Annotated in this window: 40 protein-coding genes (1 of these 40 running past the window's edge); 15 read left to right on the top strand and 25 right to left on the bottom strand. The window is 62.7% G+C overall.

What is annotated here, in order from left to right; all coding sequences use genetic code 11:
- Positions 1 to 11, bottom strand: the 5' portion of a protein-coding gene (locus tag Q1V51_RS13155; RefSeq protein ID WP_300557095.1) for a response regulator transcription factor. It extends 631 nt beyond the left edge of the window; the window shows 11 of its 642 coding nt (coding positions 1-11); the start codon lies at positions 9 to 11; the stop codon falls past the left edge of the window.
- Between the two features lie 210 nt (positions 12 to 221).
- Between Q1V51_RS13155 and Q1V51_RS13150 the strand changes: the two genes are divergently transcribed.
- Both Q1V51_RS13150 and acs read left to right on the top strand, forming a co-directional pair.
- On the top strand, positions 222 to 1,574 hold the full coding sequence (locus Q1V51_RS13150) for a DcaP family trimeric outer membrane transporter (protein WP_300557093.1): 1,353 nt from the start codon (positions 222 to 224) through the stop codon (positions 1,572 to 1,574).
- A gap of 36 nt (positions 1,575 to 1,610) precedes the next feature.
- Entirely contained in the window at positions 1,611 to 3,584 is a 1,974-nt protein-coding gene (acs, locus tag Q1V51_RS13145) for an acetate--CoA ligase (protein WP_300557091.1), read from the top strand.
- 70 nt (positions 3,585 to 3,654) lie between these two features.
- Here the strand turns inward: acs and Q1V51_RS13140 are convergent, their stop codons facing one another.
- From Q1V51_RS13140 to Q1V51_RS13115, 6 genes are all read right to left on the bottom strand, one after another.
- On the bottom strand, positions 3,655 to 5,034 hold the full coding sequence (locus tag Q1V51_RS13140) for a cytochrome P450 (RefSeq protein WP_300557089.1): 1,380 nt from the start codon (positions 5,032 to 5,034) through the stop codon (positions 3,655 to 3,657).
- A gap of 108 nt (positions 5,035 to 5,142) precedes the next feature.
- Positions 5,143 to 6,303 (bottom strand): iron-containing alcohol dehydrogenase, encoded by a 1,161-nt coding sequence (locus tag Q1V51_RS13135; protein ID WP_300557087.1) that lies wholly within the window; start codon positions 6,301 to 6,303, stop codon positions 5,143 to 5,145.
- A gap of 5 nt (positions 6,304 to 6,308) precedes the next feature.
- Positions 6,309 to 7,481: a saccharopine dehydrogenase NADP-binding domain-containing protein gene (locus Q1V51_RS13130; RefSeq protein WP_300557085.1), complete on the bottom strand. Its 1,173-nt coding sequence runs from the start codon at positions 7,479 to 7,481 to the stop codon at positions 6,309 to 6,311.
- A gap of 161 nt (positions 7,482 to 7,642) precedes the next feature.
- Positions 7,643 to 12,172 carry a glutamate synthase large subunit gene (gene gltB / locus Q1V51_RS13125; protein WP_300557083.1) on the bottom strand — a complete coding sequence of 1,510 codons (4,530 nt, stop codon included), beginning with the start codon at positions 12,170 to 12,172 and terminating at the stop codon, positions 7,643 to 7,645.
- Positions 12,169 to 13,605 (bottom strand): NAD(P)-dependent oxidoreductase, encoded by a 1,437-nt coding sequence (locus tag Q1V51_RS13120; protein WP_366522751.1) that lies wholly within the window; start codon positions 13,603 to 13,605, stop codon positions 12,169 to 12,171. The genes gltB and Q1V51_RS13120 overlap by 4 nt, the downstream gene beginning before the upstream one ends.
- 134 nt (positions 13,606 to 13,739) lie before the next feature.
- Entirely contained in the window at positions 13,740 to 14,885 is a 1,146-nt protein-coding gene (locus tag Q1V51_RS13115; protein WP_300557079.1) for an alanine racemase, read from the bottom strand.
- 225 nt (positions 14,886 to 15,110) lie between these two features.
- Between Q1V51_RS13115 and Q1V51_RS13110 the strand changes: the two genes are divergently transcribed.
- Positions 15,111 to 15,551 (top strand): hypothetical protein, encoded by a 441-nt coding sequence (locus tag Q1V51_RS13110; protein WP_300557077.1) that lies wholly within the window; start codon positions 15,111 to 15,113, stop codon positions 15,549 to 15,551.
- A 69-nt stretch (positions 15,552 to 15,620) separates the two neighbouring features.
- Here Q1V51_RS13110 and Q1V51_RS13105 read toward each other — a convergent pair whose 3' ends face one another.
- The 3 genes from Q1V51_RS13105 to Q1V51_RS13095 all read right to left on the bottom strand — a co-directional run bounded on the left by Q1V51_RS13105 (position 15,621) and on the right by Q1V51_RS13095 (position 20,278).
- Positions 15,621 to 18,002, bottom strand: coding sequence for a DUF305 domain-containing protein (locus Q1V51_RS13105; protein ID WP_300557075.1), 2,382 nt, complete (start codon positions 18,000 to 18,002; stop codon positions 15,621 to 15,623).
- A 131-nt stretch (positions 18,003 to 18,133) separates the two neighbouring features.
- On the bottom strand, positions 18,134 to 19,066 hold the full coding sequence (locus Q1V51_RS13100; RefSeq protein WP_300557073.1) for an alpha/beta hydrolase: 933 nt from the start codon (positions 19,064 to 19,066) through the stop codon (positions 18,134 to 18,136).
- A gap of 60 nt (positions 19,067 to 19,126) precedes the next feature.
- Positions 19,127 to 20,278: a hypothetical protein gene (locus Q1V51_RS13095; RefSeq protein WP_300557071.1), complete on the bottom strand. Its 1,152-nt coding sequence runs from the start codon at positions 20,276 to 20,278 to the stop codon at positions 19,127 to 19,129.
- Positions 20,279 to 20,454: 176 nt separating this feature from the next.
- Here Q1V51_RS13095 and Q1V51_RS13090 point away from each other — a divergent pair, with 176 nt between their 5' ends.
- Both Q1V51_RS13090 and Q1V51_RS13085 read left to right on the top strand, forming a co-directional pair.
- Complete coding sequence (locus tag Q1V51_RS13090) at positions 20,455 to 21,633, top strand: AraC family transcriptional regulator (RefSeq protein WP_300557069.1); 1,179 nt, start codon at positions 20,455 to 20,457, stop codon at positions 21,631 to 21,633.
- Between the two features lie 137 nt (positions 21,634 to 21,770).
- Positions 21,771 to 22,277: a hypothetical protein gene (locus Q1V51_RS13085; protein WP_300557067.1), complete on the top strand. Its 507-nt coding sequence runs from the start codon at positions 21,771 to 21,773 to the stop codon at positions 22,275 to 22,277.
- Positions 22,278 to 22,363: 86 nt separating this feature from the next.
- Here Q1V51_RS13085 and Q1V51_RS13080 read toward each other — a convergent pair whose 3' ends face one another.
- A complete protein-coding gene (locus Q1V51_RS13080; protein ID WP_300557065.1) occupies positions 22,364 to 23,410 on the bottom strand; it encodes an NAD(P)-dependent alcohol dehydrogenase in 1,047 nt (348 codons plus the stop codon).
- Positions 23,411 to 23,477: 67 nt separating this feature from the next.
- Entirely contained in the window at positions 23,478 to 24,308 is an 831-nt protein-coding gene (locus tag Q1V51_RS13075) for a glycoside hydrolase family 16 protein (protein ID WP_300557063.1), read from the bottom strand.
- 230 nt (positions 24,309 to 24,538) lie between these two features.
- On the opposite strand from Q1V51_RS13075, the gene Q1V51_RS13070 reads away from it, so the two are divergent.
- Positions 24,539 to 26,149: a cation:proton antiporter gene (locus tag Q1V51_RS13070; RefSeq protein WP_300557062.1), complete on the top strand. Its 1,611-nt coding sequence runs from the start codon at positions 24,539 to 24,541 to the stop codon at positions 26,147 to 26,149.
- 67 nt (positions 26,150 to 26,216) lie between these two features.
- Here Q1V51_RS13070 and Q1V51_RS13065 read toward each other — a convergent pair whose 3' ends face one another.
- From Q1V51_RS13065 to Q1V51_RS13035, 7 genes are read right to left on the bottom strand one after another with little or no spacing between them, the layout of a single operon-like run.
- Entirely contained in the window at positions 26,217 to 27,341 is a 1,125-nt protein-coding gene (locus tag Q1V51_RS13065; protein WP_300557060.1) for an acyl-CoA dehydrogenase family protein, read from the bottom strand.
- A 9-nt stretch (positions 27,342 to 27,350) separates the two neighbouring features.
- On the bottom strand, positions 27,351 to 28,559 hold the full coding sequence (locus tag Q1V51_RS13060) for an acyl-CoA dehydrogenase family protein (protein ID WP_300557058.1): 1,209 nt from the start codon (positions 28,557 to 28,559) through the stop codon (positions 27,351 to 27,353).
- A 24-nt stretch (positions 28,560 to 28,583) separates the two neighbouring features.
- Positions 28,584 to 29,378, bottom strand: coding sequence for a TIGR03084 family metal-binding protein (locus tag Q1V51_RS13055; protein ID WP_300557056.1), 795 nt, complete (start codon positions 29,376 to 29,378; stop codon positions 28,584 to 28,586).
- Entirely contained in the window at positions 29,365 to 31,371 is a 2,007-nt protein-coding gene (locus tag Q1V51_RS13050; protein ID WP_300557054.1) for an acetyl-CoA carboxylase biotin carboxylase subunit, read from the bottom strand. The genes Q1V51_RS13055 and Q1V51_RS13050 overlap by 14 nt, the downstream gene beginning before the upstream one ends.
- A 2-nt stretch (positions 31,372 to 31,373) precedes the next feature.
- Positions 31,374 to 32,192: an enoyl-CoA hydratase-related protein gene (locus tag Q1V51_RS13045; RefSeq protein WP_300557052.1), complete on the bottom strand. Its 819-nt coding sequence runs from the start codon at positions 32,190 to 32,192 to the stop codon at positions 31,374 to 31,376.
- Positions 32,193 to 32,201: 9 nt separating this feature from the next.
- On the bottom strand, positions 32,202 to 33,824 hold the full coding sequence (locus Q1V51_RS13040; protein ID WP_300557050.1) for a carboxyl transferase domain-containing protein: 1,623 nt from the start codon (positions 33,822 to 33,824) through the stop codon (positions 32,202 to 32,204).
- Positions 33,821 to 35,617 carry an acyclic terpene utilization AtuA family protein gene (locus tag Q1V51_RS13035; protein ID WP_300557048.1) on the bottom strand — a complete coding sequence of 599 codons (1,797 nt, stop codon included), beginning with the start codon at positions 35,615 to 35,617 and terminating at the stop codon, positions 33,821 to 33,823. Before Q1V51_RS13035 ends, Q1V51_RS13040 begins: the two co-directional genes overlap by 4 nt.
- Positions 35,618 to 35,711: 94 nt before the next feature.
- Between Q1V51_RS13035 and Q1V51_RS13030 the strand changes: the two genes are divergently transcribed.
- The 7 genes from Q1V51_RS13030 to Q1V51_RS13000 all read left to right on the top strand — a co-directional run bounded on the left by Q1V51_RS13030 (position 35,712) and on the right by Q1V51_RS13000 (position 45,432).
- On the top strand, positions 35,712 to 36,854 hold the full coding sequence (locus Q1V51_RS13030) for an acyl-CoA dehydrogenase family protein (protein WP_300557046.1): 1,143 nt from the start codon (positions 35,712 to 35,714) through the stop codon (positions 36,852 to 36,854).
- 2 nt (positions 36,855 to 36,856) lie between these two features.
- Entirely contained in the window at positions 36,857 to 37,528 is a 672-nt protein-coding gene (locus Q1V51_RS13025; RefSeq protein ID WP_300557044.1) for a TetR/AcrR family transcriptional regulator, read from the top strand.
- 75 nt (positions 37,529 to 37,603) lie between these two features.
- Positions 37,604 to 39,217 carry an AMP-binding protein gene (locus Q1V51_RS13020; protein ID WP_300557042.1) on the top strand — a complete coding sequence of 538 codons (1,614 nt, stop codon included), beginning with the start codon at positions 37,604 to 37,606 and terminating at the stop codon, positions 39,215 to 39,217.
- Positions 39,218 to 39,315: 98 nt separating this feature from the next.
- Positions 39,316 to 40,386 (top strand): hypothetical protein, encoded by a 1,071-nt coding sequence (locus Q1V51_RS13015; protein ID WP_300557040.1) that lies wholly within the window; start codon positions 39,316 to 39,318, stop codon positions 40,384 to 40,386.
- Entirely contained in the window at positions 40,383 to 41,438 is a 1,056-nt protein-coding gene (locus Q1V51_RS13010; RefSeq protein WP_300557038.1) for a galactokinase family protein, read from the top strand. Before Q1V51_RS13015 ends, Q1V51_RS13010 begins: the two co-directional genes overlap by 4 nt.
- The gene (locus tag Q1V51_RS13005; protein WP_300557036.1) at positions 41,435 to 43,492 is read left to right on the top strand and encodes an alpha-galactosidase; all 2,058 of its coding nucleotides are present in this window, start codon (positions 41,435 to 41,437) and stop codon (positions 43,490 to 43,492) included. Before Q1V51_RS13010 ends, Q1V51_RS13005 begins: the two co-directional genes overlap by 4 nt.
- Positions 43,492 to 45,432, top strand: a complete 1,941-nt coding sequence (locus Q1V51_RS13000; RefSeq protein ID WP_300557034.1) for a beta-galactosidase — start codon at positions 43,492 to 43,494, stop codon at positions 45,430 to 45,432. Before Q1V51_RS13005 ends, Q1V51_RS13000 begins: the two co-directional genes overlap by 1 nt.
- Here the strand turns inward: Q1V51_RS13000 and Q1V51_RS12995 are convergent.
- The 5 genes from Q1V51_RS12995 to Q1V51_RS12975 all read right to left on the bottom strand — a co-directional run bounded on the left by Q1V51_RS12995 (position 45,429) and on the right by Q1V51_RS12975 (position 53,882).
- Positions 45,429 to 46,868, bottom strand: coding sequence for an SLC5 family protein (locus Q1V51_RS12995; protein ID WP_300557032.1), 1,440 nt, complete (start codon positions 46,866 to 46,868; stop codon positions 45,429 to 45,431). The genes Q1V51_RS13000 and Q1V51_RS12995 overlap by 4 nt on opposite strands.
- Positions 46,869 to 47,140: 272 nt before the next feature.
- Positions 47,141 to 48,043, bottom strand: coding sequence for a M14 family zinc carboxypeptidase (locus tag Q1V51_RS12990; RefSeq protein ID WP_300557030.1), 903 nt, complete (start codon positions 48,041 to 48,043; stop codon positions 47,141 to 47,143).
- Between the two features lie 251 nt (positions 48,044 to 48,294).
- Positions 48,295 to 49,749 carry a DASS family sodium-coupled anion symporter gene (locus Q1V51_RS12985; protein ID WP_300557028.1) on the bottom strand — a complete coding sequence of 485 codons (1,455 nt, stop codon included), beginning with the start codon at positions 49,747 to 49,749 and terminating at the stop codon, positions 48,295 to 48,297.
- Positions 49,750 to 49,767: 18 nt separating this feature from the next.
- Entirely contained in the window at positions 49,768 to 50,493 is a 726-nt protein-coding gene (locus Q1V51_RS12980; protein ID WP_300557026.1) for a hypothetical protein, read from the bottom strand.
- A gap of 245 nt (positions 50,494 to 50,738) precedes the next feature.
- A complete protein-coding gene (locus tag Q1V51_RS12975; RefSeq protein WP_300557025.1) occupies positions 50,739 to 53,882 on the bottom strand; it encodes a TonB-dependent receptor in 3,144 nt (1,047 codons plus the stop codon).
- A 148-nt stretch (positions 53,883 to 54,030) separates the two neighbouring features.
- Here Q1V51_RS12975 and Q1V51_RS12970 point away from each other — a divergent pair, with 148 nt between their 5' ends.
- Positions 54,031 to 55,335, top strand: a complete 1,305-nt coding sequence (locus Q1V51_RS12970; RefSeq protein ID WP_300557024.1) for a TetR/AcrR family transcriptional regulator — start codon at positions 54,031 to 54,033, stop codon at positions 55,333 to 55,335.
- The gene (locus tag Q1V51_RS12965; RefSeq protein WP_300557023.1) at positions 55,332 to 56,864 is read left to right on the top strand and encodes a lyase family protein; all 1,533 of its coding nucleotides are present in this window, start codon (positions 55,332 to 55,334) and stop codon (positions 56,862 to 56,864) included. The genes Q1V51_RS12970 and Q1V51_RS12965 overlap by 4 nt, the downstream gene beginning before the upstream one ends.
- A 53-nt stretch (positions 56,865 to 56,917) precedes the next feature.
- Here Q1V51_RS12965 and Q1V51_RS12960 read toward each other — a convergent pair whose 3' ends face one another.
- Entirely contained in the window at positions 56,918 to 57,619 is a 702-nt protein-coding gene (locus Q1V51_RS12960; protein WP_300557021.1) for an IS6 family transposase, read from the bottom strand.
- Positions 57,620 to 57,671: the final 52 nt, after the last annotated feature.

Below are 57,671 nucleotides of genomic sequence, written 5' to 3'. Positions count from 1 at the left end.
TCTTTGGCCATTCAGGGCGAATTCCAACAGCGGCTTGGATCGATTGCATCCCATCATAGTCCGAGCGCGAAAGCCTGTCTTCTTAGCCCAAAGTCGTAGTCCGATTTGCCCGCTCTACGACCTTTGGAGAATACCGGCGCGCTCCCCCTTTTCCGATACTTCCAGGCCAGACGGACACGAGCGGCAGACCGCCGGCAAGAAACGTCCGGGGAGGACTATCAATGTTGAATTCGCGTTTGCTCAAAACCAAACTTGGCCTGACCACCGCCGTGCTCGCCCTGTCGGCCGGCTTTGCGCCCATGGCCGCGGCCAGCAGCAATCCGGATCTGGAAGCACGTATCGCCGCCCTCGAAGCGATGATTGCGGAGCTGCGCCAGGAGGTCGCCGCCGGCCAGGCCACTGATGCGGTACAGGTAGAGCGCGTCGAACAGATCGAAGCCCGGGTCGCCGCGGCTGCGGCGGTACCGGCATCGGCTGGCGAGTCCGGCTTCATGGCGGGCAATACCCGCATCACCATGGGCGGTTTCGTTGATGCCGATTATCATGTCACCGAGCTCTCCGATGGGGATTTCGCACCGACTTCGATCGCCCGAGATTTCTACATACCCGGCGCCACACCGATCGGCGGATCTGGCGACAGCCGGGTCGATAATGACTTCACCGCCAAAGGCACTCGCTTCTTCTTTGCCACGAGCACCCCGACCGACAATGGCGATATCCGCGGCCGCCTCGAATTCGACTTCCTGGGTTCGCCGGGCGGTAATGAGCGGGTCTCGAATTCCTATAATCCGCGCCTGCGCGCCGCCTGGCTGCAATACGGCAATTGGCGCATGGGCCAGGACTGGTCGACCTTCCAGAACACCGGCGCCATACCCGAAAGCGCCAGCTTCCTGGTCGCCTCTGACGGCATGGTTTTCGTTCGCCAGGCGCAGTTGCGCTACACCTCCGGCAATTGGCAGGTAGCGCTGGAGAACCCGGACACGACGATCACGCCCTTTGGCGGCGGTGCCCGCATTGATGGCGGTGATGGCGCCATTCCCGACCTCGTCGTTCGCTATAACCAGTCCGGCGACTTTGGCAGCTTCTCTATCGCCGGACTGGCGCGCAATCTGACCTATGAGGGCGGTGCCACGGATGACTCCACTTTCGGCTGGGGCCTGTCGGCATCGGGCCGGATCAATCTGGGTGAGGGCTCGGACTTGCGCTTCTCGCTCAGCGGCGGTGAAGGCATGGGCCGCTATATCGGCCTGAATGCCGCCAATGGTGCCGTAATGGACGGAAATGGCGGCATCGAGGCCATCCCGTCCTTTGGCGGGCTGGTCGCCCTGCGCCAGGACCTGGGCGAGGGACGCCGCTTCAATGTCGGTTACTCGCATCTCGAGATCGACAATGACGTCGCCCTGAGCGGGTCGGCAGCGACCGCCAGCGTCTATTCCGGCTTCGCCAATTACATGGTCACGCTCGCCCCGGGCATTACCGCCGGCGCCGAGCTGCTGATCGGCGAACGCGAGCTGGAAAGCGGTGCCTCGGGCACGATCAGCCGCGCCACCTTCTCAACCAAGTACACGTTCTAACCCCAGCGCCGCGAGATCGGCAAAGGAGAGATCGACATGGACGGACAAACCCTACTCGACAAGCCGGACACCGCACCGGAACGCGTGGCGGTCAAGCCCGATTACGCCGAGCGCGGCAAGATCAACGCGGAGCGCTACACGGCGAAATACCTGCAATCCATCCAGCAGCCGGAGACGTTCTGGCGTGAGGAACTGGAGCGTCTCGACTGGTTCAAACACCCGACCCAGCTGGACAATTCCAACTGGGACCCGGACCAGCTGAAAATCTCCTGGTTCGAGGACGGCATTCTCAACGTCGCCCATAACTGCATCGACCGGCACCTGCCGGAGCGCGCCAATGATGTGGCGATTATCTGGGAAGGCGATAATCCCGGCTTCCACCACGCCATCACCTACGCCCAGCTGCACAATCACGTCTGCCGTTTCGCCAATGAGCTTAAGGCCATTGGCGTCAGGAAGGGCGACCGGGTGATGATCTACATGCCGATGATCGCCGAAGCGGCCTACGCCATGCTGGCCTGCGCCCGGATCGGCGCCGTGCATTCAGTCGTCTTTGGCGGTTTCTCCCCTGACGCTCTCGCCGGACGGATCGAGGACTGTGGCGCCCGTTTCGTCGTTACCGCCGATGAAGGCGTACGCGGCGGCAAGGCAGTGCCACTGAAAGCCAATGTGGATGCGGCCCTGGACCGGGTCCAGGTCGATGGTGTGCTCTGCATCCGCCATACCGGTGGCGCCATCGGCTGGACTGAGGGCCGAGATCACTGGCACCACGAGCTGGCCCTGCAGGTCGACGCTAATTGCCCGGCAGAACCGATGAATGCGGAAGACCCGCTCTTCATCCTCTACACCTCCGGCTCGACCGGAAAACCCAAGGGCGTGATGCACACCACGGGCGGCTACCTGCTCTGGACCGCCATGACCTTCGACTACATTTTCGACGTGCAACCGGGCGAGGTGTTCTGGTGTACCGCCGATATCGGTTGGGTCACCGGCCACACCTATCTGATCTACGGACCGCTCGCCAATGGCGTCACCACGTTGATGTTCGAGGGCGTACCGACCTATCCGGGCCCCGACCGGTTCTGGCGTGTCGTTGCCAAACACCAGGTCAATGTCCTCTATACCGCCCCGACCGCGATTCGGGCCCTGATGCGCGAGGGCGACGAGCATGTCGTCAAGCATGACCGGTCCTCGCTACGCCTGCTGGGCAGTGTCGGCGAGCCGATCAATCCGGAGGCGTGGTCGTGGTATTACCGTGTTGTCGGTGAGGAGCGTTGCCCGATCGTCGATACTTGGTGGCAGACCGAGACCGGGGCCTGCCTGATCACGCCGCTGCCCGGCGCCCATGACCTCAAGCCCGGCGCGGCCTCCAAGCCCATGTTCGGCATCGAACCGGCCCTGGTTGATAATGATGGCGTCATGCTCACCGATGATGGCGCGATCGAGGGCAATCTCGTCCTGCTGGGGTCCTGGCCCGGCCAGATGCGTACCGTCTATGGCGACCACAAGCGCTTTGCCGAGACCTATTTCACCACTTATCGCGGCCTCTACTTCACCGGCGATGGCGCCCGCCGCGATGCCGACGGGTATTGGTGGATCACCGGCCGGGTGGATGATGTGCTCAACGTTTCAGGTCATCGCCTGGGTACGGCCGAGATCGAGAGCGCACTGGTCTCCCACCCACTCGTCGCCGAAGCCGCAGTCGTGGGCTATCCGCACGATATCAAGGGACAAGGCGTCTACTGCTACGTCACCCTGAAAGCCGGCCTGCAGCCGACTGAGGCCACCGCCAAGGACTTGCGCAAACATGTGCGCCAGGAAATCGGGCCGGTCGCGACTCCAGACCTGCTCCAGTTTGCGCCCGGCCTGCCCAAGACGCGCTCCGGCAAGATCATGCGCCGCATCCTGCGCAAGATCGCCGAGGACGAGTTCTCCAATCTCGGCGACATCTCAACGCTGGCCGACCCTTCCGTTGTTGAACAACTGATCGAAGGCCGGCTCAATAGATAGCGGTTCCCTCCCCGACCCGACCGCTGAAGCTGCCGCCGGAGCATTCCCGCTCCGGCGGTGGTTTTTTGTATCAGGCCGGCTCCGGCAGCTTTACCGCATGCCGGGACGGCTTCTCGCCGCCCGCGCCGTACAGATTGACCTCGAGACTGGAGATCGCATGCACCAGCGTGTTCGGCGCGATGGTCTGACGGCCGGTCCAGCTGATCTGCGGGAAGCGTTCAAGGATCTTGGTCAGAGCCGACTGTAACTGCATCTGGGCAATGCGCTGGCCCAAGCATTTGTGCGGCCCGTGACCAAAGGCCAGGTGCTTGTCGAAATTGTCCCGCGTCATGTCGAAGCGGTCAGGATCGGGGAAGACCGAGGGGTCACGATTAGCCGCCGGATACCAGAGCAAAAGTTTCTCGTCCTTGGCGATGCGCTGGCCATTGAGCTCGGTGTCGTCCAACGCCGTACGCCGCATATGCTGGACCGGTGAGATCAGGCGGATGGCCTCGTGCGTCATGCGCGGGATGAGGCTGGGATCCGCGATCGCCATTTCGCGCTGGTCCGGGAACTCGGTCAGCAGGCGGATCGTGCCCGACAGCGAATTGCGGGTCGTGTCATTTCCGGCGAAAATGATCAACAGCCAGGACCCGTCGAGATATTCCTGCGGCAGCGGCTTGCCCGCCATCTGTGTATTGGCAATCGCGGTCAGGAGATCACGCCGCGGATTGGCCCGCCGGTCCGCCATGACACGCTCGCCATAATCGAACATCTCGTTGACGTAGTGGTAGAATTTGATCGGGAACCAGGGCCGGCGCGAGAGCAGGGTCCACGGGTTCACATAATACTGGTTGGCCAGCTCCAGATAGTGCATCCACTGGATGACCTTGGGCCGGTCCTCCTCGTCAATGCCGAGCATTTCACACAGGGTGAAGAGGGGGACTTCTTGGGAAAAGAGTTTGACGAAATCGACCACCGGACCCTGTTGTTCCATCTCGTCGAGCAGGGCGTCGATCTTGGCATCCACCCGCTCACGCAGCTCGGCAACAAAGCGCGGGATGAAGAAGTCTTTCTGCTGGATGCGCATCTCCATGTGATGCGGCTGGTCCAGATTGATGATCGAGTTGAAGGCGGCGGGAATCAGCTTCTTCGGCCGCCATTCCTTGCGCGGCTTGATGAACATGTTGATGCTGCCGCGTTCGGATGAAAACACGTCATTGGCCAGCTCGGCCTGCTTGATGTCCTCATAGCGCGAAACGGACCAGAAACCGGCCGTCGACTTGTCGGCCGGGCCGGACCACATGACCGGCGCCTCGTCGCGCATGCGCTTGAAGAAGTCGTGCGGGTGTCCCTGCGTCCAGGACTGCGGGTCCCACAATGTGAACTCGTCCAGCATGGGATAGACCGCATCATTCTGCGGCAGGGCCTGAGGACGATCCTCAAGGATGACATCGCTGACGAGTTGCATACTCAAAACGCTCCCAAACCAAAAAGCGAACAGTGTTCACTCCTGGAAGCTAGGGCGCACCCTGCGGGGTTGGCAAGGGCCCGGACGAGATTTCCGTTGACGTCTGCGTCAGACCCAGACTTCGCGGTACAGAGCGACCATCTCGGCCTGGGTCGGAATCCGCGGATTATTGCCCGGTGAACCCGAGGCTTCCGCCTGTTCCGCCATGGTCTCGATCACCGCCTCGAAGCGCGCGTCCTCGACCCCAAACTCGCACAGGGTCGGCACGGAGAGCTCGGCGTTAAGCGCTTCGAGCTCATCGATCAGCCGCGTGCAGGCGCTGGCATCATCGAGGCCTGCATCTGCAATGGCCATGGTCCGCGCGCATTCGGCATAGCGTTCCCGAGCGGCCGGGACAGACCACCGGGTGATGGCCGGCAGCAGCATGGCGTTGGAAAGCCCGTGCGGGACATGGAAGAAGGCCCCGATGGGCCGGCTCATCCCGTGCACCAGTGCCACCGAGGCATTGGAGAAGGCCATTCCGGCCATCGTCGCTCCCGCCATCATCGCCTCGCGGGCGGCGCGATTATCCGGTTCGTGATAGGCGGCGCGCAGATTGGGCGCGATCAGGCGCATCGCCCCGAGCGCCTGCTGGTCGGAAAAGGCATTGGCCTTGCGGCTGACATAGGCCTCGATGGCGTGGGTCAGCGCATCAATCCCGGTATCGGCCGTCGCCCGGGGCGGCAGGCTGATCGTCAACTCATAATCGACAATCGCGGCGGCCGGCATCAGCCCGGGGCCCATGCAGAGCATTTTCTCGTCGGTTGCCGCATCGGTGATCACAGTGACGCGGGTCACTTCCGAACCCGTCCCCGCCGTTGTCGGGATGGCGATAACCGGCACGGCACCGCGTCCGATAATGTGGGGCACTTTGAGGTCGCGCATCGCGCCGCCAGACGCCGCCAGCGCCGCCATGGCCTTGGCGGTATCGATCGCACTACCGCCACCGAGCGCAATGAGCGCATCGAATGCCCCGTCACGGAAGCTGGCGAGACCGTCCTCGACACAATCGACCGTGGGTTCCGGCACTGTGTCGAGGAAGAGGCCGGCTTCGATCCCGGCTTTACGCAACAAGGCCGAGGCCTGCTCGACATAGCCGAGCTGGGCCAGGATTTGGTCAGAGATGATCAGCGGGCGGCGCGCACCGAGACGGGCCAGCACATCGGGCAGGTCCGCCAGGGCCCCACCCCCGATGCGCAGATCCGGCGTCAGGTCGATACGCGCCACCATGCGGATCAGCTCTCGATCTGGAAGGTCAGGCCGGCATGCTCCTGCAGGCGGCCAATCAGCGCCTCACCCATGGCCGGAGCCGGGGTGTAGACGCCGCCCGGGGTCTCATCCCGGCCGACATTCTTGACCAGGCACAGGGCCGACTCGGCGATCATTTTCGAGGTCGAGCCATAGCCCGGGTCCTTGTCGCCGGCGACGCCGGCGGTCAGGCGCGTCCCGTCTTCAGTGACGCCGGTGAACATGGCGTCGTAGAAACCAGTCTCCCGCTCTTCCTTGCTCGGTCCCTCACCCGGCTTGGGCGGGTTTTCCGCCATGGACTTGTCGTTGGCGATCAGTTTGGCGAACTGCTCGCCATTCTCGCCCGGACCGGTCGCAAACATCTCGTCATAGACAAAGTCCTCGCCATAGCGATGGCCCAGGAGGGCGTTGGAGCGATGAACATTCTTGGTGTTGATCGAGGCCATGATGAAGGGCGCCGACCAGGTATTGAGGTCTTCCTCGAAAATCACCTTCATCCCGGAGGGCTGTTTCGGGCCATCAAAATCCGGCACCAGGCTGAACGGGTCGCGCAGACGGTTGATGACGTCCGGCTCCTTGGCTGCACGGGCCATGGTCTCGGCAAAGCTCGCCGCGGTACCGCCGGAGAACGTGCCCTTCATCTTGCGCACACGGCCTTTGACGCGCGACAGCGGAGCGCCGGACGTGGCAATGGCATGCTGCTGCAGGAAGTAGACGCCGAGGTCGAACGGGATGGAGTCGAAACCGCAGGACAGGACGATACGCGCGCCGCTGGCCTTCGCCGGGGCGTCGTAATTGCGGATGATGTCATACATCCAGGCCGGCTCGCCGCACAGGTCGACATAATCGGTGCCGGCCTCGACGCAAGCCTGGATCAGCGGCTCACCATAGAGCTGGTAGGGCCCAACAGTGGTAACGACCGCGGCAGTTGCTTCCGCCATTGCCTTGAGCGAGGCGGGGTCCGCGCTGTCGGCGACGACCAGCGGCGTATCGGCCGGAGCCCCGATCTCATCGCGCACGGCGGCAAGCTTGTCGGCCGAGCGTCCGGCCATCGCCCAGCGGACGTCTGAGCCGTATTCGGCAGCGAGATATTCAGCGACGAGACGGCCGGTAAAGCCCGTCGCGCCGAAAACGACGACGTCATAAGTGCGCGTATTCATTTTGATTGTCCTGGTCTGGGAGTGGCGAGGATCTGATTTGGACGCTCAACTTGCCGCCCGGATGGAGGCGAGTCGAGGGCCAAGTGAAATGACGCGCTAGAGGATTAGTGCGTCACCACCGAAATCAAGAGGCCAAAGGCCAATAGTCGAGACCGCACCGGTCAGCTGTTTTCCGCCTCGCGATGCATGGCCTTGTCCACCGCCCGTTGCCGCGCAACGATTTCGCGGCCCTGGACATGGACGAAGTCAGCCCGCACCACATCCCAATTGGCCAGCAGCTGGTCCGCCTGGGCGGACCCGGTCTGGGCCAGGTGTTCGATGATCAGGGAGCGGCACAGCGCATCGGCTTCACGCTCGAGCGGGCTGACCACTACCGTCTCGCTGTTGAGACGCGCGGCGAGCCGGTCCTCCGGGTCGTAGACGAGGACATCGCCGCCGGTCATGCCGGCCGCGAAATTGTCGCCGACCGGGCCGATCAGGACAACGACACCGCCAGTCATGTACTCACAGCCATTCGCCCCGCAGCCTTCGACGACCGCCTGGGCCCCGGAATTCCGCACGGCAAAGCGCTGGCCGGCACGGCCGGCGGCGAACAGCCAGCCGGAGGTGGCCCCGTAGAGACAGGTATTACCGATAATGGCGTGGTGGTGGTTTTCCAGCGTTGAACCGCGATAGGGCCGCACGACCAGCTTGCCGCCGGACAGGCCCTTGCCGACATAGTCATTGGCATCGCCGTCCAGCTCGATGCGCAGCCCACGCGCTGCAAACGCGCCCAGCGACTGCCCCGCCGACCCGCGCAGGCGAACCGTCAGGTAGTCCTCGCCGGGCCCGCGCGCGCCGAAGCGAGAAACGAACTCGGAGGAAGTGCGCGCACCGATCGCACGATCGGTATTCCGCACATCGTAATCGAGTTGCATCTTCTCGCCGCGGTCAAAGGCCGGGGCCGCATCGACCAGGATGCGGTCATCCAGCGTCGGCGACACGTCATTGCGCTGCATCCGGGTCGAACGGGCCGGCCGGTCGGCGGCATCGGCGCGCGCCATGATGGCGCTGAGATCGAGGTCATCGAGCGTCGAGGATCCGCGGCTGACCTGGGTCAGCAAGTCGGCCCGGCCGATCACGTCTTCAAGCGAGGTAGCGCCGAGGCTGGCCAGGATATCGCGTACATCCTGGGCCAGATAGGTCATCAGATTGACCACATGATCAGGCGCACCGCCAAAGCGGGCGCGCAGATCATCATCCTGGGTACACACGCCCACCGGACAGGTATTGGAGTGGCACTGACGCACCATCAGACAGCCGAGCGCCAGAAGTGCCGTGGTGCCGATACCGAATTCCTCGGCCCCGATCATCGCGGCAATGACGATATCGCGACCGGTGCGGATACCCCCATCCGCGCGCAGGGTGACGCGCTCGCGCAACCCGTTGAGGGACAGCATCTGGTGCGCCTCGGCGAGGCCCAGCTCCAGCGGCCCGCCGGCAAACTTGATCGAGCTCAGCGCCGCGGCACCCGTGCCCCCGACCGACCCCGAAATATTGATCACATCGGCGCGCGCCTTGGCGACACCGGCAGCGACGGCACCGACCCCGGCCGCAGCGACCAGTTTCACACCGACTCGGGCAATCGGGTTGATCTGTTTGAGGTCGTAGATCAGCTGCGCCAGGTCCTCGATGGAGTAGATATCGTGGTGCGGCGGCGGCGAGATCAGGCTGACGCCCGGCGTCGACAGGCGCATGCGCGCAATGAAGTCGGTAACCTTGAAACCGGGCAATTGCCCGCCCTCACCGGGCTTGGCACCCTGGGCGATCTTGATCTCGATCTCACGGCACTGATTGAGGTATTCCGCCGTCACACCGAAGCGGCCGGAAGCAATCTGCTTCACCGCCGAGTTAAGGTTCTCCCCGCTCGGCAGGGGCGTGTAGCGCTTGGGGTCCTCGCCTCCCTCACCGGACACGGACTTGGCCCCGATCCGGTTCATGGCGATGTTGAGCGCGCCATGGGCCTCCGGCGATAGCGCCCCCAGCGACATGCCCGGCGTCACAAAGCGCCGGCGAATTCCATTGATGGACTCGACCGCATCAACGCTGACCGCCTTGCCCAGCGGGCGCATGGCCATGAGATCACGCAGATGCACTGGCCCCTGGGCCTCAATGGCTTCACGGTACTGCACCCAGGCCGACGGTTCATTGTCGCGCACGGCCTTGTGCAGGGCGTCAATCGACTGGGCCGAAAGCGCATGCCGGTCGCCGCTGCTGCGCTGACGGAAGAAGCCCCCGATCGGCAAACGGGCCCGCTCATGCTGCCAGGCGCCGCGATGCAGATTGACCAGGCGGCCTTCCAGACCGGACAGGCCCATGCCGGAGATCCGGCTCACCACGCCGGGCAGATAGGTTTCCACCAGGGCCCGCGACAGGCCGAGCACTTCGAAGTCACAGCCCCCGCGATAGGAGGAGATCACCGAAATGCCCATCTTCGACATGACTTTCAAAAGCCCGCCATCGAAGGCCTGTTTGAGCAATTGGGCGCGGGTACGGGCCTCGTCCTCATCACCCTTGGCCGGCGCCGTAACGGTGTCGAAGGCGAGATAGGGGTTTATTGTCGTGGCACCGAGACCGATCAGGACCGCTGCATAATGCGGGTCGGCACACTCGGCCGAGCGCACATTGATCGAGCAGCGATTGCGCAGGCCCTGCTCGGTCAGACGCGCATGAACGGCACCGGTGACAAGGATCATCGGCAGGGCGGCCAGCGTCGCGGTCTGGCGGTGATCGGTCAGGATCAGGTGAGCGGCTCCATGGCGGACCGCTTCAATGGCCTGGTCAATGACCGCATCCATCGCCTCCGCCAGCACCCGGCCATCCCCGCTCGCCTTGGCCGGCTCGAACAGGCAATCGATCTCGCGCACCTCGTCCTTGATGTGCTCGCGCCAGCGCCCGAACGCGCCATTGGTCAGAACCGGGCTGTCCAGCACCAGAACGCTGGAGCGCTGCTGGGCCGGACCGAGCAAATTGCCCAGATTGCGGAAACGGGTCTTCAGCCCCATCACCCGGCCTTCGCGCAGCGGGTCGATCGGGGGGTTGGTGACCTGGGAGAAATTCTGCCGAAAGAAGTGTGACAACGGCCGGTAACTGTCCGACAGCACGGCCAAAGGCGTGTCATCGCCCATCGACCCGACGGCTTCCTTGCCCTCGTCTGCCATGACATTGAGGACCAGCTGCACGCTCTCGAAACTATAGCCCGAGGCGATCTGGCGCCGGACGCGATCCGGCTCATCGAACAGCTCCGGCTCGGCGCCGGGACCAACGACGTCCTCGATATCCTCGATCTCACCGATCCAGCGCCGATAGGGTTGCTGCTCGCTCAACCGGTCGAGGATTTCCGTCTCCCGGTAGAACTGACCTTCCTGCAGATCCAGCGCGATCAAACGGCCCGGCGTGATCGCGCCGCGCTCGACCACATCCTCCGGTGCGATCCGCGCCATGCCGGCTTCGGAGCCGGCGACCAGCATGCCGTCGCGGGCGCGGGCCCAGCGGGTCGGGCGCAGACCATTGCGGTCCAGACCCGCCACGATCCAGCGACCATCAAAGGCGGCAATCGCAGCCGGGCCATCCCAGGGCTCCATCACCGAATTGCAGTAGGCATACATGTCACGCCAGGCCGCCGGCATGACATCCTCGCGCTTGGACCAAGCCTCGGGCACCAGCATGGTCTTGGCCATGGGGGCAGGCAATCCGGTCCGCACCAGGAATTCAAAGGTCTGATCGAGAGCCGCACTGTCCGAGGCGCCGGGCTGGATGACCGGCAGGATATCCTCGCCATTGCCCGCCAGCACCGAGTCCTCGACCAGGCGTTCATGGCTCTTCATCCAGTTGGAATTGCCGCGCAGCGTATTGATCTCGCCATTGTGGGCAAGCATGCGGAAAGGCTGTGCCAGGCGCCATTCCGGAAAGGTGTTGGTGGAATAGCGCTGGTGAAAAATCGCGAAGGGCGAGACGAAATCCGGATTGCGCAAATCCTGGTAGAAGGCGTCGATATCCTGGGCCCGGAACAGGCCCTTATAGATCACGTCGCGCGAGGACAGCGAGCAGACATAGAGCTCCCGCAGGCCTTCCTCCCGAGCCCGCTGCTCGATCCGGCGACGGACCACGTAGAGCGTCCGCTCGACCGCTTCGGGATCGCGCCCACCGGGTTCGCGGAACAGGATCTGCTCGATCTCCGGCAGGGTGGCCCGCGCCTTGTCACCGAGCACGCTGGTATCGATGGGCGGCTGGCGCCAGCCATAGAAGGAAAAGCCCTCGCGCAGGATTTCCGCCTCGACAATGGCGCGCGAGCGTTCCCGGGCACTGAAATCGGTGCGCGACATGAAGATCATGCCGACAATGACATCGCCCTGTTCCGGCTCATGCCCGGTGCGCGCCACAGCGGACTTGAAGAAGTCCTGGGCCACGCCGACCCGGAGCCCCGCCCCGTCACCGGTCAGCCCGTCGGCATCCACCGCGCCGCGGTGCCAGACCGATTTGAGGGCATCGATCGCGGTTTCGACAATTTCGCGGCGGGCCCGTCCCTGGATGTCGGCGACCAGGCCGACACCACAGGCATCGCGATCATCCTCGGGCCGGTAAAGACCAGCCTGTTCGAGCACGTCACGGCGGGCGAGATAGTCAGCGGGCGTTCCCGCGCCGCGGCTCATTCCGCCGCCCCCAGAACTTCGAGCCGGTTATCGAGATAGGCCTTGATGGCCTGCGCGGCATCGAGACCATCTTTCAGGGCCCAGACTACGAGCGAGGCACCGCGGACAATATCACCGGCGGCAAACACGCCATCCAGGCTGGTCATCTTGGTGGCGCGGTCGATTTCAAGCTCGCCGGAGCGGCGCACGGCGAGATCGACCGAGTGCAGTTTTCCCGGCAGGTCTTCCGGTGTGAAGCCAAGGGCGGAAATAACCATGTCGGCCTTGATCTCCTTGATAATTTCCGGGCATGGCTCGACCGCGCGGCGGCCGCCAAGACCCGGCGCACCGAGGCGCATGCCCTGGCCGCGCACGGCGCGGACCGCACCCTCGGCATCATGTTCAATCGCGAGCGGGGCCGTGAGCCAGTGGAACTGCACGCCCTCTTCCTCCGCCGAGACCACCTCGCGAGCCGATCCGGGCATATTGGCGCGGTCGCGGCGATAGAGACAGCTGACCGAGGCGGCACCCTGGCGCACCGCCGTGCGGACGCAGTCCATGGCGGTATCACCGCCGCCAATGACAACGACATCCCGGCCTTCAGCATTGAGCGCATTGTCGTCGGCCGGAGCGTCGCCGAGATCATCGCGATTGGCGCGGATCAGGAAATCCAGCGCGCCGATCACACCCTTGTCGGACCCGGGGCAGTCCAGCTCGCGCGGCACATAAACGCCAGTTGCGAGCAGCACGGCGTGATGCTCCGACCGGATCTCTTCCAGGGTGATATCATGGCCCACCTCGACCCCGAGCCGGAATTCGACTCCAGCGGTCTCGAGACGCTCGATGCGGCATTGCACGACCGGCTTTTCCAGCTTGAAGCCCGGAATGCCATAGATCAGCAGACCGCCCGCCCGGTCCGCGCGTTCATAGACGACAATATCGAACCCGGCCTCGCGCAAACGTTCTGCCGCTGCCAGTCCGGCGGGACCAGACCCGATAATCCCCACGCTCTGACCGCGCGGAGGAGCGACCTGGATCGGCTCGACCCAACCTTCTTCCCAGGCCGTGTCGGTAATGTATTGCTCGACCGAGCCGATGGTTACCGCCCCGTGCGAGGACTTCTCGATGACACAGGCCCCCTCACACAGACGGTCTTGCGGGCAGATACGGCCGCAGATTTCCGGCATGGTCGAGGTCGCCGAGGACAGGTCATAGGCCTCGCGCAAATGGCCGTCGGCGGCGAGGGCAAGCCAGTCGGGAATATTGTTACCGAGCGGACAGCCCGACTGACAAAACGGAACCCCGCACTGGGAACACCGCGAGGACTGCTCGGCCGCGGCGGCGGGCTCGAAGCGATTGCGGATTTCGCGGAAATCCTCGCGCCGTTCGGCGGCGGGGCGTTTGTCGGGATAGGTCTGTCGCAGATCGGTAAATCTTAGCAAGGAAGGCCTCATGCGCCGGCTGAAATATGCCGCAAGTGCAGCATAAATTTCGCATTTGCACAAATTGGGGGCTGCGCCTTGCATGATCTGGTCGCGACCAGACTGTCCCGCGAATGAATATTGCCGCTTTGCCGCCAAGCAAGCGACTACCAGCCCCGGCCGCGCGGCCATTGATCAATCAAATAGCCGTCTTCGATGACCATGTAGTGATCGAACTGGGCCGCGGTCGCACAGGCATGATTGGGGGCGATCCGGACCTTGTCTCCGACCGCCAATTCAGGTGCCTCGCCGGACGCATGGGCGCCGCGGCTGATGACGCCGTGCTCCTGGTTGGCGCCGCGGAGGATGAGCCCGCCCAGCGGCTGGCCCTGCAGGTCCCAGACCTCGCCATAACCAAAATCGACCGCCTGCCCCTCGGTTCCGCGATCGCGCGACATCGCCATCCATCCGGCATCGGTCAGGGTCCAGCCCTTGGCGCGCTGATGGCCGATGACGCTGCTGAGCACAGAAATCGCAATCTCGTCATGGCCGCAAACGCCGAGCCCGGCCATCACCAGGTCCTGGAAGGTATAGACCCCGGCCCGCACCTCGGTGACGCCCTCCAGGGAGGTCGCGAAAAAGGCGGTCGGCGTGGATCCGATCGAGACGATGTCGATCGGGTGACCCGCCTCGCGCAACCGCCCGGCGCCCAGTACGGCCAGGCTGCGCTCCTGATCGGCCATCTCTCGGATCGCCTCGACGGAAGCGCAATTATAGGATCCGCCCGCATGGGTCATGACCCCGCCGAGAGCGAGGCCGGGCACTTGGCAGGCCTGCGCCAGCTCCAGCAAGGCATCGCTACGGGGGTCGATGCCGGCACGGTGACCATCCACATCCAGCTCGATCAGAGTGGTGAAGGTGACGCCGAGCTCGGCGCCCCTCGCGGCCACACAGACCGCCATCTCCACACTGTCGAGGATGATCTTGATATCGGCCCCGCGGGCCATCAGGTCAGCGATCTGATCGAGCTTGTTGGGGGCGATACCGACGGCGTAGAGAATATCGCGCTGACCTGCCGCGAAGAAGTATTCCGCCTCGGCCAGGGTCGAGACCGTGATGCCAGAGACAGCGCCGGCCTGTTCCAGCTCGGCCTGAACGTCGAGCGATTTATGGGTCTTCACATGCGGCCGCAGCACCCCGCCCAGGCCTGCGATTTGCTCGGCCATGCGGCGCAGATTGCGCCGCAGCACAGCGCGATCGAGCAGCAGGCAAGGCGTGTTCAGGTCGTGCAGGCTCTGACGGGTAACGGACATGGTTTGAAGGAGACTCCGCTGCCGGCGCCAGGAATGAGTCCTGGCCCGCAAAAGGGTCCTAGCATGGCCAGTGCAGCGATGCGATTGGCCGATGTCTAGCCGGCCCGGCAGTTAAGTCTTCAACAATCGCTTGCGGCTAGCCTCAGCCTGAACCCGCGCTTTGCATGCGGGCATTTGGGGGCCAAACGCATGCCCGTTAACCGGTTTTTCTACTGGCTCTGCATTATGCTGGTGATCCTTGAGATCGTCTACGGGATCTACTGGGCGGTCCCCAATATCGGCATCCGGCTGGGTGTGTGGCCCGCGGATTGGAATACCGGACTGGCGACGCTGATCGAAACCCTGAGCTTCTGGCAGGAAGCGGCGTTCTTTAGCCATATCGTGCTCAACTGCATCGCACTGCTGGCCTTGTTCAACCGGTCCGCCGCCTGCATCCCCGCCTTTGGGGTCGCCTTCATTCTCGACCGTATCGACTGGATCATACTGGGCTTGAACCCGGACTCTCTCAGCCTCGCAGAATCCAGCTTGGATAGGTTCATCTACGCCTTTGGGGGCATCGGCCTGATGGCCATGCTGCAGATGATGTCTATCGCCCTGATGGCGAGCCTGTTGTTCAACGGCCAGCTGTCCACCCATCTGCAGTTCTGGCGCCGACCCGCGCAGTGATGTCCGGGCAAGAAGAAACCGCGGCCCGTCTGGACCGCGGTTCTTCGTTTCGATGAAAGCCGGTCGGGTCTAGCGAACCTCGCCCGCGACCGCCCACATCACATCGCGCAGCGCGTCGATTCGTGCCGCATGTGCAGAACCATTGTCAGCGTCCGGCAGGCTGCGCGACAGGCGACGCAGTTCGGAAGACAGGCCACGGTCGGTAGTACCCGCCTCGATATGCTCTGCCGCACGGCCCAAGGCTGACGATACGGTTTCGGCAGCATCAGCAGACATCACCTCGCCGCGCACCAGCTGGTCGACATAAGCCATACCGACCACCGGATGATCCGGCCAGCTCACCTGGGTCTGCTGCTGCGGATTGAACACCTCGCCCTGATTGGCCAGCGCCGCGGCAGCGATCTCGTTCTCGGTCAGGAACTCGCTCGGTGCCAGCTCGAAGACGTCGAGACCACGGGCGATCTCGGTGCCGTAGATACGGCCGTCATACCAGTAGGACGACCAGTAGCCACCGGAGATCATGACGTCCTCATCGATCGGACCCCGATCAAAGAAGGCAATCTCGTACGGATTGGCCGCATCGGTGAAGTCGATCACCGTCAGCCCGCCCTGATACCAGGACTGAACAAAGATATCGCGGCCCGGGACCGGAACCACGGACCCATTGTGGGCAACGCAGTTCTCTTCCTCGGTCTGAGCAGATGGGATCTTGAAATAGCTGGCAAATTCAAGCTGGCCATTGTCGATCTCATAGATCGCATTGGCGCCCCAGTCAGACGGGTCCTGGGCCCGGCAACGCGGACGGCCGCCACCACCCCACTCATCGGTGAAGAGGACTTTCGTACCGTCATTATTGAAGGTCGCCGAGTGCCAGTAGGCGAAGCCCTGGTCGACGACAGCATCAATCCGCTGCGGCGCACGCGGGTCGGAAATGTCGAGAATGATGCCATTGCCCGAGCACGCACCGGCCGCCAGGTTCAGGGACGGGAAGACGGTGATGTCGTGGCACTGGTCTGTGCGACGGGTGGACTGGGTACCCTCGCCATGATCACCACCGGCCCAAAGCCCGGCAATCCGGCCGGTCTCGTCGTCAGCAAAGACGCGCGGGCTGTCGACGATGCGCGACGCCGCCGGGTTGGCGACCGGGATCTCGATCACATCGATGGAGAAGAGCGCGGTTTCATCATCACCCGGCAGACCGGCGACACAGCCGGCCAGTTCTTCTTCCGGACGGATCGAGCTGGTACCGGAATTATAGACGATGATCGTGTTTTCATCGCTGGTGACCACGGAGTGGGTGTGCGAGCCACGGCAGGTCTGGACCTGACCAACCTGGCGCGGAACCACCGGGTTGGAAATGTCGAAAATCCGGATGCCACGAAAACGCTCTTCGCTGACTTCCTCTTCCACGCCCTGACGGCCGCAATCGACGCGGGCGCGTGTATCCTGGACCGAGACGATCAGCAGATCGCCGACGATGGACACATCGCCCTGGCCGCCCGGACAAACGACCGAGCTGATCAGCTGCGGCGTATCACCGGCGATGTCGTAGACATTGAAGCCGTGATAATTGCCCGCGACCATGAGGTCATTGGCAAAGGCCATGTCGGTATTGGAGAAGCTCAGAAAGGGGGAGCGGTCGCCGAAGCGGCGCTCAACCTCTTCGTCGGTCGCCTCGGCCGGGATTTCCGGTGGCAAACCGGCCGGGTTTTCCGCATCGAAGAAGCCGGTCGGCTTGGGCAGGCTCGCCAGCATTACCAGGTTGGAAATCGCCTCTTCGGCATCGCGGAAACCGGCAGCAAGGCCGTTACGCGGGTCTTCCGACAGGCCGGACAGCAGCGCATCCATGCGGCGGATTTCCGCCCGCTGCTCGCCCCGCACATCATTGACGAAATCGAACAGGACCGGGTCATAGGCCGAGCCACGCTGACGCAGCAAGTGGTCGACCATTTCCACCGCACCATCATGGTGGGCAATCATCAGCTCGAGGAAGAGGGCATCGAATTCGGTACCGCTGGCGGCTGCGAGCGCTTCCATCTGCGCCGGGGTCGCCATACCGGCCATGTCGTGATGACCATGATGCGCATGATGCATGGCGTGCGCATCATTCTGCGGATCCGGGGCATCCTCGCCGCGCTCGATCAGCCAGCCGCGCATGAACTCGATCTCGTCGGCCTGGGTCGCATCAATGCGGCTGGCGATATCGCGGACATCCTCAAGGTCAGCCCGGTCAGGCACCAGGGCAGACATCTGCACCGCCTGGAAATGGTGCAGGATCATGCCCTGCATGAAACGGACATCGTCCTCGGAATAGCGGTTCGCGGCGATCTGCACCGCTTCCTCAGCGGTGAGCTCGCGGCCATCCTGGCCCGGGGCTCCCGGCTGTACGATCGGTGCGTCCTGGGCCAGAACTGCCCCGTTCAAGGTCAAACCGGCGGTCAACGCAATCATTGCGGACCCGATGCTAAGCTTCGCCTTCAAGGCCATGTCACTCCTCCCGACTGGACAAGCCGGAAACATTAGAGTGTGAACGCCCGTCGGCAAGCCTCTCATACCTGCAAGGAAAACGCGGTTGTTCCAGCTTACCGGGCGAGCACCCCATCGATGAACTCGATCATCACCTCACGCGCCGGTGAAACCTCCTCCGGATCGATCATGTTGAAATAGAGCGAGGCGTGCGTGTCGTCGGGATAGTGCGCATAGCTGATCAGACCGGCCGCGGCATGCCCCTCGACCAGGGTCTGGAAATGCTCGGTATAAAGCCCGGTCTGGGCTTCCGAGAGGATCAGCATCGGCGCCTGCAGCGCATTGAGATAGGTCAGCGGAGAAGCCGCCTCATGCCCGGCGCGCGGCCCGAAAACGCCGATGACATGGTCACGTGCCGCGTCTTCACCCATTCCGTCCCGGATCATCCCGTAATAGTGCGGCACGTCATACGTACCCGCGACCGGGATAGAGCCGGCGATGGCATCCAGTGTTAGCCCGTGCGCCACAAGATAGCTTTCATCCGTTGCCAGCAGGGCAGACAGATGACCCCCGGCGGAAAAACCGCTGACAAACAGCGCCTCCCGGTCGAGCCCGTACGTCTCGGCATTGTCCCAAAGCCAGGCAAAGGCCCGGGCCACGTCTTCGATATGCGCGGGATGCTGCACGCCTGTGTCGGGCAGATTCTCCGACATCCAGCGCCCCGGGCTGAGCCGGTAGGACATGACGGCAACGGCAATGCCCTCTTCAGCCAGGGCCTGTGCCAGCCCCATCTCATGCTCACGCCCGCCGGAGGCCCAGGCACCCCCATGGATCCACAACATGGTCGCTCGGGGCGCTCCGTCCGCCGGGAGCACGAGGTTCAACGCATGCCGCTGCGGGTCCGCCCCAGCGCCCTCGAAATAGGCGATATCGGTCAGCGTGCGGGTGGAGGCGATGTCCTCCTGGGCGAGGGACAGGCCGCCCGTGAAGAACATCGCCAGCCCCGCCGCCGCGGCGGCAAGACGTTGGGTGATTGCTTTGATGGTCATGATTTTCTCCTGCCCGCCTGTCACAGCCGGCGCGGTGTGAGTTGGAAAGAACGGGCGGTTCTAGCGGTCGGCATCCGGGGTGAAGACAGGCATATCGACGTTGAAGCGCTCTATGCTCCTCTCGCCGTCCGCCCCGTAACTGAATCGGATCATGGCGGCGCCACCGAGGCCCGGGTGCGCGGTCATCTCGCCCTCGGGGGTGAGGCCGCGAATAGTCTCTACGCGTGTACCGTCCGCAGAATAGGTCCAGCCGACGCGCTGCTGTTCACTACCATCGGCTGCAAGGGTCCAGGACGCGGTGCGATTTCCACGCGCATCATAGGCGGTCCGGGTCATCAGGCTGCCCCAGGAAAACACCTGTGCATTGCCGTGGCGGTCAAAACCGCGCAGACCGATCTTGTTGCCAAGGGCATCGTAGAGATGCTCGCCCAGATGCACGCCGGGGCGATTGCCCTCTACGGCATTGCCGTCGCGGTCATAGACCTGCCAGCGGATGAAATTGCCCGCGAGGTCGTAGGTAATCCGGTCGATCCCGGCGCCTGATGCATTATTCGTGGGCACGCCGTCGAGACCGTAATTGCGCATGAAGGCCAGCTTGCCATCGGCATCATACTCCAGCTTGATCTCGTAGAATTCGAGCTCGGGCCGCATCGGCATCATATCGCCGTTCAGATCATAGCGGCGCTCGAACAGGTGACCATCATCGGATGGGCGCCAGTCATAGCGGTGGACACCCCACTCGCTTTCGCTCGGCTCACCCTCGGCACCAAAGAAGGCCAACGAGGTGCGTTCGCCATCCGCGTCGAGCGTGTAAACGGCAGAATAGACATTGCCATGCGCGCTGATGCGTTCGCCCCGGGTATTGTAATAGCGGTGGACCTCGCGTCCCTGCTCGTAGCTGATGCGGACATCCGGTGCGAACCAGATGAAACTGTCCCAGACACCATTGTCCCAGACCGGCTGGCTTCCGACCTGGTAGACAATGCGGCTCACCCGGCCCTGATCATCATGTTCGAAGGCGTAATGAGCCGCCTCGGAGGCTGTTTGCGTATCGATGGGGTGAATGCCGCGATAGGCCGCATAGGGCGTTTCGCGAAACATGAGATGCCGGTACTGGTCGGCATGGGCTGCCCCGCCGATCGAAGCAAGCAGGGCGAGGGCAAGCGAAATCCGGATCATGGCTGCAACATCCTCCACATCAATGAGCGGCACGTAGCGCATCCTGCATGGTATGAGCAGCGCGAAGAGAAGCTGGATCGAACTTATCGTTTGAGGGCCGGCGCCCGGTTCGGCGCGGCGATAACATCCGCCGAGCTTTACAGCCGGGGTGAGGGTTGTCGTAAGCTGGCGGAGCAAACTGCTCTCCGTCACTCAATGGGATCAAGGCCGTGAACGAGACACTCCTGGGCGTGCTCTATTTCGCCGCCGCGACCCATGCCCTCATGATCACCCTGGTCCTGGCGAACAAGACCCGCGGGCGCGGTCCCGGCGTGCTGCTCGCCCTGATCACCGGGTTGATGGGCTACAAGCTGTTCGAGGGCGGCATGCTGCATTCGGGCTTCTACCCGAGCGCACCTCACCTGCTCGACCTCCTGCCCGGCATGGTGCTCATCCTCGGCCCGGTCTTCTACGCCTATGTCCGGCGCATGACGGGACATGCGCCCTATCCGGCCTGGCTTTGGGCGGTCCAATTGCTGCCGGCGGCTGCAATCTGGATCTATAACGCCCGTCACGTCTTCCAGCCCGCAGCCGCGAAGATCGCCATGTGGGAGGCTGTGCTGAGCCCGGCCACACAGGCGCTCCCGCCCGGGGTCATTGTCCAGCTGGTGGCGATCAAGCTCTTCCTGCTCGCCTATCTCATCCTGTCCTGGCGAATGCTGGGCAATTACGCCGCCCGCATCGACACGCTGCGGGCCGATGACAGCCGCACCCTGCTCGCCCAGATGCGGTTTCTGGCGATCTCGCTCCTGGCGCTGGAAGCGGTGTGGGTGGGGCTCTTCCTGGCCCAGCAGGGGTTCGGCGTGGGCACGCTGTCGCATGTGAGTAGTGCCTGGCTTTTGTTCATGGCGGCGATCATCCTGACCATGGGATATCGCGGCATGCAGGATGCCGACTTCCTGCTCACGCCGGAAGAACGCTCCCTCGCCGAGACACCGCAGACCGCGCCGGCGGCACAGGACGCCAAGATAAAATACCTGCATTCCGCCCTGCCGGAGAGCGCATCGCAGGAGATCGCCGAGCTGATCGAGACCCGGCTTCGCGAACACCAGGACTATCTCGACGAGCGCCTGACCCTGACCAAGCTGGCTGCGAATATCGGCATGAAGTCTCACACGGTATCGCAGGTCATCAACCAGTATATGGGTTCGAATTTCTACAAGCTGGTGAATGCTCATCGCGTCCAGCACGCGATCGACATGATCGATGCCCCGGGCCAGCATTTCCCGCTCGAGCGCATCGCGATCGAGAGTGGCTTTTCCAACCGTGTCACCTTCAACAAGGCGTTCAAGGCCAGCCTGGACATGACACCGTCGCAATACCGGACCCGCAAGAAACAGGCGTCCTGACAGGCCGACCAAGCCCCAAAACCGGAAAATGCGTCCCGAAACATGTTTCGGGTCGTCCTCAATCATGCTTCCGGACGACGCGAGCGAAGCGGGGCCGTAACGATGGGGTCATGTTCAACCATGACAAGGACCCGATAATGTCTTCCCTCCCCGGTTTCTCCGCCCTCGCCCTGACCGCCCTGGCCCTGACCGCAAGCCCGGCAGCCGCCGCCAGCCCGCTCGACCTGCCGGCCGCCATCGAGTTCGGTGCATCGCCGGCTGCGCTCACCGGCACGTTCGACCAGCTTTGCGAGACCTACCAAGTGCGCCAACTCGACCCGGCCGAGCTGCCGATTGCCCAGGACAGCCACACCCAGGTCGACTGCCAGGGCTTTGACCATGCCGGACGCGGACGTCTGGCCGAATTCGTCTTTGCCGACGACAGCCTCGCCTTCATCTGGATCCTCACGGACGCATCAGAAGAAAGCACCCATCTCGCCGCCCTGCGCGCACAATACGGCACCCCGTCGCACGACACGCCGGGTTTCGTGGCGTTTGCCGACCACAACGTCGTCCTGCGCCGGGATATTCCGGAATTTCTCTATTACGGCCAGGCCATCGCTCCGATGTATCGCGGCTGGTTCGACCAGATGGCCGCGCAATAACGGAAAGCGGACAAGACGCCGGGGCCGCGACGCAGGGCCCCGGCCACGCCTCAGCGATGTATGGATTTCAAACGCCTGCGACGCGCCTAGGCCAACGTCGCCATGTCGATCACGAAACGGTATTTCACGTCGCTTTTCAGCATGCGCTCATAAGCCGTGTTGATATCGGCCATGGCAATCATCTCGATATCCGAGGCGATGCCGTGCTCGGCGCAGAAATCGAGCATTTCCTGGGTTTCCGCGATACCGCCGATGAGCGAGCCGGCGAGCGAGCGCCGCTTCATGATCAAGGGGGCCATGCCCGGTGACGGGTGCGGCTCGTCGGGCAGGCCGACCATGACCATCGTGCCTTCAAGCGTAAGCGCGTTGAGATAGGGGTCGAGCTTGTGCGGCGCCGCGACGGTGTTGAGGATGAAGTCGAACTCGCCGCGAACCGCCTTCATCTGGGCGCGATCCTTGGACATCACGACGCGGCTGGCGCCGAGCCGGCGGGCATCATCGGCCTTGCCCGGCGAGGTCGTGAACAAGGTCACCTCGGCGCCCATGGCAGCCGCGATCTTCACGCCCATATGGCCCAGACCGCCCAGACCGACAATGCCAACCTTCTGGCCCGGCCCGACCTTCCAGTGGCGCAGCGGGGAATAGGTGGTGATGCCGGCACAGAGCAGCGGTGCGGCGGCGGCCGGGTCCATGCCCTCGGGAATCCGCAGCACGAAATCCTCACGCACGACGATATGGCGCGAATACCCGCCATAGGTCACAGACCCGTCGGGCAGGACCTTGTCATAGGTCCCCGTCATGCCGTTCTCGCAATACTGCTCGAGCCCCTGATCGCACGGCGCACAGGATTTACAGCTGTCGACCATGCAACCCACGCCAACCCGGTCGCCGGGCTTGAATCCGGTCACCTCGGCCCCGACCGTCCGGACCCGGCCGATGATCTCGTGTCCCGGGACAATGGGGTAGGTCGTGCCGCCCCAGTCATTGCGCGCCGCATGCAGGTCGGAATGGCAGACGCCGCAATACTCGATGTCGATGGCAACATCATTCGGCCGCGGGTCACGGCGGTCGATGGCCATCGGCGCCAGAGCGCTGGTTTCAGACGTGGCCGCGTAGGCGCTGACATTCGGCATGATGATTTCCCCGGCTTTGTTTATCCCGCCTATCTAGCGCAGCCTGGCGACGGGGCAAAATTCGGGGTCAGCCGGACTGCGTAACCTTGACCCAGTCGATCTGGATTCCGACGCCCTCGCGCTGGATCAGCTCGGCCGCGGCCGGCGGCAGGCCATAGCCTGGCACGTCGATGCCATTGGTCTTGCGCGGATATTCCCCACCGATCGCGAGATTGAGGATCATGTGTTTGGGGGTGTCGAACTTCCACTCCCCGTAAACCTCGACCATGGGCCGCGTGACCCGGTAGATGACCCGGTCGTCAATCGTGAACAGAACTTTCTCCTCGTCCCATTCAACGGCATAGACATGCCAATCGGTCGCGTCGGTTTCCGGCGGGAAGAAATACTTGTTCACCAGCGGCGTATCACCGGAATAGCCCGGCCCGTGCAGGGCGACGCCAGTCCAGTCCTTCTCTCCGACATATTCGAGAATATCGATCTCACCGGTCTCGGGCCATTCGCCATTGCCCAGCAGCCAGAAGGCCGGCCATACACCTTCCAGCGCCGGCATGCGGACCCGGGCCGCGGCCCGGCCATGGGTGAAATCAAACTTGTCGCGCGTATCGATGCGGCCGGACACATAATCCGCCACGCGCCCGGTGGGCGTCTTGAAGCCCGCACGGTGCAGCGCGCGCAATTCCAGCACGCCTCCGGTCGCCCCCTCGACGGAACCGGCAGGCAAGAGCCGGATGGTCTCCTCACTGTCGATATAGGCCTGCTCTTCCTTGTTCACCCAGAAGGCCGGCCCTTCAACATTCCACTTGCTCCGGTCGAGCGACGGGGCATTGAACTCATCCAGAAAGACAACCTTGTCACTCCGGTCTTTGGCGGCAGGCGTCTGAGAGGTCTGGGCAGTCATGTCAGGAACTCCGTCAAGGCTTCTGGACCGGGCCGGAACAGAATAGGCGGCCTCCAAAAGCGATGCCGGGAAACTAAGTCGCCCGCCCCCCGGATGGCAAGGCCGTTGGATTTTACCTCGCCATACAGCGACATAACGCGCCATGGCATTCAAGCGGCGCTTCGATCTAGTTTCCTGTTTCACACGCTGAGTCTAGGCTTGCGCGACTCGCTCAACTGCAAGGGCCCACTATGGATTTCCAATGGATCGCGATCGCCCTGGGTGATGTCGTCTGGATTTTCATTGCCTTTGTGCTCGGCCTGCTGGCCCGCTTTGCCGGCCTGCCGCCCCTGGTCGGCTTCCTGGCCACAGGTTTCCTGCTCAATGCGTACGGCATTGCCAGCGGGGAGATGCTGGAAAAGCTCTCTGACCTGGGCATCACACTCCTCTTGTTCACGGTCGGGCTGAAGCTCAATCTGCGCACCCTGGCGCGCCCCCAGGTCTGGGGTGTCACCACCTTGCACACGGCGACCATCGTCGTGGTCTTCGGCTTTGTCATTTACGGGCTAGCCCTGGCCGGCATCCCGTTCCTGACCGACCTCGATCTGCCGCAAGCCTTCCTGATCGCCTTTGCGCTCAGTTTTTCCAGCACGGTCTTCGTCGTCAAAGCCCTGGAAGAGCGCGGCGAGATGACCTCCATGCACGGCCGGATCGCCATCGGCATTCTCGTCATGCAGGACATTGCCGCCGTCGTCTTCCTCGCCGTGTCGACGGGTGCCCTGCCGTCCGTCTGGGCTGTCTTCATCGTGCTGCTGATACCGCTGCGCCCTGTCCTCCACCGCCTCCTTGAGCGCGTCGGCCATGGCGAGCTGCTTGTACTTTACGGCTTCCTGCTGGCCATGGGCGGGGCGGAATTGTTTGAACTGGTGGAGATGAAGGGCGATCTCGGGGCTCTCGTGCTGGGAATCCTGATCGCCAACCACCCCAAGGCTGACGAGCTGGCCAAGACCATGCTCAGCTTCAAGGACCTTTTCCTTCTGGGCTTCTTTCTGTCGATCGGCCTCGCGGGCCAGCCAACTCTGGAAACCCTGACGGTCGGCGCCCTGCTGGCTCCCGCCGTCCTGCTCAAATCGGCTCTTTTCTTCTACCTCCTGACGCGTTTCAAACTGCGCGCCCGCACCGGCCTGCTCGCCTCGCTCAATCTGACGACCTACAGCGAATTCGGCCTCATCGTTGCGGCGATCGGGGTCAGCAATGGCTGGATCAGCACGCAATGGCTGATCGTCATCGCCATTGCCTCGGCGCTGTCCTTCGCCATGGCGGCGGGGCTGAACATGTTCGCCCACCGCATCTACACGCGGCACCGGGACTTCTGGAAAGGCCTGCAGCGCGAGGACTTGGTCGCGGACGATCAATCCCTCGATACGCGCGGAGCAACCATCGCCATTATCGGTATGGGCGGTGTCGGCACTGGCGCCTATGACAAGATGCGCGAAATTCACGGAGATTGCGTGCTCGGCATCGACATCGACCCGATCACCACGGGCAATCAATGTGAAATGGGGCGCAATGTGCTGCACGGAGACCCCAGCGACGCCGATTTCTGGGACCGGATCCAGGCGGCCCACAAGCTCGACCTGGTTCTGCTCGCCATGCCCAAGGTGACGACCAATCTCGCAGTTGTCCGCCAGCTCAAAATGGCGTCTTTCGCCGGGACGATCGCGGCCATCGCCAAATTCCCGGACGAGGTCGAGGCCCTGGAACAGGCCGGTGCGGCCACCGTGTTCAACATCTACACCGAAGCCGGGGCCGGTTTCGCTGGCCATGTCATGGCGCAGAAACAGCCCCCGGAAGTGAGCTAACCGGCGAACCGGGCCGTTGAAATTGGCTTTCCCTATGCCGCCTGCATCGCCTTGCAGCCGGGTCAGCCTAGCCCAGCAAGAGCTCCGCCAGCACGCGTTTGTGATGCGCCTCATCACCGCTCTGCGCGCCGTGCCAGATCGCCCGGCGACGATGCAGCTGGGCATCACAGTCATAGGTGAAGCCAAAACCGCCATGGAACTGGATCGAGCGGTCGCCGGCCCGGCTATAGGCCTCAAGTGCAGAGACCTTGGCCATCCGCGTCGCCACTTCACCCTCGCCCTGGCGATCAAAGCAATGCGCCGCGCTGTAAACATGCGAGCGGGCCTGCTCATAGAGCACATAGGCGTCGACCATGGGGTGTTTGAGCGCCTGGTAGGCGCCAATGGGTTTGCCGAACTGGGTCCGGGTGCGCAGGTAATCCAGCGTGTAGTCGATCAGGGCCAGATTGGCGCCTGCCATATCGGCGGCGGAGAGGAGATTGGTGCACAGCTGGACATGCGCCAGCGTTGCCGCGGCCTGGCCGTCCGGCATTAAGCGGGCCGCCGGCACGGTGATGCCGTCTAGGGTCAGCTCATAGCTGCGGCGGGTTTCATCGACCACGGTCTCGCGCCGCAAGGCGCCCTCGGGCCAATCACCGGGCTCCAGCAAGAGGAGCGCCGGCCCGCCTTCATGCGTCACCGACACGATGATCAGGGCCGCGTCCGAGGCATCCGCCACGAAACGCTTCTGCCCTGACAGCACGACACCGTCGCCGGCCGGTGCGGCCTGACAGGCCGGCGCGCCCAGGTCCCAGTCTCCGCCCGCCTCCAGCACGGCCAGTGTCGCGGCCTCCCCGGCCGCCAGTCGCGGCAACCAGGCCTGTTTCTGATCCTCGGTAGCGCCGTTCAGCAAGGCCTGCGCGGTCAGGGTCGTCGACACGAAGGGGGAGTTGAGAAGATAGCGCCCCATGGCCTCGGCCACCGGTACAACTTCGGCCAGGCTTAGCCCGACGCCGCCATAGCTCTCCGGGATGGCGATGCTGAGCCAGCCCATCTCGCCAATCTCTTTCCAAACCGCAGGGTCATAGCCCCGTTCATCGGTCAGCAGCCCGCGCACGGTCTCGATCGGGGAGCGGCCACGGCAGAAATTCATCGCGACTTCAAGCAGATCACCCTGTTCCTCGGAAAATCCGAGTTCGCCAAGCTTTTCCATGATCGCCCCCTATCCCTTCGGCAGACCGAGCGCGTGCTCGGCCACGATATTGCGCTGAATTTGCGAGGTGCCGCCGCCAATGGTGGCGGAAAAGGCATTGAGATAGGCGCGCGTCCACAGCCCATCATCAACCGCATTGGGATCACCGACATAATAACCGCCATCTACCCCTGTCAGGGAGACAGCAAATTCATTGATGCGGCGCGCGAACTCGGTCGTCATAAGCTTGGAAGCCAAAGGTATGCCAAACGGTTTTTCCTGGTTGAGCGGCGGCACAGCGAGGCGCTGACGGCACAGGGCGTTGGACTGGATCTCGATAATGAAATCGACCAGCTTGTCCTTCAGGACCGGGTCCTCGATCGCCGGCCTGCCGCCGCGTTTCACCCGGCGCGCCAGATCCACGACATCAAAGGCATTCTGCTCGGTGATGATATAGCCACCAGCCTGACCGCCGCGCACACCGCGCTCGTATTCGAGCAATTGCATGGCGAAGGTCCAGCCCTGGCCTTCCTGCCCCATCAGCCCCTTGGCCGGGATGCGGGCTCCGTCAAAGAAGGTCTGGGTGAAACCGTATTCACCGGTCAGCTTGCGGATCGGCATTGTCTCCACCCCGGGCACGCGCATCGGGGCCAGGAAGAAGCTCAGACCATCATATTTGCGCGGCGCATCCGGATTGGTCCGGGCCAGAAGGATCATGTATTTGGCGTAATTGCCCTGGGTGGTCCAAATCTTCGATCCGGTGATGACATACTCATCCCCGTCGCGGACGGCCCGGGTCTGGGCATTGCCCAGATCAGAGCCGTTTTCCGGCTCGGAAAAGCCCTGGCACCAGATATCCTCGGCCGAGAGGATGCCCTTGAGATATTGCGACTTCTGCTCTTCGGTCCCGATGTCCAACAACATCGGACCGGTCCAGTTCAAACCGATGGCATTCAGCATGATCGGGGCGTCATGCTTGCGCATCGCCGCCGTCGCCGCCTTCTGGAATTCCGGGTCCAGCCCCCCACCGCCATAGGCCTTGGGCCACGCCGCACCGAGATAGCCCGCCTCCCAGACCTTGTTCTGCCAATCGCGCAGGAACTCGAATTGCTGGTCCGTCCCCACCTCCATGAAGGTGAGCGGCAGACGGAAACCGGGATCCTTCACCGTGTTTTCCGCGAACCAGGCCTCCGCCGCGGCGGAAAACTCGGCCAATTCCTTTTGATCGACGGCGCTCATCGCCCTCTCCTTCTTGCTACCTTGCTACGCTGCGGTGCGGGTGAAACGCTCACCCGGCTTCGGCGGCGTGGCCGGCGGACCGGCAAAACACTGCGCTTTCGCCATCCAGTCACGGGCAATCTCGCCGGTGACCTGCAGGCGGGTATCCTCGATATTGCGGGTCTGGGTGACCACCTGGCAGAATTCCTCGGCCAGGCCTTCAATACGCCCGCTATCGCCGGCCTCGCCATGGCTCCAGACCTCGCCGGACGGCGCCGTCAGCACCACCTGCGGCATCGGTCCGGGCGCCTCCTGCCCGTGCGCCATATAGGTCCAGCGATAGGTATTCACGCCGAGCACGACGATGCCGCGGATACGGTCCTCATTGGCCCGCACCACGCCGAGCTCGTCATAGATTTCCTGGCCGTGCGCCCAGGTCTCCATCAGCCGGGCGGTGATGGAGGACCGGGCGCTCATGCTCGGCCCGACCCATTTCAGGCGTTGTTTCGGATCGGCCCCAGCAAAGGCGTCGGCCAGGCGTTCCGCCCCGTCGATCCAGGCTGCCAGGAGGTCCGGGCCGCTCAACCCGTCCAGCCGCTCGTTCTCGAAGACGCGCAGCTTGCCCTCCAGCTCGATCAGCCTCGCAAACTGGCGGTCGATCTCGGCCTCGTCGCTGAGCTGAAGCCCGGCCATCATGTTCCAGACATGCAGGTGCTGAAGCACATCATTGATGGTCCAGCCCTTGAACTGGGTCGGGGCCGCAAAGCGCTCGCCTTCAAGCGGTGCGAGCAAGGCATGCAGCGCCCTGGACTCGGCACGAAAATCCTCAGCTTCCTGCATCACCCGCCTCCTCTTTAATGGTCAAAATGAGATCACCGGCGGCCAGTTGGGCGCCTTCCTCGGCGAGCACTTCCGTGACCACACCGCCGACATCGGCGGTGAGCTGGTGCTGCATCTTCATCGCCTCCAGCACCGCCAGCGTATCGCCTGCAGCAACCCGGTCGCCCGGCTTGGCCTTGAGCTCGATCAGGACGCCGTGCATCGACGCGGTGATATCCCCGCCGCCGGCAGCCTCCACACCGGCGGCCAGCATCCCGGCCCGGTTTTCAAACTTGTAGACCTGCGCCCCGGCCTGCAGGAAGACCGCGCCCGGCCCGGCCGGATGCGCCACCAGGCTCAGCGGCACGCCATCGATCATGAGACGGACATCGCCCCGGGTTTGACCGCGCAGCTCGACCGCATGCTCGCCCTCCGACCCGGCGACCCGGAAGGTACCGTTTCCGGCCGGAATGACCTGCCATACTCCGGCTCCGAAATCGGCGCCGAAATCCGCGATCGACGGACGGGGCAGGGAGCTGGACCAGTCGAGCAATTCGTCGGGTACAAGAACAGACGCAGACTGCGCGCCTTGCCGGCCGAAACAGTGCATCAACACCGCCGCCGCCGCGCTCAATTCCGGCGCCGGGGGCGCGGAAAAGGCGCTGAGATCGGACCAGTTTTCGCCGATGAATGCGGTCGTCGCCTCGCCCTGGGCGAAATCCGGACGGGTCAGTGCATCGGCCAGGAAGGCCTGATTGCTCGGCACGCCGAACAGGGTCGTCTGCTCGATCGCTGCGGCGAGACGGCGCAAAGCGACTTCCCGCGTCTCCCCCCAGGCGAGGATTTTCGCAACCATTGCATCATAATAGGGCGAAACCTCGCCCCCCGTGGCGATGCCGTCATCACAGCGAATTCCCGCCCCGGACGGCGCCTTCCACAAGGCGATCGGGCCTGTGGCCGGCTGGAAACCCAGCGCCGGGTCCTCGGCATAGAGCCGCGCCTCGATGGCATGCCCGTTCAGCGCAATGTTCTCCTGCACCAAGCCGAGCGATCTGCCCTGGGCAACATCGAGCTGAAGGGCGACGAGATCGAGCCCGGTCACCATTTCGGTAACCGGATGCTCCACCTGCAAACGGGTATTCATTTCAAGAAAATAGAAGTTCCCGTCGGCATCGAGCAGGAATTCCACCGTGCCCGCGCCGCAATAGTCCACGGCCTTCGCCGCCTCGATTGCGGCCGCCCCCATCGCCGCCCGCAGCTCCGGCGTCATGACCGGGCAGGGCGCTTCCTCGAACACTTTTTGATGGCGGCGCTGAACCGAGCAATCGCGTTCCCCGAGATGGACCGTATGCCCCTGGGCATCAGCGAACACCTGGATCTCCACATGGCGCGGCCGCTCGACCAGCTTCTCCAGCATTAATTCACCGGAACTAAAAGCGTTTTCGGCCTCCGACCGGGCCAGATCCAGCGCCGTGGCGAGGTCCGCCTCACTATCGACCCGGCGCATGCCGCGCCCCCCGCCGCCGGCTGCCGCCTTGACCATGACCGGGAAACCGATCTCCCGGGCCGCCTCGACAAAGCGCGCTTCATCCTGGTCCTCGCCCTCATAACCGGGAATACAGGGGACACCGGCCGCAATCATCGCCCGCTTGGCCCGGGCCTTGTCACCCATGACCTCGATGGCATGTGCAGAGGGTCCGACAAATATCAGCCCCTCAGCTTCAACGGCTTGTGCGAAATCGGCATTTTCCGACAGGAAGCCATAACCGGGGTGGATCGCGTTGGCGCCGGAACGCCGTGCTGCCTCAATCACGGCAGCAGCATCGAGATAACTTTCCGCAACCTGAGCCGGACCAAGACGGACCGCCGCATCGGCAAAGGTCACATGCGGCGCCTTCGCATCCGCATCGGAATAGACAGCGACCGTCCGCATGCCCTGGGCCCGGGCGGTCCGCATGACCCGCAGCGCGATCTCGCCACGATTGGCGACAAGCAAGGTTTTGATCATCGCCATGGTCAAACCTCCTCGGCCCAAAGCGGCTTGCGCTTTTCGAGGAAAGCGGCAATGCCCTCCCGGCCTTCCTCACCCAGCAAGCGTCCCGCAAAATTCCGCGCCGCCGCATCGATCTGGGCGTCACGGTCGAGCCCCGGAAGATCAAGGATCAAACGCTTGATATCCGCCACTGCGCCCGGGGCACATTTGAGGACCTGCCGGCGCAATCCGGCCTCGATTTCGTCCAGCGCTTCAACGCCTTCAGCCACGAAGTCGGTGAATCCGAGATCCACGGCACCCTGGCCGTCAAAACGGGCCGCGGTCAGCATCAAGCGGCGTCCGGTGGAATAGCCCAGCTTGCGGATGACAAAGGGCGCGATCTGCGCCGGGGTCAGCCCGATTGCGGTCTCCGTGAACGCAAAACGCGCACCAGATTCCACCAGAATGACGTCGGCACAGCACGCCAGTCCCAGACCACCCGCCATCGCTGCACCCTCGATCGAGGCGATGACGACCTGCGGCATTGTATCGACCAGATCAAAGATCTCGGCGCCGGATCTGGACAGGGAAACAACGCCTTCGACCGGGTCAGTCGTCTCGCTGCTCTGATGCCCGGACTGGAACGCCTTGAGGTCACCGCCGGCACAGAAGACACCCCCGCGGCCCCGCAGGGTAATGCCGCGCACTGTACGATCCTCGCGCACATCGGCCAGTACCGCCCGCAAGTCTGCGGTCAGCTCGGCGCTGAGCGCATTGCGGCTTGCCGGCTGGTTGAACCAGATGGTCAGCCAACCCTTTTCGAACTCCAGCTCCAGCGCCGTAGTCGGTGGAAAGTCTCTCATGGCGTCCCCCTACATCCGCGCTATGCCGAAACTGTTCCGCCGGATATCCCGGTGGCGCGCTTCCCACACCGTGGCGAGCAAAAAGCCAAGCGCCTTGCGGGTATCGCGCGGGTCGATCATGCCATCATCTGTCTCGTGACCGGAGGTGTAGAATGCCCCTGCTTGGCCATCGAACATCTCCTTGATAAAGGCTTCCTGCTGCGCCAATTGCTCGCGATCCGGCTCGACGCCCGCGGCCTTGGCGGCGCCTTCCGCGACAATCGACATCACGGTCGCAGCCTGGGCTCCACCCATCACGCCGGTCGCGGCATTGGGCCAGGAATAGACAAAATCCGGCCCGAAACCCTGGCCGCACATGCCGTAATTTCCGGCCCCGAAACTGGCGCCGATCATGAAGGTCAGCCGCGGCACCTCGATATTGGTCACCGCCTGGATCATCTTTGATCCGTGTTTGATCATGCCGGCCCGCTCATACTCGGTTCCGACCATGTAGCCGGTCGTATTCTGCAGGAAGACCACCGGCGTATCCGCCTGATCCATGAGCTGCAGGAATTGCGCGACCTTGGTAGCCCCGTCGGGATCAATCGGTCCATTATTGCCAATCAGGCCACAGCGATAGCCCATGACACTGGCCTGCATGCAGACCGTGGATACTCCGTAACGAGGCTTGAAGTCGGAGAAGTCCGAACCGTCAACAATGCGGGCCACGACCTCGCGCACATCATAGGGGATGCGGTAGTCCACCGGCACTACGCCCGCGATCTCGTCGGGGTCGTAGAGTGGTGGCGCGTAGTCGGGGATATCCGGCCTGGGACAGCGCGTATTCCAGCACAGGCGGTCAACCACCTCACGCGCCATCAGCACCGCCTCGCCATCATTCTCGGCAAGATATTCGACCAGCCCGGAGGTCTCGGCGTGCATTTGCGCGCCGCCCAGCTCGGCCTCTGTGGCGATTTCGCCGGTCGCTGCCTTGAGCAGGGGCGGGCCTGCCAGGAAAGCCTTGCCGTTCTCCTTGACGGCAATGACGTAATCACTCATGCCGGGCATGTAGGCGCCCCCCGCGGTGGATGAGCCATGCAGAATGGTGATTACCGGAATACCCGCCTTGGAGAGCCGGGCTTGGCCGGCGAATACGCCGCCACCGCGGACAAAGCCCTCAACGGTGTAATTGATCAGATCGCCCCCGGCGCTTTCCACCAGATGGACGAAGGGAAGTTTCTGCTGCAGCGCAATCTGTTCGGCCCGCAGGATTTTCCACCCCGTGCCGCTCATGATGGCCCCTCCCTTGATGCCGCTGTCATCGACCAGGACCATGCAGCGAACGCCGCGGATGAAGCCAATACCCGAAATCATGGTCGACCCCGGAATGGAGCGCTCTTCCGGCTGTTTGTCGGCGAGATAGCCTGTCAGATTGCCCAGTGACACCCAGGGCATGCCGGGATCGAGCAAGCGCGCCAGGCGTTCGCGCGGTGTCAGCTGGCCCCGGGCCTCGAACCGTGGTTTGCGCTTTTCCGATATCTTGCCGGCGCGACTGTTGAGCTCCTCGAGCTTGGCGATCAGACCGAGCATGTCCTCCCGGTTCTTGCGGAAGCTCTCTGAACTCGTGGAGATGCGGGATTTGAACACGCTCATGACGAGGCCTCCGCCAGTTCAGCCGGGACAGTGACCGGTGTTTGCAGAAGGATCTGGGCATAGGCCTTGCCCTGCGGGTCATTCCGCAAGCTGGCCACACCGCCTCCGCCAAGCACGTCATGCAAGACAATGTTCATGGCGCTTATGCCCGGCATGAAATAGCGATCCACATCCCCTTCGAGATAATGCGAGAAACGGCGCCTGAGGGTTTGCTCGTCCAGAGCAGCCCAGATCCACGGCGCCAGCGCCGGGTCACGGGGCAGGACACCGATATTGGCCTTGTCCCCCTTATCGCCCGAGCGGGCCCAGGCGAGGCGGTGCAAGGGCAGCTCCACCGTCCCGGCCTGGTCGGGCGCAGCCGGCTCGAAGGACGGGCTGTCACCAGGGTGGACGGGTGACCCGTCACCACTTTCCAGGGCGATCATATCGCTACCGATATGGACCACCGGCTGCGCCTGATCGCGGGGCAGAAGGAAGGAAAACAGACGCACGACGGGTGAGGGCTTTGGGCGGTTTCCGGAAAAACCGGAGAGGCCGGGCGGAGCCGCCAGGGCCAGCCCGATCGATTCCCGAAGGATCAGACCCGCTGCCAAGGCGTCGGCATGCTTCACCGCGAGCTTCACGGCGACATCCTTGGCGTCGGGCCGGGTCAGGCTTTCGCCAAAAGCGCTCCCATCCCCGACGACTTCAATCAGGGTCTCGCTATAGTCGGGCGCGCCGAAGGCCTTCAGCTTGCGCCGGGCGCGCGCCAGGGCCGTTTCCGCGAAACATCGCGCCGCACGCGCCGCACCATCGCCAACATAGAAGAAGGTCGAGCCTGCGCGCCATCCATCCTGGAAGGTTACGGAGACCTTGAGATGATCGGGAGCCGGCCGCCCGCGCGTACCGGAGATGACCACCCGGTCCTTACCCGCCTGCTTCAGCTCGACCTTGGTGAAGTCACAAACCACATCCGGCAGGACATAGGCTCCGGGATCACTGATTTCGTAGAGGATCTGCTCACCCACGGTCGCCGGTGTGACCGCGCCACCCGTCTCCGCCGGCTTAGTGATCACCACGGACCCATCGGCGGAAATCTCTGCAATCGGATAACCGATATCGAGCAAGCCGTCGGCCAGCCCTTCCCAATCGGTGAAATTGCCGCCGGTTGCCTGCGGGCCGCACTCGATGACATGACCGGCGAGACTGGCCGCCGCCAGGCGATCCCAGTCCTGCAAACTCCAATCGAAGGCGTGCAGGCAGGCCCCGAGTGTCACCGCGCTATCGACCCCGCGGCCCGTGATGACAATATCGGCGCCGCGGCGCAGGGCTTCTGCGACCGGCGCGGCGCCCAGATAGGCGTTGATGGAGGCGACACTGGCCGGGCCGGGAAACGGTGCACCGGTGAACATCTCGACATGACCGGCGGCCGCCAGTTCGCCCGCCCGTGCCATCAGGTCATCGCCGGTCACGACGGCGACCTTGAGATCCAGCCCGGCTTCCGAGATGGCGGCCTCGACCGCCGCGCCGCAGGCCCGCGGATTCATACCACCGGCATTGGAGATGATCTTGACGCCCTGGCTGGCAATCTTGGCGAGATGCGGCTTTAGGACGAAATCGACGAAGTCGGGAGCATAGCCCTCGCCCGGATCCTTGGCCCGGGCCCGCGCCATGATCGAAAGCGTGATCTCTGCAAGATAATCGAAAACGATGTAGTCGACCCCTCCCGCCGCCAGGAATTGCGGCAGCGCCATATCGGACTCGCCCCAGAAGCCACTGGCGCCACCGATCCGGATCGTATCCTTTGCCGTCACCGCCCTCTCCCTGTCGATTGACAAAATAATGAGACCATCTCAGCATGACACCGTCAAGCGTCAAACCCGTTGGTGAATCCCAGGGACAACCCGCATGGAAAACCCGTTCGAAACCGAAGAACGCCGCGCCTTCCGGGAGACTGTCCGGCGATTTGTGGCCGAGGAAATCATCCCTCATGTTGATGATTGGGACGAACAAGGGTCCGTCCCGCATGAGCTGCACATCAAGGCCGGTGCGCTGGGCGCATTCGGCTTCGGCACCGAGGAAAAATGGGGCGGACTGGGCTTTGATGATTGCTTCATGCGCGCGGCCTGGGGCGAGGAGATGGCCCAATGCGGGGCCGGCGGCGTCGCTGCTGCGCTTGGCGCACGCTCGATCTCGATCAAGCCGATCCGGGATCTCGCACCGGATTCTATCCGAGATCGGGTATTGCCTGAGATCATCTCAGGGCAGAAATCCTCAAGCCTCGCCATTACAGAACCCTCCGGCGATTCCGATGTCGCCGGCATGCGGACAACGGCCCGCCGCGATGGCGACGATTTCATTCTCAATGGCCAGAAGACCTTCATCACCGGCGGCATGACGAGCGATTATTTCGTCGTCGGCGCCCGGACCGCGCCGGGGCGCCTGGATGGCATTTCCCTGTTCTTCGTCGAGGCGGATGCACCCGGCTTCTCGCGTACCGAGATCGACCGGAAGATGGGCTGGTGGTGTTCCGATCAGGCGACGCTGTATTTCGAGGATTGCCGCATTCCGGCCAGCGCGCTCTTGGGCCGGGAAGGGCGCGGCTTCCTGTCCATCGTCGACAATTTCAATGGCGAACGCATCGGATTGATCGCCGGCATGCTGGGCGCCATGAAGCTTTGCCTGCGCGAGGCCCTGGCCTGGGCCCGGGAACGCGAAACCTTCGGCAAACCGCTCTCCCAGCACCAGGTTATTCGCCACAAGCTGGCGGAGATGTCGGCCAGAACCGACATGATCGAGGCCTACCTCAACACCATCTGCTGGCAGGTGAATGAGGGCCGCACCCCGGTCGCAGAAATTTCGAAGGCCAAATTCTCCGCCTCCAAGGCACTGGAATATTGCGCCTCCGAAGCCATGCAGATCCTTGGCGGGGCGGGATATCTGCGCGGCCACCCGGTCGAGCGCATCTATCGCGAGGTCAAGGTCCAGGCGATCGGCGGTGGATCAGAAGAGATCATGCGTGATCTGGCAGCGCGACAGATGGGCTTTTAGACATGGCGGATAATGGCGCACGCAATAGCCGGTCCGCGGAGCGGCGCGATGCTATCCTGAGCGCGGCGCGCGAGGTGTTTATCGAGACCGGCTTCGAGGACGCCCGCATTGCCGAGATCGGGCGGCGGGCCGGTATCGCCGAGGGCACGGTTTATCTCTACTACAAGACCAAGACGGTCCTGATGGAAGCGGTGCTGGCGGATTTCTGGGAAGGTCTGACACAGGGTGCAGGCGACACCACGGCGCGCCATAGTGCCCCGCTGGAACAGCTGCGCGCACTCGCCGATTATCACCTGACCGGGGTGATCCGTGACCTGCCTTTCCTCGACCTGGCGGCGAAGCTGCGCAAGGCCTACAGCATCGATCCGCAAACCCGAGACCGGCTCCGGGCCTATGTCGCCGTGTTCGACGCGGTCTATCAGGCTGGCATCTCCACCGGCGCATTCCGTGACGATCTTCCGCTCTGGATCCCGCGCGACATGTTTTACGGGACATTGGAATATTCCGCCCGCACCATTGCCTTGCGCGAAGCCGAACGGCCCACCGGAGTGGTCGACAATCTGATACAGGCGTTCCAGCGCACCTATGGCCCTGCCCCCACCGAGAGCCTGAGCGAAGCCCTGATCGAGCGCCTCGAACGCGCGGTGGAAAAAATCGACCCGACACCGGGTTAAACGCAAGTCCACCGGTTATGGACTTGATCCGGGGGCTCCGGACGGGCTGAATGCCGCGACGGGGAGAACACAGACATGTATCAAGTCCAGCTGACGCAATCCTATTTTCCGGCCCAGGGCGGACCGGAGCCCGCTGCACTCACCATCGGGGGGATGCTGCGCCAGTCCGCCGACCGCGCGCCGGACCAGGCAGCCCTGGTCGAGCTGGGCTTTGACGGTGAACCGGGACGTGCCTGGACTTACGCGCAATTATTGGCTGAGAGCGAGCGGCTGGCCCGGGCGCTGGCCTCACGCCATGCCGAGGGCGCGCGCATCGCTGTTTATGCCAACAACATCCCGGAATGGGTTCTGCTTGAGCTGGCCTGCGGTTTGGCGGGCGTCATTCTCGTTACCGTCAATCCGGCCTACCAGCCGCGCGAGCTCAAATACGTCCTCGAACAATCCCGGTCGGAAGCGATCTATTACGTCGCGGAATTCCGCGGCAACCCAATGCAACAAATCGCGGATGCCGTTTGCGACGAGCTTCCGGCTATCAAGCACCGCATTCTGCTGACCGACCGCGACGCCATGTTCGCGGGCGAAGAGACCGGCGCGTTACGCACGCCCAGCCCGCGTGATCCGGTCCAGATCCAATACACGTCCGGCACCACCGGCTTCCCCAAGGGTGCCCTCCTGCACCATCACGGCCTGATCCAGAACGGTGTCGATGCCATGGCCCGCGGCGGTATAAACCAGGGCGATGTCTTCGTTCATCACATGCCGCTCTTCCACACCACCGGGTGCGCCATTCTCGTGCTCGGCGGCCTGGCTACGGGCTGCACCATGTTGCTGGCCCCGGCATTTGAACCCGGTATGATTGTCTCTGTCATGGAACGCGAGAAAACGCGTTTCGTGCTGGGCGTTCCGACCATGATTGTCGCCATGCTCGAGGAGGTCCGCCGCAGCGGCCGGGACGTCTCCTCGGTTCGTCACATCATGTGTGGCGGCGCCATGGTCCCGCCACCACTCTGCCGGGCGGCCAAAGACGTGTTCGGCGCATCGATCCAGATCGTTTACGGCCAGACCGAGACCTCTCCGGTTCTGACCCAGGCCTGGTCCGACGACAGCCTGGAGGATCTGACCGAAACCATCGGCCAGCCGGTCAAGCACACCGAAATCTCCATCCAGGACCCGCATAGCGGCGCCATCCTGCCGATCGGGGAACAGGGCGAAATCTGTGCCCGCGGCTATAGCGTCATGCTGGGATATAATGACAATCCGGAAGCCACTGCCGCGACCATCGACAAGGACGGCTGGCTGCACACGGGTGATCTCGGACGCATGGACGCGCGCGGCTATCTCAAGATTACCGGCCGGGTGAAGGAAATGATCATCCGTGGCGGCGAGAACCTTTTCCCGGCGGAAATCGAGAACGCCATGCTGGAACACGACGCGATCAGCGAAATCGCCGTTGTCGGGGTGCCGGAGGAGAAATGGGGCGAGCAGGTCGCCTGCTTCTTCCGCACCGCTGAGCCGACGCAGCTCACCGCCGCCGAGCTCAAGGCTTTCGTCCGCGAACGCCTATCTCCGCAGAAAACGCCGGCCTACTGGGTCCAGGTCGAGGACTGGCCGCTGACCGGCTCCGGCAAGATCCGCAAGTTCAAGCTGGCGGAAAGCTTTGCAGCAGGAGAATTCGAGCCGCTCAACTGAATGTCGGACGCATTTCATTCCAGCGGCCGCATCCTCAACCATTGATCTTGCGGCAGTGACGGGCTCAAAATCCGCCCCGGCACAGTTGGGGTTTCATCATGCAGGAAAGACGGGTCGGGCGCGCGCGCGATTTCTATCGCCGCGACCACCAAAAGCGCGACGGACGGACACTGTCCCTCTACGGCTACGCCCCGCATCACGGGGACCCGGGCGAGGAATTCGAAGATCCGGTTTCGGCGAACGCCGAGATGCGCTTTCATCCGCTGCGTGGTGAGTGGACCCTGTTTGCACCCCACCGCCAGAACCGCACATTCAAGCCGTCAAAGGCGGCCAATCCGCTGGCGCCGGCCCGGCCCGGCGCGCCGGTGACCGAGATCCCGTTTTCTGATTTCGAGCTGGCGGTGTTCGGTAATCGCTTTCCCAGCCTGCATCCCAAGGCCCCCGAACCGGCAGCGACCTCGTGGCGCACCCGCCCAGCCACGGGTCAGGCTGAAGTCATCGTCTACTCGCCAGAAGACGAAGGCAGCCTGGCCACGCTGGGGCAGGATCGCCGGGTGTTGCTCATTGAAGCCCTGATTGATCGCTATCAGACGCATTTTGAAGCGGGCGCGGCCTATGTCCTGCCGTTTGAAAACCGCGGCGAAGCAGTCGGTGTGACGCTGCATCACCCGCACGGCCAGATTTATGCTTTCCCGGAAGTCCCGGCCCCGCAGGCTCGTGCTGAAGCCGCCTTCGCAGCCGGCTATGACCTCGAGGCGGAACGCGGCAGCTGGGGAGGCGAGTACGCGGTTGATGAAGCGGGCGGGATCGAGGCCTACTGCCCGCCCTGGTCGCGTTTCCCCTATGAGGTCTGGCTGTCCGCTGTCTCACGCAAACCCGGCCCGTGGGCGTTCTCGGCCGAGGAAGTGGAAGGACTGGCACAGCTCCTGGGCGACACGACAGCGCGTTATGACGACCTCTTCGGGCATCCCATGCCCTATATGATGAGCCTTCAGGCCGCGCCGCGCGAAACCTCTGGCCAGTTCCAGTTCACGGTTCAGTTCTATCCCATCCAGCGCGCCGCCGGGCGCCTGAAATATCTGGCCAGTGTCGAGCAGGCGACGGGGGTATTCACCGTCGACATCGACCCTCTCGCGGCCGCCAAAGCCCTTCGCGAGGCGTCGGCATGAGGACCAGCTGGACACCGGGGCGGGTCAATCTGATCGGCGAATGGATCGATTTTAACGGCGGCTGGGTTTTGCCGGCCGCCCTTCCTCTGGGCGTAACCGTCAGACTGACCCCGTCGGACGACGGGATCGATACGGTGCGGTCGGTCCAGTTCGAGGGCCTGTCCAGCGCGACGCTTGACCAAGGCGCGAGCGGTCACTGGGCTGACTATGTATTCGGCGCGCTGCAGGCCGCCCGGACACGCGGCTGGTTGACCGGCGGCGCCGAGGTGAGCCTCGACAGCGATATACCTGCCGGTGCCGGGGTCTCGTCCTCCGCCGCGGTAACTGTGGGCGTTTTGCGTGCTACCGCCCCGGATGGCACCGACCTGACTGAGCTTGCAACGCTCGCCCGCCAAGTCGAGAACCACTTTGTTGGCGTCCCCTGCGGCATCATGGATCAGATGGCCGTTGCCCATACCGGCCCCGGTGAAGCCCTGGCCCTCAACACCCGCACGCTCGAGTTTGACCGCCTGGCCTTTCCGGCGGATTGGCGCTTTGCCGTCCTGCATTCCGGCGTCGACCGCAAGCTCGCCGATGGCCGCTATGGCGCACGACGTGAAGCCTGCGAGAGCTCGGCCAGACAGCTCGGCCTCGACTATCTTTGCGATGGCGGCGACCTGTCCGCCCTCCCCCAGGACCTGCTTCCGGTCGCCCGTCACGCCGTCAGCGAAGACAAGCGAACGCAAGACGCGATCGACGCGCTGAAAGCCGGGGACGGCGAGCGGTTCGGAACCCTGATGACCCAGTCGCATGCCTCTTTGCGCGACGACTTCCAGGTTTCGACCCCGAGGATTGATGCTCTAATCGACGACGCGCTCGGTCTGGGCGCCCTCGGCGCACGCTTGACCGGTGCCGGCTTTGGAGGCTGTGTCGTCATATTGCTCCCGCCGGAAGCCGGTGAAGCCTGGACAGGCCGTTTGCTGGACCGCCACCCCAAAGCCTGGTCAGTCGCTGAAGTGGGCGCTCGGGCCGATGATGCCGTGCCCCAAAATGTCGAGGACCTGCCATCATGAAACTGAAGCTGGACGGCCACAGCACCGCGCTGATCCTCGAGCAGACGGACGACGACGACATCCACTGGAGCTGGTTCGGACCTGCAAGCCTTGCCGAAATGGCGACGCCGGCCGGTTTTCAGCGCCTGCCCGCCAGCCCTGACCAACCCGTCGGCCCAAGCCTGATGCCCGGACATGGCAGAGGGTTCCACGGCATCGCGCAGATTGAAGCGTTCTGCGCGACCACCCGTCGCCGGGTCCAGCTCGGCCAGCCGGAGCTTCGCCAGAACGGTGATGCCCTGCATATCGCCGCGCGCGATGACCATCTCGGCCTCGAGGTCGGTACCACCTTCAAATTCCAGGGTGACGCCCTGGTCATCACCACCACCCTCAATCACACCGGCCAATCGCCCATCGACCTCATCCGCGCGGCCAGCGCCTTGCCGCCAGCGCCCGACTGGGCCAACGAAGTCGTCACGCATGCCGGCGCCTGGGGGCGGGAAGGATATGAAGCGCGTCGCAGCTGGACGACGGGGCGTGTTGAGCAGCTGGGCCGGGGCGGGCGGCCCGGCTTTGATGGTGGACCGACGCTCAGCCTGACCGAAGCAGGGGCCGGCGAAAACCGTGGTCGCTGGCTGACCGCGCATCTGGCCTGGAGCGGACCGTTCCGGATGGCGGTCGAAAAAGCGACGGATGGGAGCGCACAAATCCTGGCCGAAAGACGTTTCGCGCCGGGCGAGATCCGGCTTGAACCCGGCGAGGAACTGGACCTGCCGGCGGTCATGCTGACGGTCTCAGAAAGCGGCCTGAATACGATCCGCCGAGCGCTCAACACTGCCATCCGTTCCATGGGCCGATCACTCGTGCGCCCGGTTCACTTCAACACCTGGGAAGCGCGATACTTCGATGTCACTGAAGCCGGGTGCATCGCTCTGGCGCAGGACGCCGCTGGCCTCGGTGCCGAGCGTTTCGTGCTCGATGATGGCTGGTTCAAGGGCCGCAGGAATGATCAGACCAGCCTCGGAGACTGGACCGTCGACCCGGTTCAGTTCCCCAACGGACTGGGCCCGCTGATCACAGCCGTGCAGCAGGCGGGCATGGAGTTCGGGCTCTGGCTGGAACCGGAAATGGTCAGCCCCGACAGCGACGTCTACCGCGCCCATCCGGACTGGGTGCTGGGATGGCCACAGGAGCCGCTGCCCACGGGCCGCAACCAGCTGGTCCTCGACCTCGCCCTTCCGGCCGTCGCCGACTACCTATTCGAGAGCATCTCCGCCCTGCTCGATGCCAATGAGATCAGCTATCTGAAATGGGATTGTAACCGCGACCTCTATCCGGCAATGCGCGATGGCATCGAGCGGCCGGGCGCGCAGACCAAAGCTCTTTACCGCCTACTAGACCGGATACGTTCGAATTACCCGGTGGAAATTGAAAGCTGTGCCAGCGGTGGCGGTCGGATTGATGCGGGCATTGCCCGGCACACCGACCGTTTCTGGGCCAGCGATGCCACTGACGCGATTGACCGGTTGCGTATCCAGCGCTCAACCGGGCTGATCATGCCGCACGAGCGGCTGGGCGCCCATGTCGGCCCAAGCCCCAACCCGATGACCGGACGCCAGATCCCGATGAGTTTCCGTGTGTTGACGGCCTTCTTTGGCCATTTCGGGATCGAGGCTGATCCGGGCCATTTCAGTCCGGACGAAAAAGCCGTTCTCCAGCGCGGGATCGAATTCTACAAGTCCCATCGCAACTGGATGCATGAGGGCCAGCTCGTCATGGCCAGCGAGCCCGGCGATGATCCGGACGTCCAGCTACTGGTGTCCGATGATGGCGCACGCGCCTTCGCCCGTGTCATGCGGATTGATACCCCGAAGCGCCCGCTCCCGTCCCGGGTCAGACTGGCGGGGCTGACAGCCGATGCCCGCTATAACCTGGTCGAATACGCTCTAGCGGGCGACCCGGTGGAATGGCCGATAGGTGAGTATTCCGGCGCGGGCCTGATGGCGGAGGGGCTCGCCCTCGATCCGGGCCGGGCCTTGAGCGGCCGGCTGATTTACCTCGAAAGGACAGCGTGATGCGTCTGGGTGTCTGTTATTATCCCGAACACTGGCCCAAACAGCGCTGGGCCATTGATGCGGAACAAATGGCCAAGCTCGGCATCAGCCATGTGCGCTTGGGCGAGTTTGCCTGGGCCCGCTTCGAGCCGGAACCGGGACAGTATGACTGGGCCTGGTTCGACGAGGCCATCGAGGTCCTGCACGCCGCCGGGCTGAAGCTCATCCTCGGCACCCCGACCGCGACCCCTCCCAAATGGCTGGTCGATCAAGACCCCTCCATGCTCGCCGTCGACGCCGAAGGCCGGACACGCGGCTTCGGTTCGCGCCGTCACTACTGTTTCTCGAGCGCCTCCTACCGGGCCGAGTGCCGGCGCATCGTGACCGCGATGGCCCAGCGCTATGGCGAACACCCAGCCGTGGTGATGTGGCAGACCGACAATGAGTATGGCTGTCACGACACCGTGGAGAGCTATTCACAAAACGCGCGCGCAGCGTTCCGGGTCTGGCTCAAGGCGCGCTATGGCGATGTCACCGCACTCAATACCGCCTGGGGGAATGTTTTCTGGTCGATGGAGTATCGCAGCTTCGATGAGGTCGACCCGCCCGTGGGCACCGTGACAGAACCCAACCCGTCCCATGTCGTGGACTATCAGCGTTTCTGTTCTGACCAGGTCGCAAGCTTCAATGCCGAGCAGGTTGAGATCCTGCGCCGGCTCAGCCCCGGCCGCGAAATCACCCATAACTTCATGGGTGCCTTCACCGCCTTTGATCATCACAAGGTGGGCGCCGATATGGATCTGGCGACCTGGGACAGCTATCCGCTTGGCTTCCTGGACATGTCGCCCTTCCCGGACGCGATGAAGCAGCGCTATCTGCGCCAGGGCCATCCCGATTTCCAGGCCTTCCACCACGACCTCTATCGCGGTTGTTCATCCCGTTGGGGCGTCATGGAGCAGCAACCCGGTCCGGTGAATTGGGCCCCAAACAACCCGGCGCCCCTCGATGGCATGGTCCGGCTGTGGAGCCTTGAAGCCTTCGCCCATGGTGCCGACCTGGTAAGCTGGTTCCGCTGGCGCCAATGCCCCTATGCCCAGGAGCAGATGCATGCCGGGCTGCTGCGGGTAGATGCCGAACCGGCACCGGCGTTCGCCGAGGCGGGTCAGGTCGCACGCGATCTCAAGCAGATCGCCGGTGCACTGCCGCAACAGGCCCCGGTTGCCCTGCTCTGGTCCTATGACGGGCAGTGGATCCACCACGCCCAGCCTCAGGGTGAAGGGCTCGACCTCCTGCGCCAGACCTATGAGACCTATACCGTCCTGCGCCGCCTCGGACTTGATATCGACATTGTGCCGCCGCAGGCCGATCTCGACGGATATCGGCTCATTATCCTGCCGGGCTTACCGCACCTGTCCGAGACACTGATGGCCAGCCTGAGCGCCAGCTCAGCTCAGATCATCGCCCTGTGCCGGACCGGTTCGAAAACGCAGAGCTTCCAGATCCCCGCCAACCTCGCACCCGGTCCTATGCAGGCACTGCTGGCGCTGAAGGTCACCCGCGTCGAGAGCTTGCGCGAGGGAATCGTCGAAGCGGTCGAACTGCACGGCGAACAACGCGGTGTGGAGCGCTGGCGCGAAGCCGTCGAAACCGATCTGCCGGTCCAGGCGCGCTATCGGGATGGCGCGCCCTTCTGGGTTCGCGACGGCCACCTATCCTATCTCGCAGGCTGGCCGCAGCCGGAACTGCTCGGGCATATCATCGCCACCCTGGCTCTGGAGGCCGGGATGGAGATCGCTCTAACGCACGAGGATGTCCGCCTGCGCACGCTTGGCAATCTGCGCTTTGCCTTCAATTACGGGCCCGAGCCGGTCAGCCTCGCTGGCATGGCGCCGGACGGGGCAGACTTTGTACTGGGCAGCGCCGAACTGGCGCCGGCCGGGGTCGCAGCCTGGCGCCTCTAGCGCGGCAGGCCGACGAACTCTTCCCGGTTCCCGAGCACCAGACGGTTGTAGATCAACGCGATGGAGATCGACGCAATCAACGTGATCATCATCAGGTGGATATAGTGAAGCGGTGTCCAGACGAAGGTGAAGACGGCGTAGAGGGCCGTGCCCGACAGGACACCCGTCATTGCCGCACCGGCACCGACATTGCGGAAGACCAGGCCGACGATAAAGGCGGACAGGATCGGCATCGACAGCAGTCCGAAGAGTTGCTGGACCAGGTTGATGATGCTTTCCGCGCTCTGATAGATCGGCACCAGGGCAATCGAGCTGGCCACGAAGAGCAGGGTGATGATCATATTCATCCGGCCGACATTCGGCGTTGAATCAAAATAGGTCTCGTGAATGTCGAGGACGTAGAGCGTCGTCGAGGAGTTCAGCACCGAGTTGAAACTGGTCAGCACCGCAGCCGCAATCATCGCGGCGAAGGCACCGGAGAGCCAAGGCGGCAGAACCGCGGCCACCACCTGTCCATAAGCCGCATCGCCGACATCACCGAACAACTTGTAGGCCGCGATACCCGGGATCACGACAATGGCCGGCACGATCAGCAGGCGAATACCGGCCGCCGCGAGCACGCCCTTTTGGGCCTCTTTCAGGCTCTTGGCCGCCATGGCGCGCTGGGTGATCGTCTGATTAGTGCTCCAGTAGAAGATCTGGATGAAAATCATACCGGTCAGCAGGGTGTGCCAGGGTATGGGGGAGTCATTATCACCAATCAGCGTGAGCCGCTCTGCGGGAATACCCGTGAAGTCGAAGTCGATGGCCTTGAGAGCCAGGACCACGACCAGAACGGCGACACCCAGAACCCCGACGCCGGAAATCGCATCCGACACCGCGACCGCCCGCAGACCGCCGAACACGGCGTAGGCTGAACCGATCAGCGCCAGCGGAATGGCGAACGCCAGGATCGGCCAGTCGACGCCGAACATCGACTTGAGGAAAAGCGAGCCGGTGTAGAGCATCACCGGAAGGAAGACGATGACATTGCCCGCAAGGAAGAGGAATGCAATCAAGGCCCTGATATTGCTATCGTTATAGCGCTGCCCTAGAAGCTCAGTGGTGGTCCGGCAGTTGTTCTTGTAGTAGATCGGCAGGAAGACGAAGGCCAGGATAATCAGGCCAGCGACAGCCGCGAGTTCCCACCAGGCCAAGAGCAGCATCTGATTGCCATTCATCCCGACCAGCTGATCGGTCGACAGATTGGTCAAAGTGATTGAACCGGCGACCAGGATCCAGCCGAGCGACCGGCCCGCGAGAAAATACTCGCTCTCATCATCGGTCGCCGTCTTCTTCATCGCCGAAACCCGCCACCAGGTCAGCGCGCCGATCGAGATGGTCAGAACCGCGAAAATACCCAGCTGAAGCGGATCGAGTGCAAATGTATCTGTCATGAAATTCTCCCCGCCCCGAGCGTGGAGAATTTCGGCGCCGATCACAAGCGGAAGATCGCGCGCGGGCGGAGGGGGACTATGGCCCCCGGACCTCAGGCGCCGCCGACGCAGTCGCTGTACCACATCCTATGGCCTGCGTAGCTGTGCCGTCTAACCAAACCGGATTGGCTTCGTAAATCCGCGCTTGAACCTAAATCAGGCCGCGAGCTAGCGTCATTGAACCAGCGAAAATGTAGCACCCAAGTTTTCACGTGGCGCAGGGCCTTCACACGTTAGCGCCATGCCGCCTGCAGCGAGGAATAGGCCACGCCACCAGCCTGGCGTGCGGCGTCAGGCATGGCATCGTCACTGGTTTCCCAGGTTATCGCCAGGGCGCCAATCCCGTTGAATACCGCCTTTGACGTCTCACCATTGGCGCTTTGGGTAATTCTGGGCTCCGGGGCGGATGCCCCGAGCGCAGCGGCAAGCCCTGCCATCCATTCTTCGATCACACCCGCGCGCCAATCTTCGGGCGCATAGGCATCCCGATAAACCAGATCGCGCCGAGTCGAGTGAAAATCCACCATGACCACTCGTTCTCGCTCAAGCATACCAAGGGCAACAAGATAGCGCCACGCTGCCTGCGTTTCTGGCTGAGTGCGGCTGGCCCAATCGCGGTTGATGTCAAGCAGACCGGCATTGGTCCGCCAATGGCCGCGCGCCATACCGTCCGGATTGAGCATGGGCAGGATGACAAGATCAAACGGAGTCTGGTTCTCGCCGGATTCCTGCAAGGCGGCACTGACAAACCCGTCCATGGCGAAAGCCCCCGTCACCTCGGGCGGATGCGAGCGTCCCAGAATAACCAGCAGCGGTCGTGACGCCTCGTGGGGCGGGGCTAAGAGGGTGAAGGCCTCAAGCGGGCGAGCGTCCACAGACTGGCCGAAAACCTGACGCCTCAGCCCCGGCTCAGTCTCCATCCAACGCGCATACCACGCCTCCGCTCTCTCAAAGTCCACCACTGGATGAGCGGCGATCCGATTATCTCCCGGAGCAAGCCTGCCGGAAATCACTACTGAGTCCTCAGCCACCTGCACCGCGTCATCGGGAAGTCGAGCCCAACTGCCATCGTCCTGGCTTATCCAGGGATGATAGCGATGCTCGTGCCGGCCGTAATCGATCTCGATCTCGACCACTCCGCCCGCCGGAGATTCCAGCGCCATCGCATACCAGGGACTGGGATTGATCGGCAGGGTTTCGGGCCAAACGCTGAGTTTAACTCGGTCACAATCGTGGACAAGCGCGGCATTGACGCTGGCGCCAACAAAATCAAGGTGGGCACGGTCAACGACGCAAACCTCGCGGGGTTGAACCGCCGCACATGCGCTGACCAGAAATAATATAACCAGAGATGCGCCGCGGCGCGCGAGGTCAGCTCCGTCATGCATCAACCGAACACCATCGGAGCCAGTGTCAGGGCCACGACGCTCAACACTGCCACGGCAATGACATTCAGCACCAAGCCTGCGCGAGCCATTTTCGGGATGGAGAGCAGGCCAGAGCTGAAAACAATCGCATTCGGCGGTGTGGCAACGGGCAGCATGAAGGCGCAACTCGCCGCCAGAGTTACCGGTATGACGAAGACCATCGGATCTTGCCCCGTCTCGACCGCAATGGCGGCGATTACGGGCAGGAAAGTTGCCGTTGTGGCCAGGTTGGACGTCAGCTCAGTCAGGAAGATCACCAGCGCCGTCGCCGCAACCACCAGAAGTGCGATATTGATCAGACCGAGTGGCGAGAGCTGTTGCCCGAGCCATAGCGCCAGGCCGGAGGTGGAAACCGCTGAAGCCAAAGCCAGGCCTCCTCCGAACAGAATCAAGACGCCCCAGGGCAGCCGGGTCATATCCTCCCAGACCATCAGTGCCTGGCCGCGTTTGCCAGAAGGAATAAGGAAGGCAGCTACAGCCGCAATCATCGCAATGCCGGTATCGGAGATCGACCCTTCGATCGGCAACAGGGCCCCGATCTGGTTGCGGAAGATCCAGCCGACCACCAAAAAGGCAAACAGTGCCCCGGTTCGCCATTCCGCCTTGCTCATTTCACCCAGGCCCGCTTGCATGGACTCGATGTGCTTGGCGGCCTCCCGGGACGCTTTGAAGTTCACCGGGTAGATGAAACGGGTGAGCGAAACCCAGGCAATGGGCAGGAGAATGATACTGACCGGCACGCCGACCAGCATCCAACGGGCGAAATCAATCTCGACGCCGTAATTATCAGCCATGAAGCCCGCCATGAAAGCGTTCGGCGGTGTGCCGACCAGCGTGGAGAGACCGCCCAGGGTAGCGCCATAGGCCAGTCCAAGCAGCAGAGCGACACCGAAATTGGTGCGTTGCTTGATACTGAGCTCTGGCATGGTCTCGCCAATCACAGTGACCACGGACACCGCGATAGGCAGCAGCATGAGTGAGGTGGAGGTGTTGGATATCCACATCGACACCAGCGCAGCCGCAATCATGAAACCGCCGACCAAGGCTCTGGCATCAGTACCGACCAGCCGGAAAATTCCCAGCGCGATGCGCCGGTGCAACCCACACCGCTCGATCGCCAGGGCCACCACGAACCCTCCGAAAAACAAGTAAATCATCGGGTGGGCGTAAGGCGCCGCGATTTCACGGATTGGCGCCACGCCCAGGATGGGTAAAGCAACCAACGGGAGGAATGCGGTGATGGCGACAGGTATCGCTTCCGTCGCCCACCATATCGCCATCCAGCTGCCGACAGCCGCGACCAGTACAGCTTCGCGCGGCAGACCTTCCGTCTCGAAGCCTGCGGCGATCATCAACGCGATGATGGGACCGGCGATTAGGCCGATGCGTTGATAGGCAGCGGGTGTGTCGTCCATGGACTTATCTGTCACTGGTTAGTCTCCTCGCGCAAGCGCGGCGCAGCGCGGTCGCGCGAGGCGTTCCGCATCAAGCAAGTAATTCAGGGCAGGCCCGGCCATACGGGCATTGTCATGGCCGACGCCGGGGACGACGCCTATGGACCAGGCCGGGCTTACGCCTTCCGCGTCGGCCAGACGCTCAATGCGCTCCATCATGAAATGCCCACGGGCAAAGCGATGAGGACCTTGCGCATTGGCCTCTGGTGTCTGACGCAGGAAAGGGGCGTCGGGATCGTTGTCAGCATCGCCCAAGAGCAAGGTGACGGGACGCTTTAGCAGCTCCGCTGCCGGCAGCGGATCAGCAGGCGCCGCCTCCATGCCGTAGGGCCAGCTCGCGCTATCATCGGGCAGTGTATACCACCCGGCATTGGCCGCGACGGCCTGTGTCACGCGGGTATCCGGCGTGAACATCATGTAACGGTGTACGACCTGTGAGCCCGCCGAATGACCAAAAATCGCATAGCCCTCGGCATCAAGGTCAAAACGCTCGCGAATATGGTCGAAGGCAGGCTCGATAGCGTCGAAGGCCCGTGACCCGGCCGGCGCAATGGCCAGTCCGCCGAGATTGTAACCATCAGCGCCGGGAAAGCTCTCGCGCGCAAATTGCGGGGCGACCACCAGGACAGAGCAGGCTTCGGCAATCTCCAGCCAGGCATCGCGATAATCATCACCATTGCGGCGAACGCCATGCATGACCATCACGACCGGCGTATCCGGACCCAAACTGGACGGAACCGCCAAATGCAGCGGGAGGTTGGGCCCGCCCCAACCTGAGAGTGTCAACTCTGGCGCAGCAGCTCGGGCCGATACCGGGGCAGTCAACTCATCAGGCACTGGCAGTCCGAGCGCACAAGCATGTAGCAGGGCGGTCGCAAGGATAGCAGTTACCGATTTTTGCATGAAAATGGGGGGCGCTATCAAACGAAATAGCGCCCCTACCCTCGAGATTAGAACTCTTTGCTAACGTCGAAATATATCTGGCGACCGCGGATACTATGATAAGCTGCATCATAGCCGTTGGTCTCATCCGCTAGCGGCGGGTCTTCATCGAATATGTTGTTTGACCCAATCCGAATTCGAAGATCGTCGAGCGGGCCATTTCTGTCGGTTGTATACTGGATATAGGCATTGGTTTGGGTCCATTCCTCGACAATGAAAGGATCACCGTTGGGGTCAAGCCCTGCGCCCGTGTCAATGAACTCACTGGTGTAATCGGCACGGACACCCGCACCCCAGCCATTGTCATGTCTCCAGGTTAAACTGGCACCCGCGCGCCATTCAGGTTGACCGTTCTGAAGGATGATATCGCCTTCCTGAGACACGGTAATCTCACTGGCGATCGTGCCCGCCTCGACAGCGTCGCGGATCTGCTGCGCACCAGGCGAGAGGGAGATGAAGTACGTATCGAGATAGGAGGCGTTGACCCGCAACCCAAAGTCGCCCCAGGCGGTGTCATCGAGGTTCAAATAAATACCGTAGTCCCAACCGGTTACCTCGATCTCCTCGTTATTGTCATAGGTATCTCGGATGAAGAGGATCTCGCCCACCGGATCGAGGCCGGCCGCTGTGAAAAAGTCGATCTCGTCCTGATCCGGCGCATCGCGGACCACATTCGGGTTCGACGAGTTCTGGAGACGAAGGAGATAATCGAGGCTGATATGGTTTTCAGCACCGAATACGCCGACAACTCCCGAACGGTCAATTTCCCAGCGGTCAACCGTCACGGTGAGCGAATTCAGGAAGCTCATCGGCCCGCTAATGCCACTCGGCTCGAAGACTACGCCCAATGTCACATTGGTGTCGTCCTCCGGTCCGATATCATCGGCAACCGAACGCCGCTCCGTCCGGCCTTCGGTATACCCATTACAATCCGCAAACGTCGCAAATGTTCCATTGCGCACGCCTGCCTCGCAGAAATAGCTGTCCTCGCGAGAGTTGGACCGGTCCACACCCTCGTTGACAACTATCAGGTTCGGGGCACGGAAGCCCTCCGAGTAGGATCCTCGGAACATCAGACCGTCAAACGGCCGCCAGGCACCGGCGATACGGGGATTGATGCCGCTGTCGCCAAAATCGGAATAGTCCTCAATGCGGGCGGCAATTTGCAGGTCGAATGACCGGACCAGCGGGATGTTCATCTCCGAGCTGATCACCGGAATTGATGCCTCCGCGAATGCCGCGAGGACCTCACGTGATCCGCTCGAGTCCGGTGTGGGACTGGTACCGTAGACATCGGTGCCGCTGACCTCACCGGTTACCTGATCGGTAAAGGTGATTGTACCGTCGAGGCGATCGTCGCGGTCTTCGTCATAGGACTCGTAACGGAATTCCACCCCGGCCGCGACGCCAATGGTTCCGCCGGGCAGGGTGAATACATCACCGTTGGCCACCTTGAAATCCACAAGCGCGAGTTCTGCAGTGCTTTCACGAACAACATCGATCAAGAAAGGTTCTATCAGATTACGGGCGTTCGGTGTGGCATCCCCGATCGACGGGTTGTTCGGATCACCGCCATTGAAGATATTGTATACATTGGGTGTTTCATTGAACAACGCCTGCTGGAAGAGAGTGCGAGACACCGAATTATTGGCTGTGTCCTGCGCATAGGAGCGGTTGTAGAGAATCGCCGAATCCCAATCCCAGCCATTGGAGAACTCGCCGCGCGCGCCACCCAGAGCGCGGAACTGGGAATTGATAACCTCGATATCCCGGAAACCCACATCCACGAACCGGTAGCGGCCCGCGTCAGTGAATACGGGAAGCCCCTCATCAGGCACATTCGTCAGACCGGGAAGCCGGTTGGGGTTTAGCGAACCATCTGAGAAACGCACTGGACCAAACGGGTTCCAGTAGTAGTTGGCTGGGATGGAAATATCGGTCGCGCCAATACCATTCCGTGGCTCATTCGTCTTCCGCGTCTCGGCATAGTAATAGCCCAGCTCACCGTAGACGCGAACGCCGTTGTCGAGATCGTGGTTCAGAAATGCGAAGCCGTTGAAGCGATCCCGGTCAGAGATGATCGAACGCTCGTAGGCTCCGTCAAAGCGCAAATCCCGGTCGAGACTGCTGTCATCGATACAGAGGTCTGCGACCGACAAGGCGCCAGCGGTGTCGGCACGACACCCTGCAAAGCTTGTCGGCTGCAAGTGGAAACGTCCAGATGAGGTGGTCAGCGTGACGCCATTCTGACGCACACGGGTGCCGGAGGTTGTCCGCAGCGTCCACTGCCCCCAGGGCGACTGGGTCGCGCGATTGTCGAAGGACGTGTCACCCTCGAAGCTTGTCCCCTCGACAAATGAACGACGATCCTCCGTAGCCGCCACCGGGACCTCCGAGGCGAACAGTCCCTCTCTGAGCGAGTACTGGGCGGTAAAGGAAATGTTTGTACGGCCATCGTTGAAATCATCGCCACCGCGCAATGTCATCGTCTGCTCGTTCAAGCCATTTCCGGTCGCATACAAATGACGCGCCCTAAGCCGGAGTCCGACAAAATCATCGTCCAGAATCGTGTTGAACACACCGGCAACAGCGTCCGTGCCATAGATAGCCGACGCTCCGTCATTGAGCACTTCGACGCGCGCGATCCCGGCGACCGGCAGGGCGTTAACATTGACTGTGGTAACAGGCGTCGAGAGCTCGGCCTGAGTGGACGGGTGATTGACGACGCGGCGACCGTTCAACAGGACCAGCGTGCCACTGGATCCGATCGATCGCAGGTTGATCGAGGCAACGTCACCGCGTGCATTGTTTACCGTGGTGTTGTTGTCGGTGCGGAAGTTGACTGCCCCTTGTGAAGGCAGGGACCTTATCAGATCCTCACCATCAACGCCGCCAATAGCGGCGATATCATCTTCATTGAATATCGTGACCGGCAGAGTTTCGTTGATCCGCGAGCCCTGAATATTGGAACCGGTGACAACGATGATATCGGCATCGTCGGCCGGGGCGGCTTCCTGGGCCGACGCGCCCGCCGCGAGACTAAAGACGCTAAGCGCGAGACCGCACTTTAAGAAACTCTTGTAAGACATGGGACCTCCCCTGGTACCAGTGATTTTGAATTGACCTTGACGCCAATCCCAAGACAGTGTCAATAAAAAACATACACGCGGTACAAATTGTATCCGCGCAGGGTTGCGCGTTTTGCAACTCGGGAGAATTTATGCTGTGAAAGAACAACGGCCCAACAGCATGGCGAGCGGCTCAACGAGCGAGCCGCCGGACGCTCCCGAAGGTCAAGATATGCCTGTTATTCGTCCTGAGTTTCCCGATCACAGCTCGCCCTTTTCTCGCGAACAGGAGCGCAAGCGAAAGGAGACGGCCATCCTGTCTGCGGCAGCGCAGCGCTTCGATTCTGATGGGGTTCATGGCACGCGCCTGGAAGATATCGCCGCTGATCTGGGACTGACCAAAACCTCGATCGGCTATTATTTCGCTTCCAAGTCGGACCTGGCTGCTGCCGTCTACAAGCACTCTGCCGATTTGCTGGATGAAGCTATAACGCGCGGACTCGCTGATGGCGGCAGTCATGCCGAGCAGATCGTGAGCCTGTTCAAATGGTTTGCGTCCATGCTGCAGGAGATTGATGCCGGACAGCGCCCTTTCCTCGCTTCTATCACTGATCTGAACGCGCTGAATGAGCAGGCCTGCGAGGATGTGGCGGCGAGGCTTTCGAGCTGCGTGGAACGGGTCAATCGCCTGGTCGAGGGCTGGATGAAGGAAAGCGGCTACCCCTTGGGCAGGGCTGAGCCGGCAACCTTCTTTATCTTCGGATTGCTGGACTGGATGACCGGCTGGCTTCGCCGCAAACGCCATTTCGACATCCAGGAGGCCAGTTCGACACTGTTTGACCTTGTCGAACACGGTCTGGCGAATGGTGATTGGAAACCGATCCAGATACGCGCCGGCTCGCCACAAATGGGTGTGCCGCAGATTTTTGATCGCGAAGCCCGCAACAGGATGAAGCGAGAAGCCTTCCTCAAGGCCGGCACACGCTTCTTCAATTCCCTCGGTTTCGCCGGTGTCGCCCTATCAGAAGTCGCAGCCTCACTGGGCGTCACCCGAGGTGCGTTCTACTACCACTTCCCGGACAAGGAGCAGCTGCTCGATCAATGCCTTGAACGCTCCCTGGCCGCGGTCGAAGCGGCTCTCGACCGCGCCGAGGAAACCGCGGAGACGAGCCTTTCAGTGATCGAGCACAGCCTGCGAGACCTGATCTACCAACAGGCCGGCGGTGTTGAACTCTTGCTGCGGCCCAGCCTGATATCTGCCCTGCCCGCTCCCCGACAACGCCGCCACTCCGCGCGCCTGCGCAATATAGCCCGCCGCTTCGGCGATGCGTTGGAGAACGCGGTCTCGACTGGAGAAGCGCGCAGCGTTGATGTCGGCATTGTCGAGCAGATCGTCACCAACGCGGTTTTCCTCAATGGCGGCTACACCATCGCCGCCGCAAACAGCTTTACCGATTGGCGGATTTCGGAAGACCCGATGACCGCCACAGTCGATTACACCTATATCTTGATGAGCGGGCTGGGAGCGGGCCGGTGATATCCAGAAAATCTGCCGCGCTTGGCCTCCTGGCTTTTGTCCTGGCCGCCTGCGGCCAGGCCGAGGAGACACCCGCCCCTCCTTCGACTGACGCCGCGATTGAACCCACCACAACGCAGCCGCATGCTGACGCCAGCCCGCAGGTTCCGGCGCCCGGACCGGGAACGACTCGCACGACTCCCGTCTGCCTGGCCGATATCGAAACGGTGTTCACGACCACCAGCCTCAACAGTTTCGTGCTGCAAATCGAGGCGGCGTTGGCGCGCGCCCAGGCCGAGCACGGCGTCATTCCTGTCGAGGCCGCAGCCGAAATCACGGCCTCTGCCATTCCGGCCTCCATCCCGCACGAGGAGATCAACGCCGAGAACGCGATTGTACGCCATCGCATGGTCGCCTTGCTCAATGTCTGGCGCAGCCGGCTGTCTCCTGAGACGGCTGACTATCTCCACTATGGCGCCACAACGGTGGACATCTACGATAGCGCCCGCATGTTGCAATTGCGGGCCAGCGTCTTCCTGCTGATCGAGGACCTGCAGGAGCTGGAAGACGCCCTCATCGACCTGGCCCGCGAACATCGCGACACGCCGATGATTGGACGCACGCTGGGCCAGCATGCCTTGCCCATCACCTTCGGGAAGAAGCTCTCCGGCTATATCGGTGAAAACCGGCGCCATATTGACCGGCTAAGCGATCTGCTCGACCGCATTGAGCGCTCTGTCATCATGAAGGGGGCTGTCGGAAGCTATGTCGGGCTGGGTGACAGCGCGATGGCCATCGAGCAGAGCTTTGCCCGTGAGCTTGGCCTTGAACCTCCCTATCTCGATGATTGGCACGCGGCGCGTGACGTCTTCGCGGAATACGCCGGCGTTCTGTCCCTGATCGCACGGAGCCAGGGCCGCTTTGGTCAGGAAATTTTCCTGCTGCAAGGCAATGATATTGGCGAAGTGGTGGAGCGACGCCCTGTAACGGCGGTCGGGTCCTCTACCATGCCGCACAAGAACAACCCCTCGCTATCCGAGGCGCTGATCCAGCGCGCCCGCATCATTCCGCGCCTGGCCGAAATCGTGGCCGACGACATGAACAACATGTTCGAACGGGACAACACCTCGCGCCCCAACAGCATGCTCGGCGAGATTTCCATCGATACCGAAAACATGCTGTCGGAGGCCCGCAGGCTGGTCCAACGGCTGGATGTAAACGAGGCTCGCATGCGCGACAATCTGGACCGCACCGGCGGCTGGATCCTCGCCCAGCGCTTCGTCTTCGCCCTTTCTCCCGCGATGGGCCGGGAGGCGGCCGAAGAGCATTTACGTGTCTTGGCGGCGGAGGCCCGCTCCAGCGGGGCGAGTTTCTACGCAATCGCGCCGTCCGACCCCGTGATTGCCGACGCGCTGCCGTCCAACGAAATCGAGCGGTTACTGGACCCCACCAGCTATACCGGCCTGGCCGCCCCGCAGACAGACGCCGTCATAGCTGCAGCACTTCAAGCGCGCACAAGCGACCCGGTGAATGAGTGCCAAACACCGTAAGGGTGAAGTCAGACTAAAGCGGACTACTCTGGGATAGCGACCGGCGTGCGGATCTAGGCCGCCAGCAACTCACGCCACTCGATGAGAGCCGCGTCGCGAAGGTCCTTGAAGCGGGTTCGTCTTTCTAGTGAACGGTCGTGGTTGAAGTGATTGTGAACGGAAGCATGGGTGGCGGCGAACTTTTGCAGACTTCGCATTTGCCTAAACCGTGCCATCGCTCGCTCTCGTCGTAGAAACGGTAGATGAGAATTTTCGGCTCGGTTGTTTTCATGCCGACCAGTGGCCTGCCGGTTCGCGTTTCCTAGCTCACGCATAGCCGCGCCGTATGAGCGCAATCGATCGGTGACGACCTCTTGCGGACTGCCGTACCGCTTCATGGCTTTCTTCAGAAATTTCAATGCTGAAGCCTTGTCACGCGTCTTCGTGACATAGGATTCTAGCACCTCCCCTTCGTGGTCCACGGCCCTCCACAAGTAGTGGGTTTGGCCGTTGATCTTCACGAGGACCTCATCAAGGTGCCAGCGCCATTGAGTGACCTGGCGAAGCTGCTGAGATCGACGCCTCTTAATCTCGCGCGCCATCATCGGGCCGAAACGGTTCCACCAGAAGCGAACTGTCTCGTGCGTGACGTCGATCCCGCGCTCATGGAGAAGGTCTTCGACGTTCCGAAGCGACAGCGGGAACCGGATATACATCATCACCGCCAGGCGGATGATCTCAGGTGATGTTTTGAAATAGCGAAATGGGTTGCTCATTCGCACAGAGTGGAGCCAAACCCGATAACGGGGCGTTTAATCTGACAGCACC

The organism is Maricaulis sp. (assembly GCF_030149235.1).
GTDB lineage: Bacteria > Pseudomonadota > Alphaproteobacteria > Caulobacterales > Maricaulaceae > Maricaulis.
The sequence above is the reverse complement of the archived record's forward strand: the minus strand, read 5'-3'. Positions and strand labels throughout refer to the sequence as shown.

Coding starts and splice junctions, on each gene's coding strand:
- Q1V51_RS12960 (WP_300557021.1), bottom strand. CDS start 57,619: ATGAGCAACCCATTTCGCTATTTCAAAACATCACCTGAGATCATCCGC.
- Q1V51_RS12985 (WP_300557028.1), bottom strand. CDS start 49,749: ATGGACGACACACCCGCTGCCTATCAACGCATCGGCCTAATCGCCGGT.
- Q1V51_RS13025 (WP_300557044.1), top strand. CDS start 36,857: ATGGCGGATAATGGCGCACGCAATAGCCGGTCCGCGGAGCGGCGCGAT.
- Q1V51_RS13105 (WP_300557075.1), bottom strand. CDS start 18,002: ATGATTGCGTTGACCGCCGGTTTGACCTTGAACGGGGCAGTTCTGGCC.
- Q1V51_RS13150 (WP_300557093.1), top strand. CDS start 222: ATGTTGAATTCGCGTTTGCTCAAAACCAAACTTGGCCTGACCACCGCC.
- Q1V51_RS12995 (WP_300557032.1), bottom strand. CDS start 46,868: ATGACAGATACATTTGCACTCGATCCGCTTCAGCTGGGTATTTTCGCG.
- Q1V51_RS13140 (WP_300557089.1), bottom strand. CDS start 5,034: ATGCAACTCGTCAGCGATGTCATCCTTGAGGATCGTCCTCAGGCCCTG.
- Q1V51_RS13015 (WP_300557040.1), top strand. CDS start 39,316: ATGCAGGAAAGACGGGTCGGGCGCGCGCGCGATTTCTATCGCCGCGAC.
- Q1V51_RS13080 (WP_300557065.1), bottom strand. CDS start 23,410: ATGCCGAATGTCAGCGCCTACGCGGCCACGTCTGAAACCAGCGCTCTG.
- Q1V51_RS13030 (WP_300557046.1), top strand. CDS start 35,712: ATGGAAAACCCGTTCGAAACCGAAGAACGCCGCGCCTTCCGGGAGACT.
- Q1V51_RS13115 (WP_300557079.1), bottom strand. CDS start 14,885: ATGTCCGTTACCCGTCAGAGCCTGCACGACCTGAACACGCCTTGCCTG.
- Q1V51_RS13130 (WP_300557085.1), bottom strand. CDS start 7,481: ATGAATACGCGCACTTATGACGTCGTCGTTTTCGGCGCGACGGGCTTT.
- Q1V51_RS12970 (WP_300557024.1), top strand. CDS start 54,031: ATGCCTGTTATTCGTCCTGAGTTTCCCGATCACAGCTCGCCCTTTTCT.
- Q1V51_RS13045 (WP_300557052.1), bottom strand. CDS start 32,192: ATGAGAGACTTTCCACCGACTACGGCGCTGGAGCTGGAGTTCGAAAAG.
- Q1V51_RS13005 (WP_300557036.1), top strand. CDS start 41,435: ATGAAACTGAAGCTGGACGGCCACAGCACCGCGCTGATCCTCGAGCAG.
- Q1V51_RS13065 (WP_300557060.1), bottom strand. CDS start 27,341: ATGGAAAAGCTTGGCGAACTCGGATTTTCCGAGGAACAGGGTGATCTG.
- acs (WP_300557091.1), top strand. CDS start 1,611: ATGGACGGACAAACCCTACTCGACAAGCCGGACACCGCACCGGAACGC.
- Q1V51_RS13010 (WP_300557038.1), top strand. CDS start 40,383: ATGAGGACCAGCTGGACACCGGGGCGGGTCAATCTGATCGGCGAATGG.
- Q1V51_RS13110 (WP_300557077.1), top strand. CDS start 15,111: ATGCTGGTGATCCTTGAGATCGTCTACGGGATCTACTGGGCGGTCCCC.
- Q1V51_RS13050 (WP_300557054.1), bottom strand. CDS start 31,371: ATGGCGATGATCAAAACCTTGCTTGTCGCCAATCGTGGCGAGATCGCG.
- Q1V51_RS13135 (WP_300557087.1), bottom strand. CDS start 6,303: ATGGTGGCGCGTATCGACCTGACGCCGGATCTGCGCATCGGGGGTGGG.
- gltB (WP_300557083.1), bottom strand. CDS start 12,172: ATGAGCCGCGGCGCGGGAACGCCCGCTGACTATCTCGCCCGCCGTGAC.
- Q1V51_RS13085 (WP_300557067.1), top strand. CDS start 21,771: ATGTCTTCCCTCCCCGGTTTCTCCGCCCTCGCCCTGACCGCCCTGGCC.
- Q1V51_RS13120 (WP_366522751.1), bottom strand. CDS start 13,605: ATGAGGCCTTCCTTGCTAAGATTTACCGATCTGCGACAGACCTATCCC.
- Q1V51_RS13075 (WP_300557063.1), bottom strand. CDS start 24,308: ATGACTGCCCAGACCTCTCAGACGCCTGCCGCCAAAGACCGGAGTGAC.
- Q1V51_RS13060 (WP_300557058.1), bottom strand. CDS start 28,559: ATGAGCGCCGTCGATCAAAAGGAATTGGCCGAGTTTTCCGCCGCGGCG.
- Q1V51_RS13100 (WP_300557073.1), bottom strand. CDS start 19,066: ATGACCATCAAAGCAATCACCCAACGTCTTGCCGCCGCGGCGGCGGGG.
- Q1V51_RS13070 (WP_300557062.1), top strand. CDS start 24,539: ATGGATTTCCAATGGATCGCGATCGCCCTGGGTGATGTCGTCTGGATT.
- Q1V51_RS13055 (WP_300557056.1), bottom strand. CDS start 29,378: ATGCAGGAAGCTGAGGATTTTCGTGCCGAGTCCAGGGCGCTGCATGCC.
- Q1V51_RS13000 (WP_300557034.1), top strand. CDS start 43,492: ATGCGTCTGGGTGTCTGTTATTATCCCGAACACTGGCCCAAACAGCGC.
- Q1V51_RS13020 (WP_300557042.1), top strand. CDS start 37,604: ATGTATCAAGTCCAGCTGACGCAATCCTATTTTCCGGCCCAGGGCGGA.
- Q1V51_RS13040 (WP_300557050.1), bottom strand. CDS start 33,824: ATGAGCGTGTTCAAATCCCGCATCTCCACGAGTTCAGAGAGCTTCCGC.